The organism is Butyrivibrio fibrisolvens (genome assembly GCF_037113525.1).
In the GTDB taxonomy this organism is placed as follows: domain Bacteria; phylum Bacillota; class Clostridia; order Lachnospirales; family Lachnospiraceae; genus Butyrivibrio; species Butyrivibrio fibrisolvens.
Genome location: NZ_CP146963.1, coordinates 2,076,172 through 2,133,842, shown reverse-complemented (window position 1 = coordinate 2,133,842; position 57,671 = coordinate 2,076,172). Strand labels below are relative to the sequence as shown.

46 protein-coding genes and 2 pseudogenes (1 of these 48 running past the window's edge) are annotated in these 57,671 nt (G+C 40.0%); 3 read left to right on the top strand and 45 right to left on the bottom strand.

Features of this window, described 5'->3' with window-relative positions:
• On the top strand, positions 1–693 hold the 3' end of the coding sequence (locus WAA20_RS08800) for a GGDEF domain-containing protein (protein WP_073386153.1). Its footprint begins 978 nt before the window's first position; 693 of the gene's 1,671 nt are visible here — the last part of the coding sequence; its start codon lies off the left edge, out of view; it ends in the stop codon at positions 691–693.
• A gap of 77 nt (positions 694–770) precedes the next feature.
• On the opposite strand, the gene WAA20_RS08795 is transcribed toward WAA20_RS08800, so the two are convergent.
• Positions 771–1,904: a hypothetical protein gene (locus WAA20_RS08795; protein ID WP_073386152.1), complete on the bottom strand. Its 1,134-nt coding sequence runs from the start codon at positions 1,902–1,904 to the stop codon at positions 771–773.
• A gap of 194 nt (positions 1,905–2,098) precedes the next feature.
• Between WAA20_RS08795 and WAA20_RS08790 the strand changes: the two genes are divergently transcribed.
• Entirely contained in the window at positions 2,099–2,293 is a 195-nt protein-coding gene (locus WAA20_RS08790; RefSeq protein WP_073386150.1) for a bacterioferritin-associated ferredoxin, read from the top strand.
• A gap of 301 nt (positions 2,294–2,594) precedes the next feature.
• On the opposite strand, the gene WAA20_RS08785 is transcribed toward WAA20_RS08790, so the two are convergent.
• The 3 genes from WAA20_RS08785 to WAA20_RS08775 form a co-directional block, all read right to left on the bottom strand.
• Positions 2,595–3,362: a response regulator gene (locus WAA20_RS08785; protein WP_073386149.1), complete on the bottom strand. Its 768-nt coding sequence runs from the start codon at positions 3,360–3,362 to the stop codon at positions 2,595–2,597.
• The gene (locus WAA20_RS08780) at positions 3,359–6,331 is read right to left on the bottom strand and encodes a response regulator (RefSeq protein ID WP_073386147.1); all 2,973 of its coding nucleotides are present in this window, start codon (positions 6,329–6,331) and stop codon (positions 3,359–3,361) included. The genes WAA20_RS08785 and WAA20_RS08780 overlap by 4 nt, the downstream gene beginning before the upstream one ends.
• Before the next feature lie 260 nt (positions 6,332–6,591).
• Positions 6,592–7,947, bottom strand: a complete 1,356-nt coding sequence (locus tag WAA20_RS08775) for a sodium-dependent transporter (protein WP_073386145.1) — start codon at positions 7,945–7,947, stop codon at positions 6,592–6,594.
• 447 nt (positions 7,948–8,394) lie between these two features.
• Between WAA20_RS08775 and WAA20_RS08770 the strand changes: the two genes are divergently transcribed.
• Positions 8,395–9,978, top strand: a complete 1,584-nt coding sequence (locus tag WAA20_RS08770; RefSeq protein ID WP_073386144.1) for a glucose-6-phosphate isomerase — start codon at positions 8,395–8,397, stop codon at positions 9,976–9,978.
• A 108-nt stretch (positions 9,979–10,086) separates the two neighbouring features.
• Here the strand turns inward: WAA20_RS08770 and WAA20_RS08765 are convergent, their stop codons facing one another.
• From WAA20_RS08765 to pepT, 41 genes and pseudogenes are all read right to left on the bottom strand, one after another.
• Positions 10,087–11,769, bottom strand: a complete 1,683-nt coding sequence (locus WAA20_RS08765) for a GGDEF domain-containing phosphodiesterase (protein WP_073386142.1) — start codon at positions 11,767–11,769, stop codon at positions 10,087–10,089.
• 114 nt (positions 11,770–11,883) lie between these two features.
• Entirely contained in the window at positions 11,884–12,519 is a 636-nt protein-coding gene (locus WAA20_RS08760; RefSeq protein ID WP_073386140.1) for an AAA family ATPase, read from the bottom strand.
• Between the two features lie 202 nt (positions 12,520–12,721).
• The gene (locus tag WAA20_RS08755; protein ID WP_027215992.1) at positions 12,722–13,639 is read right to left on the bottom strand and encodes a LysR family transcriptional regulator; all 918 of its coding nucleotides are present in this window, start codon (positions 13,637–13,639) and stop codon (positions 12,722–12,724) included.
• Between the two features lie 428 nt (positions 13,640–14,067).
• On the bottom strand, positions 14,068–14,814 hold the full coding sequence (locus WAA20_RS08750; protein ID WP_073386139.1) for an ABC transporter ATP-binding protein: 747 nt from the start codon (positions 14,812–14,814) through the stop codon (positions 14,068–14,070).
• 70 nt (positions 14,815–14,884) lie between these two features.
• Positions 14,885–16,045 (bottom strand): ABC transporter permease, encoded by a 1,161-nt coding sequence (locus tag WAA20_RS08745; protein ID WP_338802673.1) that lies wholly within the window; start codon positions 16,043–16,045, stop codon positions 14,885–14,887.
• A gap of 10 nt (positions 16,046–16,055) precedes the next feature.
• Entirely contained in the window at positions 16,056–16,499 is a 444-nt protein-coding gene (locus tag WAA20_RS08740; RefSeq protein WP_073386135.1) for a DUF4418 family protein, read from the bottom strand.
• A 38-nt stretch (positions 16,500–16,537) separates the two neighbouring features.
• Entirely contained in the window at positions 16,538–17,317 is a 780-nt protein-coding gene (locus WAA20_RS08735) for an ABC transporter ATP-binding protein (RefSeq protein ID WP_073386134.1), read from the bottom strand.
• Positions 17,318–17,451: 134 nt separating this feature from the next.
• On the bottom strand, positions 17,452–18,534 hold the full coding sequence (locus WAA20_RS08730) for an ABC transporter permease (RefSeq protein ID WP_073386132.1): 1,083 nt from the start codon (positions 18,532–18,534) through the stop codon (positions 17,452–17,454).
• 104 nt (positions 18,535–18,638) lie between these two features.
• On the bottom strand, positions 18,639–19,727 hold the full coding sequence (locus WAA20_RS08725) for an ABC transporter substrate-binding protein (protein WP_139263650.1): 1,089 nt from the start codon (positions 19,725–19,727) through the stop codon (positions 18,639–18,641).
• A gap of 93 nt (positions 19,728–19,820) precedes the next feature.
• Positions 19,821–21,143 (bottom strand): aminotransferase class I/II-fold pyridoxal phosphate-dependent enzyme, encoded by a 1,323-nt coding sequence (locus WAA20_RS08720; protein ID WP_073386235.1) that lies wholly within the window; start codon positions 21,141–21,143, stop codon positions 19,821–19,823.
• 497 nt (positions 21,144–21,640) lie between these two features.
• Complete coding sequence (locus tag WAA20_RS08715; protein ID WP_073386129.1) at positions 21,641–22,747, bottom strand: GGDEF domain-containing protein; 1,107 nt, start codon at positions 22,745–22,747, stop codon at positions 21,641–21,643.
• 176 nt (positions 22,748–22,923) lie between these two features.
• Positions 22,924–23,007: pseudogene (locus WAA20_RS08710) on the bottom strand (tRNA threonylcarbamoyladenosine dehydratase); the annotation flags it as partial.
• A gap of 59 nt (positions 23,008–23,066) precedes the next feature.
• The gene (locus WAA20_RS08705; protein ID WP_073386127.1) at positions 23,067–24,197 is read right to left on the bottom strand and encodes a sugar-binding protein; all 1,131 of its coding nucleotides are present in this window, start codon (positions 24,195–24,197) and stop codon (positions 23,067–23,069) included.
• Positions 24,198–24,271: 74 nt separating this feature from the next.
• Entirely contained in the window at positions 24,272–25,486 is a 1,215-nt protein-coding gene (locus tag WAA20_RS08700; protein ID WP_034454473.1) for a sugar ABC transporter permease, read from the bottom strand.
• Between the two features lie 30 nt (positions 25,487–25,516).
• Positions 25,517–27,052 carry an ATP-binding cassette domain-containing protein gene (locus tag WAA20_RS08695; RefSeq protein WP_073386126.1) on the bottom strand — a complete coding sequence of 512 codons (1,536 nt, stop codon included), beginning with the start codon at positions 27,050–27,052 and terminating at the stop codon, positions 25,517–25,519.
• A 35-nt stretch (positions 27,053–27,087) separates the two neighbouring features.
• Entirely contained in the window at positions 27,088–28,305 is a 1,218-nt protein-coding gene (locus WAA20_RS08690; protein WP_073386124.1) for an ROK family transcriptional regulator, read from the bottom strand.
• A gap of 246 nt (positions 28,306–28,551) precedes the next feature.
• Entirely contained in the window at positions 28,552–29,304 is a 753-nt protein-coding gene (locus WAA20_RS08685; RefSeq protein ID WP_073386122.1) for a class I SAM-dependent methyltransferase, read from the bottom strand.
• Positions 29,305–29,478: 174 nt separating this feature from the next.
• Positions 29,479–30,018, bottom strand: a complete 540-nt coding sequence (locus WAA20_RS08680; protein ID WP_073386121.1) for a hypothetical protein — start codon at positions 30,016–30,018, stop codon at positions 29,479–29,481.
• 215 nt (positions 30,019–30,233) lie between these two features.
• Positions 30,234–30,779, bottom strand: a complete 546-nt coding sequence (locus WAA20_RS08675) for a hypothetical protein (RefSeq protein WP_073386119.1) — start codon at positions 30,777–30,779, stop codon at positions 30,234–30,236.
• Between the two features lie 124 nt (positions 30,780–30,903).
• Positions 30,904–31,452 carry a LemA family protein gene (locus WAA20_RS08670; RefSeq protein ID WP_073386118.1) on the bottom strand — a complete coding sequence of 183 codons (549 nt, stop codon included), beginning with the start codon at positions 31,450–31,452 and terminating at the stop codon, positions 30,904–30,906.
• Positions 31,453–31,468: 16 nt separating this feature from the next.
• Complete coding sequence (locus WAA20_RS08665) at positions 31,469–32,371, bottom strand: DUF3137 domain-containing protein (RefSeq protein ID WP_073386116.1); 903 nt, start codon at positions 32,369–32,371, stop codon at positions 31,469–31,471.
• Between the two features lie 223 nt (positions 32,372–32,594).
• Complete coding sequence (locus WAA20_RS08660; protein ID WP_073386115.1) at positions 32,595–33,533, bottom strand: RluA family pseudouridine synthase; 939 nt, start codon at positions 33,531–33,533, stop codon at positions 32,595–32,597.
• Between the two features lie 3 nt (positions 33,534–33,536).
• Entirely contained in the window at positions 33,537–34,076 is a 540-nt protein-coding gene (gene lspA / locus WAA20_RS08655; protein WP_207649274.1) for a signal peptidase II, read from the bottom strand.
• Positions 34,077–34,092: 16 nt separating this feature from the next.
• Positions 34,093–35,196 (bottom strand): 3-dehydroquinate synthase, encoded by a 1,104-nt coding sequence (gene aroB, locus WAA20_RS08650; RefSeq protein WP_073386113.1) that lies wholly within the window; start codon positions 35,194–35,196, stop codon positions 34,093–34,095.
• Between the two features lie 183 nt (positions 35,197–35,379).
• Complete coding sequence (locus WAA20_RS08645) at positions 35,380–35,910, bottom strand: cell division protein SepF (protein WP_073386112.1); 531 nt, start codon at positions 35,908–35,910, stop codon at positions 35,380–35,382.
• A gap of 299 nt (positions 35,911–36,209) precedes the next feature.
• Positions 36,210–37,610 carry an HlyD family efflux transporter periplasmic adaptor subunit gene (locus WAA20_RS08640; RefSeq protein ID WP_073386110.1) on the bottom strand — a complete coding sequence of 467 codons (1,401 nt, stop codon included), beginning with the start codon at positions 37,608–37,610 and terminating at the stop codon, positions 36,210–36,212.
• A gap of 128 nt (positions 37,611–37,738) precedes the next feature.
• Positions 37,739–38,158: a twitching motility protein PilT gene (locus WAA20_RS08635; RefSeq protein WP_073386109.1), complete on the bottom strand. Its 420-nt coding sequence runs from the start codon at positions 38,156–38,158 to the stop codon at positions 37,739–37,741.
• Positions 38,159–38,327: 169 nt separating this feature from the next.
• Positions 38,328–39,293 (bottom strand): serine hydrolase, encoded by a 966-nt coding sequence (locus WAA20_RS08630; RefSeq protein ID WP_073386108.1) that lies wholly within the window; start codon positions 39,291–39,293, stop codon positions 38,328–38,330.
• The gene (gene mgsA, locus WAA20_RS08625) at positions 39,277–39,672 is read right to left on the bottom strand and encodes a methylglyoxal synthase (RefSeq protein WP_073386106.1); all 396 of its coding nucleotides are present in this window, start codon (positions 39,670–39,672) and stop codon (positions 39,277–39,279) included. Before mgsA ends, WAA20_RS08630 begins: the two co-directional genes overlap by 17 nt.
• A gap of 195 nt (positions 39,673–39,867) precedes the next feature.
• Positions 39,868–40,998 carry an FtsW/RodA/SpoVE family cell cycle protein gene (locus tag WAA20_RS08620; RefSeq protein ID WP_073386105.1) on the bottom strand — a complete coding sequence of 377 codons (1,131 nt, stop codon included), beginning with the start codon at positions 40,996–40,998 and terminating at the stop codon, positions 39,868–39,870.
• A 204-nt stretch (positions 40,999–41,202) separates the two neighbouring features.
• A complete protein-coding gene (locus tag WAA20_RS08615) occupies positions 41,203–44,052 on the bottom strand; it encodes a penicillin-binding transpeptidase domain-containing protein (protein WP_073386103.1) in 2,850 nt (949 codons plus the stop codon).
• On the bottom strand, positions 44,045–44,563 hold the full coding sequence (mreD, locus tag WAA20_RS08610; RefSeq protein ID WP_073386102.1) for a rod shape-determining protein MreD: 519 nt from the start codon (positions 44,561–44,563) through the stop codon (positions 44,045–44,047). The genes WAA20_RS08615 and mreD overlap by 8 nt, the downstream gene beginning before the upstream one ends.
• A gap of 3 nt (positions 44,564–44,566) precedes the next feature.
• Positions 44,567–45,442 carry a rod shape-determining protein MreC gene (gene mreC, locus WAA20_RS08605; protein ID WP_207649273.1) on the bottom strand — a complete coding sequence of 292 codons (876 nt, stop codon included), beginning with the start codon at positions 45,440–45,442 and terminating at the stop codon, positions 44,567–44,569.
• 4 nt (positions 45,443–45,446) lie between these two features.
• A complete protein-coding gene (locus WAA20_RS08600) occupies positions 45,447–46,442 on the bottom strand; it encodes a rod shape-determining protein (protein ID WP_073386101.1) in 996 nt (331 codons plus the stop codon).
• Between the two features lie 17 nt (positions 46,443–46,459).
• A complete protein-coding gene (gene radC, locus WAA20_RS08595) occupies positions 46,460–47,191 on the bottom strand; it encodes a DNA repair protein RadC (RefSeq protein WP_073386230.1) in 732 nt (243 codons plus the stop codon).
• Positions 47,192–47,328: 137 nt separating this feature from the next.
• Positions 47,329–48,633, bottom strand: coding sequence for a methionine gamma-lyase family protein (locus WAA20_RS08590; RefSeq protein ID WP_073386099.1), 1,305 nt, complete (start codon positions 48,631–48,633; stop codon positions 47,329–47,331).
• A 34-nt stretch (positions 48,634–48,667) separates the two neighbouring features.
• Positions 48,668–49,591 (bottom strand): tRNA (adenosine(37)-N6)-dimethylallyltransferase MiaA, encoded by a 924-nt coding sequence (gene miaA / locus WAA20_RS08585; protein ID WP_073386098.1) that lies wholly within the window; start codon positions 49,589–49,591, stop codon positions 48,668–48,670.
• Between the two features lie 68 nt (positions 49,592–49,659).
• Positions 49,660–51,831 (bottom strand): DNA mismatch repair endonuclease MutL, encoded by a 2,172-nt coding sequence (gene mutL, locus WAA20_RS08580; RefSeq protein ID WP_073386096.1) that lies wholly within the window; start codon positions 51,829–51,831, stop codon positions 49,660–49,662.
• Positions 51,832–51,929: 98 nt separating this feature from the next.
• Positions 51,930–54,587: a DNA mismatch repair protein MutS gene (gene mutS / locus WAA20_RS08575; protein WP_081373711.1), complete on the bottom strand. Its 2,658-nt coding sequence runs from the start codon at positions 54,585–54,587 to the stop codon at positions 51,930–51,932.
• Between the two features lie 169 nt (positions 54,588–54,756).
• The gene (gene miaB / locus WAA20_RS08570; RefSeq protein WP_073386093.1) at positions 54,757–56,253 is read right to left on the bottom strand and encodes a tRNA (N6-isopentenyl adenosine(37)-C2)-methylthiotransferase MiaB; all 1,497 of its coding nucleotides are present in this window, start codon (positions 56,251–56,253) and stop codon (positions 54,757–54,759) included.
• Positions 56,254–56,312: 59 nt separating this feature from the next.
• Positions 56,313–57,554: pseudogene (gene pepT, locus WAA20_RS08565) on the bottom strand (peptidase T); the annotation flags it as partial.
• Positions 57,555–57,671 lie beyond the last annotated feature (117 nt).

The following is a 57,671-nucleotide window of genomic DNA, read 5'->3' as shown; positions in this document are numbered from 1 at the left end:
ACCTCACAGCTCATTCAGCTGGCAGGTATGAGTATGATATCTCTGGCTTTTATCTTCAATCTACTGTTTTTGTATCTGGAAGTTGCCGGTATCAGTGAACAGATCATGTTATCAAAAGAAGCTGTTCCTACAGGAACCTTCTGTATGGCATTTACTTCGCTTGTTAACTACTATCTGTATATTTCAGAATCCTATGGTCGTAAAAAGGAATATGAATCACTTGCCCATCTTGCCTATGCCGATGGTCTTACCAATATTCCTAACAGGTCAAAATATGAAAAGTACCTGGCTGACCTTAACAAAACAGATGAAGATTACTGCATCATCAGTATAGATCTTAATAATCTAAAGCAGGTCAATGACAAGATCAGTCACCTTATGGGTGATAAGTACCTGAAGCAGTTCAGCTCTGCTTTAGAAAATTGTTTTAAGGATAAGGGTTTTATAGCCAGAATCGGCGGAGATGAATTCGTTGCCATATTAAAAGGCGATAACATAAACGAAGCTGATAGTCTTATCAGCTCTCTTAATGATGCCCTTAATAATCTAAACAAAAAAGATTCCAGCTTCATACGCAGCGCCGCTACAGGCTATGCCTATAAACACGAAGCTGACGAACAAAGCTGGAATGCTGTATATCTTCTTGCTGATAAAAGAATGTATGCTAATAAAGCTAAAATGAAGAGCAGCTGAAGCTCAAATCATTGTCGTTCAGATATTTATTCAAATGTTAATTCAGATATTTATTGAGGCTTTAATTGACCTATAGATTAGTGATCCTCAAGATAGTCTGACATTAACAGCCAGTCTATATCTACCACCCTTGCTTCCCACTCTTCTGACAGGGTCTCATATTCATCGTCTGAAATCTTATATTCAGACTTCTGTGCGGTATCGTCAGGTTCCTGAGCATCTTCACCTTCTATGTGAACATACTCTTCCCACATTCCAAGGAACTCATCTGCTACAAAGCCTTCACCACCCCAATCAGTACCTTCAGGAGCAACCTGTGACGGATCAAAGTGATATCTCCACATGCCCCAGTATGCTGCTCCGCCGCTTCCTGTTTCATAGATGCTGCCATCATCTCCAAGCCAGAGGTAACACCTGCTACCACCTTCGAAGATATGTACAGGCTTATTATCTATAAGGGTGTATACTCTTTCAAATATAGTTGTAGGAGTCCACTCATCACCATTTACAATACCGAATATCAGTTCAAATATGCCGTCACTGTTAAGATCAACATAAGTATATCCGACATTAGCCAGGTCAAAGTCATAATCCATCTCATAAAATGAACCCATCTTTGATGTGCCGTCATCAAGTGCCTCAGGATCAAGAAGTCCAAATCCGTCAATGCCAAAGTCCTTCTTTTCATCTACCAGAGCATAATCAGACGAACCATCATTATCAAATTCGCCGCGTCCCTCTTCCATCATATCCTTATAATCTTCATATGAGTCATAAGTTTCCTGGAATGCATCCGCATAGAGCTCGTCATATTCTTTGATGATGTCTTCATCTTCAAGTCTGTAGATATAGCCATCACCTTCTTTTACTAAATATGTACGGTCATACAAGCCTTCTTCAGGGCCAAATTCTGAGTCAGTATTATTTTTGGAAGACTGGTCACTGCCATCAGAGTCACCTTCATCCGAAGAATCATCTTCTGAAGCCATGTCTGATGCTTTTGCTGAAGCTTCATCCTCAATCTCCTTATCAGCTTCATCAGATGATACTTCATCTTTTTCTTTTCCCTCAGTATCTGTTTCTTCCTGGTCTTTAGAATCCTCAGATTTTTCTTCCTGATCCTCTTTCGCGCCTTTAGACAAGGATATATCAGCGCATCCTGTCATAAGAACTGTTGATATTAACAAGCATGCAACTATTCTTTTTTTCATAAATTTTTCTCCTCGTATTTTTTGTTCACGTTATTTGGTTGATTTTTCTTCGAATAAAAGCCTATTACATTTTAACATATTATAATATTATTAGCATAAGCCGATACCATTGTTAGTATACACCGATAATGTTAGCATAATGCCCCTACCCTAAAGAGATACGAATTAAACTATTTAATAAGGAGTTTTATCACATGAATCCAAACAAAGAAGCCTGTACTTGCAAGAATATCAAATACAAAGATATCATCGACTTGGTATTATCAGGTGTCACTGAAATAAGCGATGTCCAGGCAAAGCTCCGCTACGGAACCGGCTGCGGCAAGTGCGTGGAATTCATCGAGTTTCTAATAAAAGATGTAGCAGCAAACCCAACTAAATATACCTGATTTATCACGCTTATATTTGTATTTTCACTTTTCTCCCATATAAGCATTTCTAAAGTCTTGAATATTCCTGCGGATGGCAGTTAATAAATGATTTTGGAGTCTTTGAAAATTTTATTGAATTCAAGAGCTTGATAGATGGAATAATATATTCTGTTTGGGATTTATCTGTTTGAGCGAAGCGAGTTTATAAATCCCAGAATATATTATTCCAGATATCATGCCTTGAATTCTATAAAATTTTCACGACTCCAAAATCATTTATTAACTGCCATCCGCAGGAATACTCAGCCCATTAGAAATCCTATATCTTTTTCCCTTTGCTGCGCTCAAAAAAGTCATCCACCTGCTGCATGACTTCTCTTTGGCCGGCGCTTTTTAAGATGTAGCCTTGGGGTTTAAGTCTTAAGACTTTTGCTACACTCTCTTTATCTCCTTTTCCCGTAAGGAATATTACCGGTATATCAGAAGTTCCGGTTTCGCTTCTCATCATTTCAAGAACCTGAGGCCCTGTCGTTACAGGCATCTCATAATCCAAAAGAACAAGATCCGGGATATTTTTGGCAATATAAGTAATAGCCTGCATGCCGGAATTAACGATCGTAACCCTGTATTTTTCAGACAGCCAGCTTTTGACAAGATGAAGGAATGTCGGGTCGTCATCTACCAGAAGAATATTTTTTCTTGCATTAATAGAATCCTGATTCTGAGCAAGTTCTGTAAGCTTTACTACGAGCATCTTGATATCAAGAGGTCTTTCAAAGATATTGTCGATGACAGACTTGCCTATTACCTTGTTTAAAATCTCAACCTCTTCTTCATCTCCTATCACATTCAGACTCTTTTCCTTCTCAATACAGGTGTCCTTCAGGTAAATAAGAGCTTCTGTGACATTAAGGATAAAATCTCCAAGATAGAACAAAATAATATCTGCAGTCTCAATGTGTTCCTTGATATCATTGATGATCGGACCACACCCTGCAACCACAAAACCTGCTTCTCCGAGATTTTTCGATATGGCGTCTACCATAAATGTAGAACCCTGACTTATAAGCAATACGTTCTTATTCATCTGTTTTCCTCTAATATCGAACTAATTTCGTTCCAATCAGCCTTTCGGATAGCTTCTTTGAGATTATTATAACGTTCCTTTTCTTCTTCAGGTATTGCATATGTATTAACTTGATCGATCACCATCATCACAGAATCGTAATCGAACATCTGCGCCGTCTCACGAATTGCATCATAAGCTTCTTTTAACCTATCATGACTAATCAGTTCTTTGGAGCTATCATCATCCTGTTTTCTGGCATTATCCGGATCAGCTCTTTTGATACTGTCTGCAAGTTCTATGTATTCTTTTAGTAACATTGGTGTCTTTTCTTTTATTATATCATCATTTTGGTCATTGCCGGCTTTTTCAAGTTCCTCTGCAAGTGTAGCCAGATGCTCTGCTCCAATAATTCTTGACGAACTCTTTAGTGCGTGAACTTTGATGGTATAGTTTTCAAAATCCGAATTTTCAAAGGAGTTTTCAATAGCTCCTATATTGTCACTTGCACCTTCTTCATAGACTTTCAGTACGCGTTCAAAGCTCGAAGGAGATCCGCAGTTGTTTATTCCTTTTTGAATATCGATTCCATTAATATTTTGTATCCAGAGTGGAATGTCATTTTCAAAATGGTCTTTTTCCTTATCACTTTCGTCTGTCACTTTTGCAAGGCCCTTTGGTAAAAGATATTTAAGAATGACCACTTCCAATAATATAGGATCTATGGGTTTTGATATATAATCATCAAAGCCTTCTGACAGATACAACTCCCTGGAGCCCGAAACAGCATTTGCGGTCAGAGCTATCACGGGCGTTTTCTCTTTGTCTATTAGTTTATTTTTTTGGATAAGTCTGAATGTTTCGATTCCGTCCATTTCCGGCATTCTGTGATCAAGGAAGATCATGTCATAGTGCTTATAATGAAGCATGTCTATACATTCCATTCCACTGGTTGCCGTGTCTATCTGCAGCTGCGTTTTCTTAAGAAGATTCTCGATAACAGTGAGATTCATCTTGGTATCATCTACTACAAGTATCTTTGCATCTGGTGCTATGAAGCTTTCGTGATACTTCTCCCTGCTTGCTATCGAGCGGTTTAGTGCCTGCTCGAAATTTCCTATTGGAGTATCATCAACAATTTTTTGCTGAAGGTCAAAAAAGAATGTTGATCCCTGCCCAAAAATGCTGGTAACTTCAAGTCTTGAGCCCATCATTTCAAGAAGATCCTGGGTTATGCTCATTCCAAGCCCCGTTCCTTCTATTGTTCTGTTATGACGCTCATCGATTCTTTCAAAAGCGCCGTAGAGCTTTGGCATATCCTCTTCTTTGATTCCTATTCCTGTATCCGCCACTGATACTCTAATGATGATATTGTCTTCCTGGCAGCATTTGGTCTGTATATCTAAAGTAATACTTCCTTTTTCTGTGTATTTAACGGCATTGGTAAGAATGTTGGTCATGATCTGTTTGACCCTTATCTCATCACCATAGAGGATGTTAGGAATTTCCGGATCAATCTTTATGATAAGCTCAAGACCTTTATCTTCTGCTCTTTTTTTGATCATATTGATAAGATCGTTGATAAGGGATGAACATGCATACTCTACAGGGACAATCTCCATTTTACCGGCTTCTATCTTGGAGAAGTCCAGAATATCATTGATGATTCCAAGAAGGTTATTGCCGGCACTTCTTATGTCATCTGCATATTTTAATATCTCATCCTGGGTGCTTTCACGCAGGATCATCTCATCCATTCCAAGTATGGCATTTATAGGGGTTCTGATCTCATGAGATACGTTGGACAAAAAGGCTGATTTGGTTTCAGAAGCTTTTTTGGCAACTTCAAGCTCTTTTTCCAATTCGTGCTCTTCGTTGATATGTTTTATGTAATCCTCGATGGCATGAACGGTCTTCTTGATGGAGTCGTTGACTATACTGATCTCATCGTGGGTGTTAACAACTATATTGTCAACCTGACGGCCAACAATAAGCTTATTTTCATCATCAGCAGCTGCGTATTCCTGCATGAAATCTGACATTCTGCCAAGAGGTGCTCCTATCGCAACCTTAGTGTAGAAATTGGCTATTCCTGCAATCGGAATGCCCACGCACAGCATCAGAAGGAGCATCTTAATGTCGTAGCTAATGGTTGTCGTATCAAACGAAAATGTCAGCAGATCGAAATGCTGTTTAAGAGCAGAATCTGTCATCTGAAGATCAACATCTGAAAAGATCTCACCTCTTTGTAAGGAGTTAAATATAATACTCTTTATATCAGGGAAAAGAGCTACCATAAAAAATCCGACAAAGACGCCAAGAACAAGCTCCAAAAGGATTATGATAGCTGTTATCTTGATGCTGACTCTTGTTTTCTTAAAGCGGCGCCTGATTTCTTTATCAGAGCAATAGAATTTGGTATAGGTTACAGATAGAGGGAATGCATATTTAGTTTTTTCAGGAGCTTTTACGAAATAAAAATGCAGAAGGAATGCAGTCAGAAATACTTCTACGATCGCCCGGAAAAAATACTTCATGAAATAAGGAAACGCATCTAATGTATACATCCTTTCGTCTACCACAACGATGCTAAAGAACTGCATGAATGAAACAACCACAAGAGTAACAGCTGCGCAAATGGCTGTTTTTTTCTTGGTTGCAAACCATCTGTACTGGCCAAAAAGAGTAAAGCAGAGAATAGCAGCGAGATTTATGGACATCTTATATACATTATCGCTATCTACGACGAGAACATAGATAAATTCCAGCAAGAAGGCTATCAAAGATACAACATATCCATACAGGCCCCCGAGAACAAGATATGGCATGATAGCAAACGCAGCTATAACTACTCCGTCCACTTCCAGATTAAACAGTTCGCAGTGAAGAGACGCAAATACGCAAAGCCACATAAGAGTCAAAATAACTACTGTGCCTATTATGACGTTGGTCACTACTGTAGATTTTTCATATTTATCAAAACCAGCCATAGATTTGATCTACTCCACATGAATATCAAGCAAACACACTTCATCCTGGTATCAAGGACGTTCTTTTCACATAAATTATGATCACATGTAAAAAGAACATGGTCCAATATTTATATCGGCTTTTATGTCATATGGAATGAGGTTTTCAACTTTACTAATTGTTTATTAATAAGCATATATGAGCAAAAAAAGAATCAGGCACGTTTATAAACGCGTCTGACTCCTTTTAAATGTCTGATCATACAAAGCCTATAATTTTTTTAAGCAAGGCCTGTTAAGAACAATATGAATATAAGTACAGGTAATACAAACATGAAGTAATACTTGAAAAATCCAGGAAGCTTGATTCCTTCTCCTGTATTAACCTCAGCCTGGTACTTGTCAAATCCCCATCCCCACTTTGTAACGCAGAAAAGAAGGAATATGATGGCGCCTATAGGAAGGAAAAGGTTACTTACCATAAAGTCTTCTGAATCAAGGATATCTTTACCTGCAATGATTCTTACGTCTTTTAAGATATTGTAGCCAAGGGCACATGGTGTGCAGGTTACAAGAAGGATTATGTAGTTGATAAGTGATGACTTCTTTCTGGACCAGCCAAAGTTATCAATACCTACAGCAATGATATTTTCAAATACAGCAATTACTGTAGAAAAGCTTGCAAATGTCATGAATACGAAGAACAGTGTGCCCCAGAGTCTTCCGAAATTCATGTGAATGAAGATCTCAGGAAGTGTGATAAATATAAGTGATGGGCCTGCTGTTGTCTCGATTCCATAAGAAAAGCATGCAGGGAATATGATAAGACCTGACAATATAGCTATAAGTGTATCAAGAGCACAGATCCTGAGGGATTCTCCCACAAGTCCTTTGTCCTTGTGCATATAGCTACCAAAGATTTCCATGGAAGCTGCACCAAGTGACAAGGTGAAAAAGCTCTGGTTCATTGCTGCTGTTATTACTTTGCCAAGTCCAACCTGCTTAACTGACTTTACAGATGGAAGCAGATAGAACTTGATACCTTCTGAAGCACCTGAAAGTGTTGCACTGTTTATCGCAAGCACGATGATAAGTACGATAAGAGCTATCATCATGAACTTTGTGATATTCTCAATACCCTTCTGAAGACCCATGGCACATACAACAATGCCAAATGTTACTGTAAGGATCATAAAGAACATTGCCTGCTTTGGAGATGCAAGCATATTGTCAAAAACATTAGCAACCGTATTTTCTGAATTAACTGTCTCAAATCTGCCGGTAGCAAACTTGATCATATAGTTAACCATCCAGCCTGATACTGTTGTGTAGTACATCATGAGCATGAGGTTAGCTATAAAGCAGACCCAGCCATGTATATGCCACTTAGTCCCCTTAGGTTCAAGTACTTTATATGCCTGTACTACACTCTTTCTGCTGGCTCTTCCTACTGCCAGCTCCATTGTAAGAATCGGAGCCCCCAAAATAAGCAGAAACAAAAGGTAGAAAAGAACAAAGAGTCCACCGCCGTTCTGTCCTGTAATATATGGAAATTTCCATACATTACCTATTCCGATTGCGCATCCTGCGCTGACTAAGATAAATCCCAGTCTTGATTTGAAATTTTCTCTTTCCATAACTTGTCCCAATTTTATTATTATTTTGCATCTGATATTTTTTCAAAACACATTTTGTAAAAACACAGTAACTCCACTATTTCATAACGTTTTTCGCAACATTGTTTGACGCTTTGACGCGTTCGTGCTTTTATGTGTTAAATCATGCAGACATAAAATTAATAGTAGCATAATTAATCTCTTTTGGAAAGATATTAATTATGATCAATGTTTTTTGACGAACACTTCCTTTTCAAGTGCAGATTTGCATAGAAAAAGATGTTTTAGATCAATTTTGCAGCACAAAAAACGTTTTCTTTAATTTCTTGTTATTTTTTTGTCATTATATATCAAATATGTATTATAATAGGATGTGTGTTACTGTTCAGCTATATCAGAAATCAGTAACTTTTATGTGCGAACAAATTTACACATCAATCTAGCCAATCAAAGAAAGAGGTATAAGTAATGATCAACTGGAAAAATGCAGATGAACTCAAGTCATTTAACGATCTTTATGCTCTTAAAGACCAGGTAAATCTTGTAGACGTTATGGATGGAGCAAATGGTGCAGAAAGAGTAAAGAAATACTCTGCTGCTATGTCAGGAGGACTTTCTTACAACTATGCAGCTAAGCAGGTAGATGATACTGTGCTTTCTGCTCTTGCAAAATTTGCTGAGGAAGCCCAGCTCGTTGAGAAATTTGAGGCTCTTTACAATGGCGAAGTTATCAATACAGGTGAAAAGAGACTCGTTCTTCACCAGCTTACTCGTGGTCAGCTTGGCGGTGACGTTGTTGCTGACGGCGTTAACAAGAGAGACTTCTATGTTGAGCAGCAGAACAAGATCGCTGATTTTGCCAACAAGGTTCACAACGGCGAGATCACAAACGAAAAGGGTGAGAAGTTCACAACAGCCGTTCAGATCGGTATCGGCGGAAGTGATCTTGGTCCTCGTGCTATGTATCTTGCGCTTGAGAACTGGGCTAAGTCAAACGGCAAGTTCTTCATGGATGCCAAGTTCATAAGTAACGTAGATCCTGATGATGCTACAGCAGTTTTAAAGAGCGTTGATGTATCACGTTCAATCTTTATCCTTGTATCTAAATCAGGTACAACACTTGAGACACTTACAAACGAAGCTTTCGTTAAGGATGCTCTTGCAAAAGCCGGTCTTGATGCTTCCAAGCACATGATCGCAGTTACAAGTGAGACATCTCCTCTTGCTAAGTCCAGTGACTATCTTGCTGCTTTCTTCATGGATGATTATATCGGCGGACGTTATTCTTCTACATCTGCTGTGGGCGGAGCTGTTCTTTCTCTTGCCTTCGGTCCTGATGTTTTCAAGGCTTTCCTTGATGGTGCTGCAGCTGAAGATAAGAATGCTACTAACAAAGACCTTACTAAGAACCCTGCTATGCTTGATGCACTTATCGGTGTATATGAGCGTAACGTTCTTGGATATGAGTCTACAGCAGTTCTTCCTTACTCTCAGGCTCTTTCACGCTTCCCTGCTCACCTTCAGCAGCTTGATATGGAGTCTAACGGTAAGAGCGTTAACCGTTTCGGTGACAAGGTTAATTACGTAACAGGACCTGTTATCTTCGGTGAGCCAGGAACTAACGGTCAGCACTCCTTCTACCAGCTCCTTCACCAGGGAACTAACATCATTCCTCTTCAGTTCATCGGTTTCAAGAACAACCAGACAGGCAATGATGTAGATATCCAGGGCAGCACATCACAGCAGAAGCTCTGTGCTAACGTAGCTGCTCAGATCATGGCTTTTGCTTGTGGTAAAAAAGATGAGAATGCTAATAAGAACTTCGAAGGCGGCCGTCCTTCAAGTATCATCGTTGGTGATAAGCTTACTCCTGAAGTACTCGGCGCCCTCCTTGCTCACTTTGAGAACAAGGTAATGTTCCAGGGATTTGCATGGAATCTCAACAGCTTCGATCAGGAAGGTGTTCAGCTTGGTAAAACTCTTGCCAAGAAGGTTCTTGCAGGCGATACAGATAATGCTCTTAAGGCATACAGCGATCTTCTTGGAATCTGATCTATTTAGAAAACTCTGCAAAATAATAACAGGAGCCGTAGCGATACGGTTCCTGTTTTTATTATTGTTAGCAAAAATTATTTTAAAAAATACGATCAATAATTCTTTCTATTCATCTTCTGCTACAAGTCCTAGTAACAGATATGCATTTCTGCTCCTATAATTGGCTATACTATTGATCTGCAAGGTACATCTGTGACCATTTCTGGAATAATGGCATACTTCGAACTTATCATTTCTTATAACATTTTCCATAAGCTGTTTTACATTTATAGCTGCATCATCATCAGTGTTAAGGAATGACTCGGCTTCATTAACAGATGCAAAACCCAGCATATGTACATAATCAGTAAATGATTCATTAAATGTCAAAAGCGTAATCTTGCCGTTGTACTCTTCAACCAAAGACATTGGGAATTTGATCTTCTTTGTTTCATCCTCCTCATTTCCAAGAGGATCCTGAGAAAGAAGATTAATGGTACCAATCTTCTCATGATATTTACGAAGGCCTGTATTCTCTTTTGGCATATCAATATTAAATATCTCTTCAAACGGTCCTGGTTTTGAATACAAAAAGCCCTGAATCTGATCGCATCCAACCTGTCTTAAATATTCAGCCTCTTCAACACTTTCTACGCCTTCTGCTATAGTTCTGATGCCAAGCTGTTTGGTCATTCCTATAACGCTTTCAATGATGATCTTGGAATTTTTGCTCTCATTAAAACCTGCAAGGAATGACATATCAAGCTTAAGACAGTCAAATGTAAACATCTGCATTGAATTAAGTGATGAATATCCGCTTCCAAAGTCATCCATCCATACTTCATAACCCTGAAGCCTGAAGGCATCGATTATATTCTTTACTCTCTCTGAATCCAATGAGAAAATAGATTCTGTGATCTCGATATTGATATATTCAGAAGGTATACCGCTATCAAGTACGATCTCATCTATCTCCGAAACAATATCTCCACCTACAAAATCCTGCTGAGACAGATTTATTGAAACCGGCATTATCTGGCCGCCGTTTTCCATTATCTTCTTTTGTACATTGCAGACATATTGTGTTACAGCAAGATCAAGTCTTCGAATGATATGATATTTTTCCAGAACAGGAACAAAGTCTGCAGGTGAAATAAATCCAAGATCAGGATCAAGCCATCTGGCAAGAGCCTCATATCCACTAATTTCTCCGGTAAAGGATCTTACAAGCGGCTGAAACCATGCACGTATATATCCCTTTTCAATTGCATCATCAAAATGCTCGATAATGTAACGGGTTCGCTGATATTCATCATCCAGTTTCTCGTCATAATAACCGAACATTGAATCGTACTGGTGTTTTAAGGAATCGCACGCTATCTTGGCTTTATCCATACAAAGTGTGCATTCAAAATCATCGGGGGTTGGGAAATAAATTCCCGCATGTAACTGCATATGTGTTTCCATACGGAAAGGACGTAGTTCCTCACAGATCTGCTTGATCTTCTCTTCAATCTCATTCTTGTCAGCAACTATACAGAAGTGATCTGTGGCCACGTGAGAACAGATCTCCTGCGGAAAGATTGCCTGTATCGTCTGACCTATAAGTCTAAGGCAATCACTTCCTGCAGCAAATCCAAATTTTTCATTATAAGACCTAAAATTTTCGACGTTAAAATAGACAAAGGCTATATCATTTCGAATCGTCGGGTCATCCAGAACATCCTGTGCAAGGATTCTGAAACTATCAAATGTAGATAGGCCTGTGAGCTCGTCAATTTGCTCGACATCTTTTGAATGTTCGCTCATTGATAAATTCTGCCTTTCTTTCCCGATTTCTAGTGTTTACCTTTTTATTTATCGGTATATTAAGTCTTTTCCTTTAATATTTTTGATATAATTTAATTCTTTTAACCTGAGCTGTCAGCCTCTCTTGCTCTCTTCGAATCTTTTTACAAAATCAACGATAAAATCAGCTGAAGTCTCAATTCCAAGCGCAGAAGAATTGATAGTAAGGTCATAACTGCTGCAATGGCCCCATTTCTTGGAGCTGTAGTAGTTATAATAGCTTCTTCTCTGCTTATCCTTCTTGTTCATCATATCACGAGCTTTATCATCTGATGTAATATCTGCAAAACGGGCTCTGATACGGGCGATCTTATCTTCTTCATCACCTGTTATAAATACATTTACTACATTGTGGAAGTCTGAAAGAGCATAATCGGCGCAGCGGCCTACGATTACGCAAGGACCCTCTTTTGCAAGATTTTTGATCGCATCAAACTGGGCAAGAAATACTTTGTGACTGATAGGCATATCAACAAAGCTGGATGAATTGTATCCGAAGGAATATGTGTCCATAACAAGATTGTACATAAAGGAATTAGTAGGTCTCTCATCATGGGTCTCTATCATCTCTTCGCAGAACCCGCTTTCCTTGGCAGCTCTGGCAATAAGTTCCTTGTCATAGCACTTAATACCACACTTCTTGGCAACTAGTTCACCTATCTCTCTTCCACCGGAACCAAACTCACGTCCAATAGTAATAATAGTCTCCATAGTACTGCCTCCTCGGAATTCATGAATAGTAGAGTATCTTTGATATTATTATAATTTAATTTATTCTAAAAAACAATTAAACAAAGGTCAAAACGGCTTATTTTTGCCATTTTGACCCTTATATGAACTACAGGATGTAGACATCTCTTTTTATCAATTAGTTGCATGGATAGTCGCATTTATATTTAAGATCGTTATCGAATTATTCTTCTGATGGAGCAGCTTTATAGAGCTCCTCAACGAATCTTTTGCCTATCTCGCTAAGGCCGTCTTTATGGATATAGCCTATCTCCATGGAGCTGTATGGAAGGTGAGCGCTCTCTCTAAGAGGTATAACCTTGTAATCGCTCCATCCTACAGCTCCTCTGACAGCGCCTGAGCAGAAAGTAAATCCGTTTAGTTTGTTCATTATCTGAAGCATGGATGCCCTGTCAGAAACCTTGATAGTATACGGATAATCCTGCTCACCAAATATCTCTTCAGCCATATATAAAGGACTGTCCTTGCCCTGTTCATAGGTCAGAAGAGGATATTTGGTTATATCTTCATAGTCTATTATGTCCCTGTCTGCAAGTGGATGATTTTTGCCAAGATACACATAGAATCTGCAGCTTACGATCTTCTTATAGGTCAGGGCATTGTCCACAAAAAGCTTCTTTAAAGCTTCTTTGTTAAAATCACTAAGGAACAAAACTCCTATCTCACTTACTGATGAGCTTACATCTTCTATTATCTTGGAAGTTGTAGTTTCAAGAATTGAAAAATGATATGTTGAAGCATCATAGTTCTTGACTGTATCTGAAAATGCTTCGCATACAAATGAATAGTGCTGTGTTGAGACGCTGAATATCTTTCTGGTATTGCCTTTGCCATCATATCGCCATATGAGCTGATCATACTGATCACAGACTTTTTTGGCATAAAAAAGAAAGTCGGAGCCTTCACCTGTAAGGTTAACGCCCTTATTGGTTCTATTAAAGATAGTGATCCCTGACTCTTCTTCAAGTCCTCTTATAGTATTGGTAAGTGTGGGCTGTGATATAAAAAGGCTCTCTGCTGCCTTGTTCATAGAGCCTGTCTGTGCCACAACCATTGCATATCGTAGCTGCTGTAGTGTCATCCAAAATCCCCTTAATAACTCAAGCTATCTACTTGGATAGTGCGGTATCACCAAGGAATTTGCAGGGGCGGACAGAATATAGACCATTGCCATGCTGTTAATCGTTTTATAATTCATGGCATGATATCTGGCGATTTCCATTCTGGGGTCCAAACTCGCTGCGCTCAGACATGTGGACCCCAGGCAGAATAAAAATCTCCATCTATCATGCTCATGAATTTATTAAAACGATTAAAAGCATAGCAATGGTTTATATTCTGTCCGCCCCTGCAAATTCCTTGGTGATACCGCGCTGTCAAAGTGACAAGTTTAAGCTAATATCTATTATTTTGGATTATATGCTAACATCTATACACGTAATTGTCTTAGTCCAAAAAGATATATCTGGTAATAGACTAGAACTATAAGCTATGACCTTAGCCTTACAATCAGGCAGATAGCGCCAGTGCTCCCGCATCCATCCTATATACTATATCTGCGTAATTATATGCCGTTTCTTCATGAGTTACGATCACAACTGCTGCGTCGTCTCTGGCCTTTTGTCTTAGAAGTTCAAAGACGATTTTGGTATTGTGGTCATCAAGATCTCCTGTTGGTTCATCGGCAAATATTATAGGAGGATCATTGATAAGAGCTCTTGCAATTGCACATCTTCTGATCTCTCCGCCTGATAACTGACTAGGAAGATAATCCGCGCGGTCAAGAAGACCTAAAGTACTGATAAGATCGTCTGCTCTTTTGGTACAACTTCCTGCATTATTCTCATTTGATGTAGCATTCGCATTCACCGCTTTAACACCACTGGTATTTGCACTTCGCTTACTCTCTCTTGCAGGAAGAAGTATATTCTCTCTTACTGTAAGGCCGCTTATAAGGCTCTGACCCTGTGGGATGAATCCGATATTTTGATTTCTAAATTCTGAAAAAATATCATCCTTTTGCTTATAAATATCAATATCATCGTACAAAACAGTTCCCTCTGACGGCTTCAACAGTCCTGCAAGCACGCTTAAAAGTGTAGTCTTCCCGCTTCCGGATCTACCAAAGATAACTGTTACCTTGCCTGGAACTATAGTTATATCTACTGGATCTATGATGTTTATAACATTATCTTTTCTGCCTTTTTTGGCATTCCGGGTATATGATACCGATATATCTTGTGCTTTTATTATCATAATAAAGATCATCCCCTTTGGTCATGAATGATATATAATACTTTCTATTTCTATATCTCAAACTTCCCACTTATTCTCTAAGTATCTTTGCAGTATCTACAGATACAGCCTTGTATGCTGATATAAGCCCTGATACTGCTCCTATAAAGACAACGCCGGCAAAGGTTACTAAGATATAGTATGCTGCGGTGAAAGCGCCGGGCAACAGATACGGAAGGTCAAGTTTTGTACCTATAAGTACACTAAATGAATACATGACAGCTCCTGTCATTATAATGCCTATAAGACTTCCAACAACTCCAAGTATAAGAGCTTCTGACATAACAAGGATTCCCAGCCTTTTTCTAGATACTCCTATAACTCTAAGAGCTGCAAATTCTCTCTTCCTCTCTCCTGTTATGATATAGAAAGCTGCTATAAGTATTACTGCCGCAAATACCCATATTGTTTTGATCAAAAATGAGATCGCGGCAGATATTATTCCCAGCCTGTCCGAGGTAGAAGTCATCATGGTCTTGGATCTGACCGCTTTGACTTCGTTATGGCCAAGATTAATATCAGATACTATAGAATCAATGTCATATCCGTCTTTGATATCAATATATACAGAAGATATAACATCATCCGGGCTTTGCTTTGATAATATGCTTATCCCCTTATCCTGTGCTGCACCTATCAAAGTCTTAACTGTATCACCTGTTGTATATACTGCCGTATCAAGTCCTGTTCCGGTCTTTTCAAGCTTGCCAACTACAAGAAACTCCTTGCCATATAGTTTTAGCGTATGCCCTACTCTTGTAGAGAGCATGGACCCGACTATTATCTCATTGTCTTTAAGTACTCCCTTGTAACTTTCATGAAGCCATGGCTTGATAGTAAAATCCGTCTTTTCATCAAATCCTATTATCTGAACCTTGACACTGCAACAGTCTGCATTGGCAGAAACAAGAAAGTACTGCGCTGATATCTTGTCTACTCCTTCTATATTTTCAAGTTCACTTAGTATACTCTTGTCCATATAGAAGTATCCGGGTGTCCCCTGAAGAAGGAGGTTTTTAAGGTCAACTTCAGATTCTGCATCCTTGGGAAGTACGATAATATCTGATCCCAGTCTTTCGTTAAGGCTATCAAGTCCGTTATTAAGACTCTTTATAAAAAGACTCCCTCCAAACAATGCTATTGTCAAAACCACGAGTATTATAAGAAGTCCCGCAGTTCTTTTTTTATGCATTATTATGTTTTTAAGCGGCAGTTTCCTTATGTTCACTTTGAAGCTCCCCGTTTTCTTTCTTGATAATACTAATGACAACATCTGCCACTGATACGATAAATGCAAGTCCGCTAAAAACTCTTACTACAGGCTTAAAGATACTGATACATCTCATACTGCTCATCATGCAAAGAGAAAAAACTGTTCCGGGTACGAAGAATAGAGCTATTACGAGCGGTATCTGTGAGATGGTTATACCGAGTCTTACTTTATCATTCCTTATGATAAGAGACGCAAGTGCCTGTATACTAAGAACTGTTCCAAAAAGTGTTACGGCAAGCTGGGCATAATGGCAGGCCATCACATGCTCTTCTGACACGGGGCATGCTGCAAATGCAGTAAATGACCCGATTGCAATTACAAGAGCAAGAACAAGTTCAATTAGCTTTATATAATTCTTTTTAATATAATCCATGTTTATAATCTTCCTTTTCCATCATTTTATTTTATTCTTTAAATATTGTATTCTGGCTGGGGACTTGCCTGAGCCAGTTCGAAGAATTCGAGGATCTGTCGTCTCATCTCAAGGAATGATGCGCTTCCTCTCTGCCTTGGCCTTGGCAGATCAACATCTATTATCTTACTGATCTTACCGGGTCTTGGAGTCATGATAACTATCCTGTCGCTTAGATATATAGCCTCATCAATATCATGAGTTACCAGTATCATGGTAGTCCCATCCCTCTTCCACAGCTCCAGTAGTTTGTCCTGAAGATCAGCTCTGGTAAAAGAGTCAAGAGCTCCCATAGGCTCATCCAGAAGAAGCGCCTTAGGTTCATTGATAAGCGCTCTTGCTATAGCCACTCTTTGAGCCATACCACCTGATATCTGGTGAGGATAGGACTTTTCGAAGCCCTTAAGGCCTACAAGATCTATATAGTTTGCGATAGTATCCTTTTTCTTCCTATAGACCTTTCTAGCCCTTAATCCGTAGGCTATATTGTTCCTGACACTAAGCCATGGAAAAAGGCTCCCTTGCTGGAACACATATCCTCTTGACGGATCTGCGCCTGTGATCGGTACGCCGTCTATAAACAGCTGCCCGTTTTGAGGCTTATCAAGTCCTGCTATAAGGCGAAGAAGTGTCGTCTTGCCGCATCCGGAAGGACCTATTATAGAAATAAACTCACCTGGCTTTATCTCCAGATTTACATCCTTTAGAGCTTCAACCTTGTTTCCATCAGAATCTTTGTATATACGATTAACATTCTTTATATTTATAGAACTTTTCATAATTCAACCTAATGTCGCGAGTGGAACTAGTGACTAATGGTTGGAAGTGGCAGAGCTCGCGATGCCACTTCTTAGAGTTTGAATTTATTCAAACTCATAACCTCATGGTTTGAAAGTGGGACACTTTCAAACTTTTACACCTTAACAACTCCCTGCTGCCATCTAAGAACTCTTTTTCTTATAAGACCTATTAAGAAATTGATAAAAGAAAAAAGAACAGCCATGATAACAATCGCAGCAAGAACCTTATAATATGCACTCCATACCTTGGACTGGTTAATATAATAGCCAAGACCGCCTGGCTGACCCAGCATCTCGCTCATTACAAGAGTTGTAAACGCCATAGCATTGGCAGAACCTATGCCGGTGAAGATATCAGGCATTGCATGAGGTATAGCAACATGAATTATCTGATTGATCTGACCTCCGCCGAGAACTCTTGCAGCTTCATAGCTTTGCTTTGGAGTACTTTGTATACCCTGAGCTGTAAGGAATGCAATCTGAAACCATGCGCATATTACGATCAGAAATACAGCTGCGCTAAAAGAAGTAGGTAGAAGTGTAAGAGCAAAAGGCATCCAGGCAACCGCAGGTACTACTCCTGTTATCTTAAGAACAGGGAATACCCAGTAATATACCTTCGGAAACCATCCGATCAGTATACCTGTTCCGACTCCCAGAAGTACGCCGCAGCTAAAACCTGCAGCATAAAGTCTTATCGAATACAGCGTATTCTGGACTATGTAGCTTCCATCAGCGATATAGGCTTCTATGATCTGGGCCGGTCCAGGGAAAAAAGGCTGTGCAAAGATCTGTAGCTTAGTCCCTCCTATATCCCATATAGCAAGAGCTATTCCCAGGAAGAACCTGAATGCGGCATTCTTGGCATATAACTTCCTTCTATCTTTTTGAAAAAGTGATATGAATCCAGATGTTCCATATATAAGGATAAGTGCTATAAGTACTACTATATAAGCACTGTTCATATTGAAACCAATCTTCAGGTTCAAAAGATTTAGCGTATATGTCTTAAACTCTACATCAGCCTTTTGAGGGAATAGGATATTGACCAGGATAGCTGCTACAAATCCTGATATTGTAAATAAAATCTTTAGAAGCATATATTTCGTATTCTTATAATTATAAATACTGTTATCAATGTTTTTTATATCACTACGCTTTTGCCTGGCTGTTTTGATCGCAACTTCTACGTCCATATCAATCCTCTGATAAAGATTTGTTCTCACAGACAATCTTTATAATGATAGTCCGTGAGAACACAACAACTACTTCATTTGCATATTAGTATTTTTTATTTCAATCAGTTACCCACATCAACTTTCTGATATACGGTATCAGTAAACTCTTCGGGATCCGTTTTTAGATAGCCGATGTCATACAGACCACCTGCAAAATATCTCACATTATCTTCTACAGTCTCATCCCAGTTATCTGCATGCTGCGTTGCTGACGGATAGCCGTAGCTCTTTATAAGCTCTACTGCAAGGTCCTTATCTTCAATAGCAGCATAGTTCTTCTCTACGATGATATTGACTGCTTCTTCGGGATTCTCATATATCCATTCCTGAGCTTTCCTATAAGCTCGAAGGAGTGCCGCAACTTCTTCGGGATTTTCTTCAAGCACCTTGGTAGAGGCATATAGGAAGCAGCAGAATCTGTCCTTAAAATATTCATCCGTTCCAAGGTCGAAGATGATCTTCACATCTCCTGCCTTCTCATGGATTGATCCAAGTGGATCCCAAAGAGCTGCAACGTCTATCTCTCCGCTTGAAAGTGCCTCAAACTCAAGGTTGCCGTCAGAATACGGAAGGAATGTCACCTCACCATTAGCAGGATCTGCAGATATACCTGCATTTTCAAGCCATAAGCTTGCAACCTGGTGAGGTGTTCCGCCTATCTCATCCACACCAATCTTCTTGCCTTTCAAATCCTCCACGGTCTCTATATCAGAATCAGGCCTTACTGCGAACTTGATGCATCCCTCATGAAGTCCGTCTACGACCTTAACATCTATCCCATTCTCGATAGATGGGAAGAACTGGAAATCCCCGTTTACAATCGGTATAGTACCGTTGTTAAGTCCGATCTTCCTGGTCTCAAAGTCTGCTGATATCAGTGTTACGTCAAAACCTTCTTCGGCAAAATATCCATTTTCATAGGCAATATAAATAGGCGCTCCGCAAAGGGCTCCGTCCTTGCCCGGGATATCTATCTTGCCGTATTTATAATCTCCGGATGCAGCATCCGATGATCCTGCAGTATTAGAATCAGCTGTAGCTACCTTTTCATCTTCTACAACGCTTTCATTAGAAGTCACTGAGCAGGCTGTCAGAAGTGAAAGTGATAGTCCGACACAGACTACCTTTTTAAACAAATTTATACTTTTCATATTCATCCTCTTTTGAAATAAGCTTGTCAGAGCACTTCTATGCATATGTATATAAGCGCCTGACAATCCCCTTAATATAGCTCCTTTAACCCCTTATGCTGCAGAGCTGTCTGCATCCAGAAGTCCTGCTGCCTTGAAGGCCTGATCCAGATCTTTAATAAGATCGTTAACATCCTCAAGACCTACTGAGATCCTGATAAGATTTGCAGGGATATCTGCAAGCTCTTTTTCCTCATCTGTAAGTTCACTGTGAGTAGTATCCGGTGAGTTTACTATAAGTGAACGCACGTCTCCAAGATTTACAAGATAATGGAAGAGCTTAAGATTATTAAGGAAAAGAGCTTCCTGTTCCTTACTTCCCTTTATTCCGAAAGAAAGAAGTCCTCCGCCGCCTCTTGTAAGATGCTTGTCCGCAACTTCTTTGTACTTATAAGAGCTAAGCTTTGGATAGCGAACCCACTCAACTGCAGGTGAACTTTCAAGATACTCAGCGATCTTAAGAGCGTTTGAACTCTGCTTAGCTACTCTTTCTGAAAGGGTCTCAAGACCAAGGATTCCAAGATATGCATCATTGGGTGAAAGCGCTGCTCCAAGAAGGTTAAGGTATACAAGTATTGCACGGAATATGAAGAAGTTATCCGGGAACACATCCTTAGGACTCTTACCCTTAAGCATTACGATAGGCTCGTAGAACTGAGGATATTTATCTTCTGTATAATAGTCGAGCTTACCATTATCAAGAATGAGGCCTGCAATGATATTGCCATGTCCTGTAAGACCCTTGGTTGCAGAATATACTACGATGTCAGCTCCGTGTTCAAGTGGTCTGTATATGTAAGGAGTTGCTACTGTATTATCAACAACAACAGGTACGCCGTACTTATGAGCTACCTTGGATATAGCATCTATATCAGGAAGATATGCATTGGGATTGGATATTGACTCAAGGTATATTCCCTTTACGTCATCACTTTCTGCAAGCTCCTTATCAAGCTCGGCAGGATCAAGTACGCTTCTTGTAAGCTTTATCTTCACTCCAACTTCAGGGAACAGTCTGTCGAAACTGTCTATTGTTCCTCCATACAGATAAGGTGAAGCAAGGATTGTTCCGCCCTTAGCTGCAAGATTTAGAAGTGTGAATGTGATAGCAGCCATTCCTGATCCAACAGCTACAGCGTTCTTAGCTCCTTCAAGTGCCTTAACTCTTTCAGAAAAATAAGTTACAGTAGGATTTCCAACTCTTGTATAAAGATATCCTGCTTCTTTATAAGTAAAAAGATTCTCAGCATGCTCTGTGTCTCTAAAGTCAAATGCTGCTGTGTGATAGATTGGAGGTGAAACTGAATACTTGTTATCTGCTGAATCATAACCTGCCAAAATCTTCAAAGTATCAAAACCGTATTCTCTGTCTGCCATAATCATTACTTCCTTTCTAATTCTTGTGTGCTCGTTACTACTAATACATCTGCAAGCTAACCTTTAATGTCTTGCCGCATTTGTATGTACTTAGTTGCCTGGGTGGTTCGTTAGTTGTTTGAGTGATTTGTTAATTGTTAGAACTTATATTGCCATCGTAATGAATATGCGTCCATAACCGATTGCTGATAGTTGCTATAAATATATTTAAGTGGTATAGGCGTAATTTTGAGCGGTTATAAACTCAAACCTACTACTTAGACGGCTCAGTATCATCAAGGAATTTGCAAAGACATATAGTCCAAATGAGAGGTTTGAGTTTATAAATACGCAAAAAAATCCCCCGGCTTTGTTTTAAGTCGAGGGATTTTGTATTAACATTTTAGAGATATTAACTTATATTATGTCTTCCATAGGGAGCTTGTCTACATGTGTGGTTCTGTAACCCAGCATCTCGCCGTACATCTACAGCTATACAAATAGTAAATTAAGGATATCTATACGATTATCCGGTTCTTGCCTGTTTCCTTGGCTTTGTATAAAAGCTTATCAACTTCTTTGAGTGCATCATTGAAGTTCTCATAATCTGCGCAGCATACAACTCCGCCGCTTATAGTGACTTTAAGCCCCGGATAGCCATCCCATTCAAGACTTTCTATTTTCTTTCTTATAGAATCTACTCTTTGATATGCTTCATCTCTTTGATTCAGGTTCATGATACATATAAACTCTTCACCGCCGTATCTAAAAGCCATCTCGGCATGAGATATATTCATATCACTTTGGATGACCTTTGCAGTCTTTCTAAGGACTTCATCTCCAAAAAGGTGTCCATAGGTATCATTTAAGGACTTAAAATTATCAATATCTATCATGGCAAGGATGCCGTTTTCAAGATGCACATATTTGGTCTGACCCTCGTCTTCGTTGTACAAGTGTTCCAGCACTATAAAAAGTTCTCTTCTATTGTAAAGACCTGAGAGTTCATCTTTTTCCGAGAGATTCCTGAGCCTTTCTATGAGCTTCCTATTCTTATTACGCTCATCTCCGTATGCCTTGTATACCATAGAAGTAATCCCAAGAAGGGCAAGAGATGTAAAAAGCAGCGCAATATTAAAATCCACGATATAAGCAGTCTCTGTTGACAAAGGCTTAATTATGACAATATCAGGATAAAAATATGAAAGCCATATAGCTACAGACTGAACAGCAAAGCATATCCCATAAACTATATACATGGTCCATCCGTTAAGAAGTACCCCAACAGTAAAAAGGCATGCTAAAAAAAACAGGATGGTCCCTGTATGAAGCCCGCCGCAGGCCCAGAATGACGCCGGCATGATAAAACAGTTAAGTACTATAGGCAGAGCTATATGCCCTATCTGCTTACGATTCGTCTTAATGGTCCATATTCCTATGATCAGAATAGCTATACTGCCGATATAATCAATGATATATGACCAGGCGCCTATATCTTCGAACACAGTCACGGTTGCTGTCAGTAATCCAACAGCAAAACCAATGATGACTATCAAAAAATATGTACGGTCATATATATCTTCAAGTGAATCCCAATAAGCTTTAATACGCTTACATATATTCATAAATGCCCCCGATAAAAGGTGATAGAACGCAATATATTTACACTACCTGCTTATAATATTATCGGGATTTTAATTAATATTATTAACTATTTACTATCTTTTTACCCAAAAGCACTTATAGTATTTTCAAACATCCAGCTTACAGAACATGCGGGATATTCACTAATCAGATACAATCAGCAAGCTGTAAGATCATTAATGATCTCGCCTGCTATGATAAGCCCTACAACTGATGGCACAAAAGCTGTTGATCCTTGGATATAAAAAACAGAGCGGTGAATTATCTCACCGCCCTATCTGATCCAAATTCATTGATATGTTATTTTAACAGTTCAAGTCTTGAAGGATCGTTTGCAAATACTTCTTTTGCATTGTCCTTAGTAACTACTACAGGAGGAAGCTCATAGATCGGAACTTCGATGACACCATTATCTACCTTAACATCTGTAGATGGCATTCCCTTACCTGCCTGAAGTGAATCGATGATCTCGATTGTCTTGGCAACAAGATCTTCAGTTGGCTTAGCTACTGTTGAGTACTGACGTCCCTGCCATACCCATTCAACTGACTCGTTCTCTGCATCAAGACCTGATACAACAGGAATGTCCTGACCAGCGTTCTCACAAGCTGTGATACATGCTCTTGCTATACCATCGTTAGGGCACAGAACACCGTCTATGTTCTTGTCAGAATAGAAGCCTGAAAGAAGTGAATCCATTCTTGACTGAGCCTTTGCATTATCCCAGTCAACTGTTGCACACTGTGTGAAGTCTGTTTGGCCGGATACAACTACGAGTGTTCCGTCATCGATCTTGGGCTGAAGAACTGACATTGCACCTGTGAAGAAGTTAGGAGCATTAGGGTCAGCAGGTCCGCCGCCGAAGAGCTCGATGTTATAAGGTCCCTCACCTTTTTCTTTTGCAAGGCCATCAAGAAGTGCCTGTGCCTGAAGTTCACCTGTCTTGACAGAACCGAACTGAACTACTCCGTCAACGCCTGATGTGTTCTCAAGAAGTCTGTCATAACCTATTACATATACTCCTGCTTCCTTGGCCTGTTCCAGAACTGATCCAAGCTGTGATCCGTCTACAGGTCCTACTACTATGACCTTAGCGCCGTTCTCTATCATAGACTCGATCTGCTGTTGCTGCTGTGTTACTTTCTGATCCGCTGCCTGTACGATTGGATTATATCCTGCATCTGTAAGCTGCTGTGTGAACATTTCCTCAGCTTCTTTCCAGTTCTGAGTTCCAAGCCATGGAAGAGATACACCGATTGTTGCGCCCTCTTCAAATCCTGGCATTTCACCTGACGTAACTGCGCTATTATCTGAAGCTCCGCCAGACGCCGGCGTTTCAACGTCTCCCCCTCTGCTTCCGCCACATCCGGTTAATGATGCTATCATCAGACTGGCAACCATAACCATTGACATTAATGCTCTTTTTCTCATTTTTCACCCTCCTAAATTGTTTTTCGCTATTTATTTAAGGCCCGGCATAATATAGCAGGCTTGCCTTCCAGACATCACTTTGACTCTTTACTTGGGAACAATCTTCCGATTATAGAAGCCTTGCCGCTCTTTTTGTTGTATACATCAAAAGCAACTGCTGCAAGAAGTACAAATCCCTTGATAACCTGTGTCTTGTCTGCGCCAACTCCCATAAGCATCAGTCCGTTGTTAAGAACAGCCATTACAAGACCACCGACGATTGTTGCAAGGATAGTACCAACACCACCTGATACAGCTGCGCCGCCGATGAATACTGATGCAATCGCATCCATCTCCCAGGATGTACCATCTGCCGGTCCTGCTGCTGTAGAACGTCCTACGAACAGGATACCTGCAACTGCTGCAAGAAATGACATATTGACCATTGTAAGGAAATAGGTCTTCTTTACATTAACACCGGAAAGAGCTGCTGCAGACTTATTACCACCTACCGCATATACATGACGACCATACTCAGTACGCTGAGTGATAATATGATAGATAATTGTAAGAAGCAGAAGGATAAGTCCCGGTACCGGGAAAGATGTTCCCACACGACCTGATCCAAACAACCAGGTAAAATAACCTATGAGAACTGACATAAGGATTATTCTTACAACTACTGCCCATAACGCATCCTTCTCACCTGTTCCGTCACCTGAATGTTTGTACTTTCTTATCTGAGCGATCATGTAGCATACTATTCCGATGATTCCAAGAAGAAGTGTAGAATTGTTCATTCCTGTGAATGCCGGTCCCCATTCGGGAAGATAACCTGCTCCAAACCACTTAAGTTCCTCGGGTGCAGGTACTGAGATAGAATGTGAGATCCAGATAACCCCTCCTCTGAAGATCATCATTCCGCCTAGTGTTGTGATAAATCCCGGAATACCCAGCTGTGATAAAAAGAATCCATGCCATGCACCTGCAAGTATACCAATCGCAATAGCAACAAGAACTGCACACCACCATGGAATATTGTAGTCTCGTGCAACAAGCGCCATGACCATTCCGGCAAAACCTGCAACAGAGCCAACCGACAGGTCGATCTGACCTATAACGATAACCATCAGCATACCCAGAGCCAGTACAAGAACGTAAGCATTACCTGATATAAGATTCTGAACGTTGGAAGAAGTCAGCATCCTTCCTCCTGAGATGATATCGAATATGATAACAAGAAGTCCCAAAGCAAGAACCATTGTATATTGGCGAAGTTCCCCACCCAATATCTGTTTGATATATTTCATTATTGTATCCACCCTTTCCTATCCCATATATTAGTTTGATGTAATCGTCATCTTCTTCATCAATACTTCCTGATCAGCTTCACTACTTAGAAGTTCACCTGTAATGGTTCCTTCGAAGATAGTGTAGATCCTGTCTGCCATACCCAGAAGTTCAGGTAGTTCAGATGATACCAGGATGACAGCTTTCCCCTCATCAGCCAGTTGATGTATCAGCTTGTAGATCTCATATTTAGCACCTACATCGATACCTCGTGTCGGCTCATCAAGAATTAATATATCCGGCTCAGTGAACATCCACTTAGACAGAACCACTTTCTGCTGATTGCCACCTGAAAGAGTAGTTACACCTGCTTCAACATTAGATGTTTTGATCTTTAATGACTTGCGGTATTCTTCTGCTGCCTTTTTCTCTAAATTTAGGTCAAGAAGCCCATTCTTTTTGATCTTATCAAGATTCGCAGCTACAACTGTTTTTCTTATGGAATCCAGAAGATTAAGTCCCAGAACCTTACGGTCTTCCGGCACGTATGCAAGACCATGCTTTATAGCTGACTCAACCGAATTGATCTTGACTTCATGTCCTTTGATCTTGATCTTACCGCCTCTGTAGATTCCATAATTCTTGCCAAAAATAGAACGCATAAGCTCTGTACGACCAGCTCCCATGAGACCTGCAAATCCCACGATCTCACCTGCTCTTACATTAAAACTTGCATTCTTACATACCATCCTTCCTTCCACATCAGGATCTTCTACGCACCAGTCAGATACTTCGAATATGACCTTCCCCATCTTGGGTTTATGTTCCGGATATCTGTTCTCTATAGCACGTCCTACCATAGCTTTGATGATCTTATCTTCATCAACTTTGCCGGCTTCAACGTCGTAGCTTTCAACAGTGTGTCCGTCTCTTATAACGGTAACCGCATCAGATACAGCAGCAATTTCGTTGAGCTTATGAGAGATCATGATACATGTAATCCCTTTATTCTTAAGCTCTGTCATAAGATTGAGAAGATTTTCAGAATCCGCTTCATTAAGTGCTGACGTCGGCTCGTCCAGGATCAGAAGCTTGACGTTTTTAGAAAGCGCCTTTGCAATTTCTACAAGTTGCTGTTGACCTACCCCCAAATGCTTTATAAGAATGTCGGGATTTATTGAAAGTCCAACCTTCTTTAGAATCTCATAGGTCCTTTTCTTCTCCTCAGTCCAATCTATCAGGCCTCTTCTGACGATCTCATTGCCCATAAAGATATTCTCTGTTATGGACAACTCAGGTATCATCGTAAGTTCCTGATGAATGATCGCTATTCCGGCTGCTTCAGATTCTTTGATATTCCTGAATTTCATCTCCTGTCCCATATAGATGATCTTGCCATCATATGTGCCATAAGGATAAACACCTGACAATACCTTCATCAGCGTAGATTTGCCGGCACCATTCTCCCCGCATATAGCATGGATCGTGCCTTTTCTCACCGAGAGGTTTACATCATCAAGAGCTTTAACACCCGGAAATTCTTTTGTTATCCCCTGCATTTGAAGGATAAAAGAATTATTCTCCATTTTATATTGCCCCTCCCTTATATATAACCAGAGTTCTAATTAGTAAAAAGATACTCGCTTGGCTTCCTTAAAACTCTGTCTGTAGCAATTGCTGCTGCCCCATACAGTGTGGGATCTATACTGAGTTTAGATATTTTGATCCTCACCCTGCTGCTTACTTCCGGAATAGTTCTTTCTTCTACTATTCTTTTGATAGTCGGAAGGATAAGTTCATCTGCTTTTGATATACTGTCACCTATCACGATTATCTCCGGATCATATGCATTGATCAGTGTCACGCACCCATATCCGATATATTCTGCTATCTTTTCCACAAGAGCTTTGGCTTTAGTATTGCCGCTTCGAGCTGCATCAAATACTCTCTCACAAGCCATTGTTCTATTCTCATATTTATCTCTAAAAAGCTCCGGAAGCTTTAACTTGGCTTCTTTCAAAAAAGCTGTTGTTGAACTGTAAAGTTCCAGACATCCTCTGTTTCCGCATTCACAGACAGGTCCGTTATAATCAATGCTTATATGACCGACTTCACTTGCTATCCCCTGATAACCAAGAAGCAACCTGTCATTGTCAACCACTCCTGATCCAACACCTTCTCCTACCAGAAAATATGTCAGTGAGCTAAGAGGCCTTCCATGGTCTCCAAACCACCACTCTGCCAGGGCTCCTGCATTAGCATCCTGTTCTATGAACACAGGCTTATCAAATTCATTTTCAAATTCTTCAATGAAATTGATATTGTGCCAGCTTGGCATTCTCGTCACCATAGCTATCCGGCCTTCTTTTCTAAGATATGGGCCGGGTAGTGCAAGGCCTATAGCAACTATATTCTTGTACTCATCAAGAAGGTCTCTTATCTGCTTCTTCATCTGTGCAAGTACTATACCGGTATTCTCATCAAGACCAAACTCTGTCTCTTTCTGTGTATAAAGCTTACCTGATATATCAAATACCCCAATTGCAAATACATGACGTGAAAACTTGACTCCGATCACAAGATTCTTCTCAGCGTTTAATCTAATACCGATAGATCTCCTGTTTCCATTGCCCTTAACTATTCCAACTTCGGATACGACCCCCATTTCTATCAAGTATCCGACAAGCTTGGTGATAGATGCCTGTGTAAGTCCCATGAGCTTGGCAATCTCGGCTCTTGTACATACTTCCTTTTGCTGTAAGATTCGAACTATAGCAGATCTGTTCATTTCTGTAAGATCGCTTGTATTGTTACCGGCAACTTCTTCAATCCTTCTCATAATCAAATTTACCCTCACAATTGCTTTCAAGTGTTAATCACTTAACACTGTTAACACATTAAACCTTTTCATCATATCGGTCAATATATTTTGATTTGATTAATATATTTTTGTTAGTTATGTCCAAGCGACGCTTATTATTTTCATTAAAAATTTTAATCAGTTTCGGCACATTGTCCAAAAGCAACAAAAAAGAACTATGCATTTTAGCGCGCATAGTTCTTTTTATAATCGATAATTAAATATTCAAATAGTATTTTTCCTACACCTGAAAAATATAAACTCAGGGCGATGAATCGTTCCCCCAAACAAATCCGGATACTGTGTCCTCATATCATCGGATATATGAGCTTCCTGGCATTCTTCAATAACAAATCCAACCTTTATCAAGGCATTGATTATGCTTGACACAGTCCTATGGTAACATTCATATCCCTTTACACCCCAATCAACTTTCCTAAGCCCTTCTTTGCAATAATTTCTAAGATTTGCATACAGGCGTTCTCCTGTTTCTGTACGGGTATATCTGTCATATACACCATCCCATGCAGTAACGATTGGATGAGACATACTGAAAACAAATTCAGCATTATCTTTCAGTAACTTATATATTTTCTGCATCAGCCCATCGAAATCTTCTACATAATCAAACACCAGAGAACTTGTAATCAAATCAAACTTCCTATCTATCGTCTCGATATCCTCCATGGCCATTCGCTGATAAATTATGTTTTCCGCATTGTTATGTTCTTTAGCATATTCCAACATTTTTTCGGAGATATCAATTCCGAGCACAGATTCTGCCCCCCTTTCAGCATATTCTTTTGTATGCTGACCCATGCCGCAGCCTATATCCAGAATTACCTTTCCATAAAGATCAGGCAGCATAGCAAAAATAATCGGGGTTTCAATGCAGTCATTAAAATTAACTTCACTGCTCCTGCTACTTAGAAAAGTATCAAAGAAAGTATCATTGTCATAAATATTTTGCTTTGACATTATATGTTCCCCCATAATCTATAAAACTGAAATAGAAACTGGACGTTACCCCAAGTTGCTTCCAGGGATGATATCGAAAAGCTGATTGATACTTCCACAAATATCAGAAACAAAGCAATCATAGCACTTACCTATTTCTCAGGACTAAGAGTCGGTGAGGTTTGCACGACAAAATCAATCATCTTTATCATCAGATATTTTTCTCCGCCCCAGAATGCCAAATGGCCAGATTTCATTGGTATCTTCTTCAAATACTATAGGCGCATGTCCCAGTGCAGAGAGAAACGCAACCCATTCATCGAACCCTTTCCATCTCTCATTTGGCTGCATAGGTAGTACAAGCCTCTTTCCATCTACATATATTCCAAAATTATTGGCGGTTATACCGGATCTACCAGTTATGGAATTGACGAACACTTCCGTAATACTGTCTATAGAAATTGTCTTTTTATAGAAGAAAAGATATCTGATGATTACATGACGTTCTTTAACCGTAATAGTTTCAGTAGCTATTGCAAATAACCATAAAGAAAACAGTGTTGTAAAAACAAACATAAATATCGCTATTTTCAAATCTACGGGATCAACTGCTGACCGATCTTGTATATATGCACACATTATAGCTCCAAATACGCCTTCATAAAAGATTACACATGCCACTAAAACAAATCGCATTTTATTATACATTTTTAAATAAAAATCATTTCTAATCATTTATTTGTTGCCTTTTTCCTTTATCAAGAATTAGTAAAAACAAAGTGCATAATAGCTTTTCTGTGCATAAATAACCCTTAAGAACATATGCACTTACATCCTATTATCAGAATAAACTTACTATGACCAAGGCTAGTGTACTGGCTCATTCATTCAGGCACCTGGTTCTATTGATTCGGGCTTACACCGTTTGCTTACGAAAGAATATAACTTCTTTATTCGACAGGACTAATGTCCATTCTAATCGCATCATCAAATCCGCCATCATCAAGCAAGTCAGATATGCTGTATGCATCTTCAGCCGATTTTCCTTCAGCATCAAACTTAATCATATGATATAATTCCACAATAATATAAAAACTATTATCAACCTTATATAAAAGTGTAACTTTATCATCTTCTCTGATAACTTTATAAATCTTCGAGTCAATTTCTACCTCTTCTAAGCTATCATATTTCGAATAATCATCCTCTATTCTATTATCTGTCATCACATAATAAGCAATACTACAATCTCCATGTAATTGTTCACTTTTCCAATCAACATATGTTGAAAAATCACTATTTCCATCTGGATGTCCTGTTGATGGACTCATAAAAGTCACTTTATATTTCCCTGGGTACGTAGTAGTCATGCTTTTAAAGCTACCAGTTTCAGCTTCATCCAGACTTGTTGTGTTATTTTTCGAACAACCAACACACCCCAATAGCATGCAAACAACGCTCAAAAACGTAATAAACCTTTTAATTATATTTCTCATATACACGCCTCCTCGTATTTACTCTATAATTCAAGAACCAGTATTCTGGCAGACTTTCCGATTAATGTTTTAAACCTCTATATCATTTTGATATAGAGGTTATTCATGTAATCTTGTGAATCTTTTAAAAGTGTATATCTGCATTCCTCTTTGCAGATGCGTCTTCATCTCTAAAAAATTCAAGTGGTCTTGCGTTCTTTATTGAAGCAACAATAGAATTAGGGAATACAATAATCTCCTGGTTGTACTGTGTTACGTTAGCATTGTACATTCTCTTAGCTGCTGCAAAATGCTCGTTCTCATCAGCAATCTGTTTCTGTAGCGTAACCATAACATCAGAAGACTTAAGTTCCGGGAACTGCTCAGCAAGTGCGACAAGCCCCTTCTGAGCTGCATCCTGAAACTTGCTCTGCTCAGAAAGCTCTGAAATAGACATATTCTGATGGATCTGATGGATTTTTGAAAAGATCTCATCCTCATGACTCATGTACTTCTTGGCCACTTCAAGTGAGTTCATGATAACGTCATACCTTTTTACCATGTACACCTCGATATCAGCCTTGGCCTGACTTATAGCAACAGATATCCTGTCTATTCTGTTGCTTACCGAGATAAAGCCTACTACTGCAACAATAACAACAATAAACAATAATGAAGAAATCATTCCAGCCATACTTTTGGAATCCCCTTTAAATAATTTTTTCTCTTTGTGTACTCTTAGATATAGCAAAAGAAATATCGTTAAGGCTTTCAATCAGCTCGTTTAGATCTCTCTTTGCATCTTCGAAAGGATTTTCGCCAATACTTGAAATTGTTTCCGGAACACTGATGAACTTATCAATATGATTAAATGAGACATACAAATAATCAGAAGTTATGGTAAGTGCAAAAGTACCGTATTTTGCTCTAAATGCCTGGAGCTTTTCTATAACATAGGCATTAAGAACGTAATATCCTAAATGCTGATCGCTGGCATATACTTCGAAATTATCATCAAAGGCGACAGACCCGGTCTCGATCTTCCAAGGAGCAATTGGCGATTTACCTCTTACAAAGGTTGTTTCTTTTTTGATAAAAAGAAGTTTAAACTGCCCGGAAGCTATAACTCTTACAACACCCTGTATTCCAGTAGGAGTTTTATAGATCACAACCGTACCGCTGTAGGTTGTAACCGTTCTGGAATCTCCGTCCGAATCAGATTCAGTATGCTCGCACAAAAGAGAAAAGTTCTCAAGTTCATGCTCATCATTCGAAACAAGGTGATTAGTCACTTTTTCATATTTATCTCTGGTAATAAGTCCTAAATTATGGAATCTATCGAGATCCAGATGCTTCTCTATGTAAGTAAACTCAGCACCCGGAAACATTTGCCTTGCCATCGGCAAGACATACGCTTTGCCGTACTGGTTCATTGCGCTATTTCTAATATGCAGCCCCCATAAAAGAAGGAAAATAGAAACCGCAATACCAAGAATTATCAAGAAAAATTCATGAGATATTAATGCATAGACACCTACTGCAAAAGGCTCAATCACGCCTATTATTCTAATAAATTTAGCAAAAGCCAGTTTCCCCTTTATTGCCCCGAGCATCCTCTTACCCCCAAAACTTCATATTACTTTTTAGATTGCGCCTTCGAAAGCTGTTCCTTCGATGCTACGCTGATATTTAAATGCATGGATGCATTTCTATGTCGGGAACTACAGGACGTAGTTACGACATGTTTAGAAGTTCATGGATGAACTTCTATGTCGGGAACTACAGGATGTAGTTAGTACCTGTTTTGAAGTACATGGATGTACTTCAAGGTACGGATCACTTTAATGTTTCGAGTAAGTGCTCAAAGTATTCCGGAAGGGGAGCCGTTGTCTCTACATACTCTCCTGTTGTTGGATGTATAAATCCAAGGATCCTGGCATGAAGACACTGACCATTTAACTTCATATTTGTCTTTCTGCCATCCTTATAGACTTCGTCTCCCAAAAGGGGATGACCTATAGATGACATATGTACTCTTATCTGGTGCGTACGGCCCGTTTCAAGTCTGCAGGCTACATAAGTCATCTTAGACTCATAAAAGCGTTTTAAGACCTTAAAATGGGTCACTGCATGCTTTCCGTTTGGAACATTCATGGCCATCTTCTTACGATCCGTAGGATGTCTTCCAATGCTTCCTTCAATTGTTCCTTCATCCTCATCTATAATGCCGTATACGATAGCAACGTATTCTCTTTTTATAGAGTGCTCTTTGAGCTGCGCTGCGATCTTTTGATGAGCATTATCATTCTTACAGATGATAACGGACCCTGTGGTGTCTTTATCGATCCTGTGAACGATTCCGGGGCGCATAACGCCATTGATACCAGACAGCTTATCGCCGCAGTGATGCATAACAGCATTGACCAAAGTTCCTTCATAATGGCCGGCGGCAGGATGAACCACCATATCCTTGGGTTTATTGATAACCAGGACGTCATCGTCTTCATAGAGGATGTCCAGAGGGATATCTTCAGGTGTAATATCCAGAAGTTTTGGAGGTGGAACCACAAGTTCTATCGCATCCCCAAGATTCACAGTCACGGAAGCCTTGAATACAGGCTTATCATTGACTTTGACTTTGCCTTCAACGATAAGTCCCTTAAGATACGATCTTGAATGCTCAGGAAAAAGCAGAGAAAGCACCTTATCAAGCCTCTTTCCAGCCAGTTTATCATCAATAAATTCAGTTTGCTTTACTAATTCTTCACTATTCATAAATTATTTAAACTCGCGGAATTTCTTCTGCTGTTTAAAGCTAAGGAATGCAAAATCGTTCTCTTTGTAGTAGAACAAAAAGAGGATAAGCAGAAGGAAAGTCGATACTGTAACATATATATCGGCTACATTAAAGATTGGGAAGTTAATGAGCTTAAAATATATGAAATCCACAACATAATTGGTTCTGAATCTGTCGATCATATTGCCACAGGCTCCGCTTCCAACCATAACAAGAAGAACATGAAGCGCATTATACTTCTTATCTTCAGGAACAAGCGCAAGCACATATACGATTATTACCATGATCAGAATAGCTATAAGTATGAAGAATGCTTTCTGGTTCTGTAACATTCCAAAAGCCGCACCCTTATTTTCAAGATACTGAAGTTCAAGCACGTTCCTGATCAAAGGGAAAGAAGCCTTGTCTTTGAGCTTTTCAACTGCAAGAACTTTAGTGAACTGATCAAGTGCAACAAGGACAATAAAAGCTACTATATCAGCAATAAGAAATGCGATCTTTTTTCTGGTGATGTGTTTCATTCTAGGAAAATCCCCCTTAATCTCCATTTTCAAAATAGAGAATTTCTTTAACAGCTTCCTTTATCTCATCATCTGTAACTGTTGTATCGATAAATGCGTCTCCGATATCGTGAAGCAGTATGAATTTGACCTGATTATTATCCATCTTCTTATCACTTTTTACAAGTTTTACGATTTCGTCAGGGTCAACGTTCTCTACAGAGATCGGCAGGTTAAATGGAACGAACATATCTCTTATCTCATAGCAGGTTCCTGTCTCGATCAGGCCTTTTTTCATAGAGATATATGCAGCAGCAATGCTGCCAAGAGCTACACATTCACCGTGGAAAAGCTCAAAGTTTCTGGCCTTCTCAATTGCATGACCGATAGTATGACCGAAGTTAAGGAGAGCTCTTTCACCCTTCTCTGTAGGATCGCGCTGTACTACATCACGCTTGATCTCGCAGGATTTCTTTACCATCTGGGAAAGAACCTTGTGATCACGCTCGCCTATCTCGTACATATTCTCAATGAGCCAGAAATAGAACTCTTGATCCTTGATAAGGCCGTGTTTCATGACTTCAGCAAAGCCTGAAGCAAACTGACGCTCTGAAAGTGTATCAAGAACAGCTATGTTCATATAAACAAGTCTTGGCATGTAGAATGCGCCAACCATGTTCTTATATCCTTCATAATCAACACCTGTCTTGCCGCCAACGCTTGAATCTGTCTGAGCAAGAAGTGTTGTAGGAATCTGAATAAAAGCAATTCCTCTAAGATAGCTTGATGCTGCAAATCCTGTGATATCACCAACCACACCGCCGCCCAGCGCTATAAGAAGGTCATGTCTGTCAAAATGCTTTGAAATAAGAAATCCGTAGATTCCGCCTACAGTATCAAGATTCTTGTGCTCTTCACCTGCTTCTATCTCATAAGAAAAGACCTGGCTTCCAACCTTTTTGAGTTCCTTCTCTACAGCTTTGGAATAAAGTGGTCCAACATTTGAATCTGTAATGATCGCTATACGTCTGCCTTTAAAGCCAAGCTCTTCTACAGCTTTAGACAGTTTTGAAAAATTTTCTTCGAACATGATATCATAACAAGGTTTACCATCACGCTCAACATTTATAACTTCTCCCATAAATCCTCCATAAAATATCTATGATACATATAATAGATTTCTCCGTCTCGAAAAACGTTCGTAATTCCGAAACAAAGATAAAAATATCAGCAGGAGCAAAAATGCGCCTGCTGATAAAGATTTTACATTATTTAACTTATAATCTCAATACTATGGTTTTAGCTAATTATTAGCCCGGAAACCTTAACTGAACATTGAAGGTCCTGTATGGAGATTATCACCAAGTGATCCACTGATCATCTCCTGGAAATCTCCGGAAATGTCAACACTTGAAGGTGTGATGATGAAAATGTACTTGGAAATCTTCTGAAGATTGCCATTGATAGCAAAACAAGAACCTGATGTAAAATCAATGATTCTCTGTGCAACATCAACGTCAAGTCCTTCAAGGTTAAGGACTACTGTTCTGTTAGAGAGAAGTGTCTCAGTGATCTCCCTTGCATCTTCAAATGAAGTTGGCTTTACTACACATACTTCCATTCCTGATGATGACATAGATTTCTTTCTCGCAGAAATTGATGTGATCGGCTTTGCTGGATTGCTTCTCTTAAGCTTTTCTTCCGGTACTTCGATAGAAGGATCATCTTTGCCAATAGGTGCTGTTTTTAAAGCGGCTGTGCCTTTATCATAGTAATCATCTTCGTTGTCATAATAATCTTCATCTTCACCGTCATTAAGCTTGATGGCCTTTAAAAATTTATCCATTGCGCTCATATTACTCTCCTCACTCTGCTGTGTGATAGAACCAGCAGCCACAAATAAAACTCTTATAATATTTCCCTAAGCTATACCTATTATCTAATTTTTACAGCAATGTGTCAACCCTTATAACATTTTCATTGTAAAAACGCCTGAAAGCCTTGATATATCAATAGTTACAACATTATACTTTTTCTTAACATTTATACACAATTACTAAACATTATCATTTGAATACACTTTTATCTATTCGGCAGCCTATGGCTAATACTTAGAATAAGCCCCATAATCCGTCACCTGAAGATCACCCGTCCTCAATCATAAATGAGTTCATCGTCTGAAACGGTTGTTGCATCAAGTGCAATAAAGTCATAAACATTAAGACCATATTCTGTATTTGATTTTACGATCGAGTATTCATCATTACTGTACAAAACTTCAATCTGTTTAAAATCCGCATAGCCTTTATTAATATTATAAACGCCTGTAAGGGATGCCACTTCACTTACAGTGAACTCAGCATTGGTAGAAGGGAAGATCAAAACATCTCCACTTGCTATTGCATCCTGGTCTATATAATACTTGTCATCAACAAGGCTGTGAACACTAACAATTACTTCTTCACTTGATTGTGAACCGTCTTCAAGGAAGGTCTTTCTATGTACAACAGTATTTCCTTCTGCTGTCTCCATTACAAGTTCTGAAGGGATAACGTAAAAGTTCTTTTCTATAATAGAAGTATTAGGAATCTTAAGTCCTGTCTCATTCTCTGTGATAAGCTCTATAGAAAGGAACCTGTCTGTTGCGAAAGTTATCATAGAATTGGTAAATGAGAACTGAACAAATATCTCTCCTGCACTATTAGTATATGTGCTTACCTGGCCCCATGCTGTAACCTGATTCTTAAGGAACTTGATCTTGATGTACTCTTTGTCCATAAGATAATCAGCTGTTTCCTTATCAGGAACCTGTATAACTACTGACCAGTCTTCGCTTCTGGCAAGCTTATAAACCGGAGCTCCAGCAGTTACGACTTCAGAAGAGCTGAAAGTTGTCTTTTCATACTTGGTCTGATCAAAAAGATCTGATTTCATGTCATGAAGACTTAAATCTTCATAACCGTCCTGAGAATAAAGAACTATTCCACTTGAAGGAGCATTTCTATATATAAAGTTACGTGTTGATGAACTGAGTTCTCCAATGTTATTGAGATAAGAAGTGTTGACAAGCTTGGATAATGTACCGTTGATACTGCTCTTAAAATCATATACGCTGCTGAAATTCGTCTTGTCAAAAGTACTTGTAAAATCTTCTATATCTTCTTTGATCTCTGCGTAATCACTTTCTGAAAGTGCTACTGCTGTAGCATCTCCGGAAAGAGATGACATATCAGAAAGTGAATCTGCTTCGTCTACGATATACACAAGATCGCCTTTAGCAACTCTTCTGTCTTCTGTAGCAAAGTAATATACACTTCCTGCGGTATCATTTTCTACAATGTCTTCATCTCTCAGAGCAATAGCTGTATAAGTATTGTTCTGGGAAAGGGATCCTTCCATAACTTCATAGCCTACTACATGTTTAGCTTTTACATACTGCACAATGCTTATGATCATGTAAACCAGAAGTACGGCAAAAATCAAAATACCGATCCTGTCAGGCGTAAAGCCCGAATTTATATTTGTTATTTTGCTGTTTTTCTTCTTTGCGGCCATTGTATTCCAATCTGCTGATAAAAAGCCGCGGCATAATTAAGCCGCGGCTTATAATCTGCTTTTTAATGAGTTTAAGTGTAAACACTCAAGTAAAATCTTCAAACTATACTATTTGTATTATATTTTTATTAAAGAGAAATCACTATTTTTGATCGAACAGACTCGGGAAGTTCGTCTTCATCTTTAGAAACGCTTAATATAAAATCGATTCCAAATTTCTCGCTTAACTTGTCCAGTTTATTAACAGTTTCAGTTATATCACCTTCACCTATTCCAGAGATGGAAAGGAAACTATCAAGATAAACCTGCTGCAAATCTCTGTCCTGTGAAATAATTCCACTTGTAAATCCGATAAACTCCTCAGGAGTTTCAACCATGAACTCAGGAACTACGATCATGCGGACCTTATTATTCAATTCATACATGTGCTTGGTGTTTTTGTCGAGAAATACGACGTTGCCTAGAATGTTCTTAACCTCAGAATTGACCTTGTCTAAAAGACATTTAGTCTTCCCCTTCCCTTTTCTACCTACGATAAGCTGAACCATAAGCGTAACCTCCCTTGTATGTAGTTTGTAGAACTTTCATATAAATATTATAGCTTTATGAATCTCAAATGACAACCTTAAAAACCACCTAAATTAAGAGTCTTAAATTAATACATCTTTGCCCTTAAAAAATAGAAACACGCATCATCTGCGTGTTTCTTAATACAATCTAAGATTGTGTGATTTTATAAAGAAGAGCTGTCATTTCGCTATACAGAGTATCTCCGTCTTCTGCTCTCATAATGACGGCAATATATGGATTACCTGAAGAGTCCTTGGCAAGAAGGATAAGGCAGTGTCCTGCCGCATTGGTAGTTCCTGTCTTACCACCTATTACAGTAATGCTTGATGGAGCCTGTCTGTCTCCTCTAAGGTATCCGTTTGTTGACTTGACATCAACTTCTACACTGCTTCCATCCTTGCGGGTGTACACAGTAGTATAACCGGACATATTGATGATCTCCTGAAATACATCATACTGCATTGCAGCATTGAAGATCAGGTACATGTCATAAGCAGTGACATAGTGGTCTTCCTGTGTAAGTCCATGAGGATTGGCAAAATGGCACTTTGTAGCGCCTATCTCTTTAGCTTCCTCATTCATAAGATTGACAAATTCATCAACGCTTCCGCCAACATTGTCAGCTATAAGCATACCTGCATCATTAGCAGAGTATATCAATAGTATATGAAGAGCCTGGTCAAGAGTCATGGTATCGCCCTCTTTAAGACCGATGAGCTGCGCGCCAGATTCATTAATATTAACTGCTTTAGTTGCAGTTAATATCTGATCAAGGCTTCCATATTTGAGAGCTACTAAAGCTGTCATGATTTTGGTAAGGGACGCAGGATCAACCTGCTCATTGACATTAAGAGCGTACAAAGTCTCTCTGTTGTTCAGGTCAAAAAGGCCTGCACAGGAATTCTTAGACATACTAATGTTACTGTCTGTAATGTCAGAACCGACCACACACAGATCAGAAGCAAAAGTATCTAACATATCTGATGAAATAGATGTATAAACGCTTTCCGTAGAGTACGGAATAGCGTATGACGATGATCCACACGCTGTTAAAGAAGCGATGGACAAAAGAGCTGTTACCAGGGTAATAAGTCTTTTATTTATACATTTCACGCCACTCTAAATCTCCTCTGTCAAGTGATTTGATCAATAACTCAGCGGATGCGAGGTTAGTGGCTACAGGGATATTATGAACGTCGCAAAGGCGCATTACATTGCTGACGTCAGGCTCGTGAGATTTCTGTGTAAGCGGATCACGCAGGAAAATAACAAGGTCGATCTCGTTATGTTCGATCGCTGCTCCTATCTGCTGCTCTCCCCCGAGATGTCCTGCAAGAAATTTATGCACGCTGAGGTTGGTTACTTCTTCAATAAGACGACCGGTTGTTCCTGTTGCATAAAGATCATTGCGGCTCAAAATCCCCCTATATGCTATGCAAAAGTTCTGCATAAGCTTCTTCTTCGCATCATGAGCGATCAGTGCTATATTCATTAGTTAATTCCTCCATTGCCATACATAAATTTATTATAACACAAAAAATGTATAGTATTATTTTTTTTCAATACATTCAGGATTTTAATTACCATTCTATGGAAAACTTAAAATCAAAGACCTAAGAATAACTTCTATAAAGTCATATGTCAATAGGCTCATTTTATCTTACTAGTATGGTACAGTGTCATCACGCTAATAAGATCTGCGGATCTGCTGAAGTCCTACATTCAAAACAAAGCCGACACCTATATACACCGACACAATAGATGTAAGACCGGAACTTACCAGTGGCAGCGGAATACCTGTATTAGGAAGTGCTCCAGTTGCAACTCCGATATTAAGAAGTCCCTGGAATCCGATCCATACTGCCATTCCGGTTGCGATGATAGAACCGGCTATGTCCTTTGCTCTTGCTGCTGTTATAAGGCACTTTATAGTGATAGCCACAAGCAAAAATACCACGAGGCAGGATCCTATAAAGCCAAACTCTTCTCCTATTACTGTAAAGATAAAGTCAGTACTGGATTCGGAAATGTATCCACTGTTAAGGACTGAGCTGATCTCGTTTGTATCATATCCTTTGCCCTGAAGCTGGCCGGAACCAATAGCCATGATAGAGTTCATAGTCTGATAAGCAGTTGAATCTGCATAATCCTCAGGATGAAGCCATGCAAGAATACGTTCCTGCTGATAAGACTTAAGAATAGGGCTATCCTCAAGAAGAGCCAGATAAAAAGCCAGCGCTGCCGATGGAATACCAGCAAGAAGCACTCCCGCAACCAGTTTCCAGCTTATACCTCCGACAAAAAGGATCATTACAAAGATCATAGTGAGCATGATCGTTGTTGAAAGGTCAGGCTCCTTCAGAATAAGGACAAGGGGAGGTGCAAGAAGTCCAAGTGCAGAAAGCAAAAAGCCTGCTGTCTTGACCTTCTTTTGATTGACCATAATAAACTTGGCGTAGAACAGGATAATAAGTATCTTGGAAATCTCAGATGGCTGGAAGGTTATACCTGCGATCATAAGCCATCTCTGAGCACCATGTGAACCACTACCAAACAGCAATACTCCCAAAAGGAGCACTACTGCCAGAATATAGTATGCCCAGTAAAAATTAAGAAGCTTAGTGTAATCAAGCAGTGATATTACCAGCATTACGATACATCCAAGTACAACACCTGTTATCTGCTTGTTCTGAAGAGATACATCCGAAGAACTAACAGCCACAACACCCACTATAGACAGTGATATTACCAGGAATATCAGGATGAAATCGTAATTTCTAAGTTTATATCGTTTTAAAAATTCAAGAATTTTTTTCATAAAAAAGTATTCTCTCTAAAACTTCTACGTTTTGCAAAAATGGTGAGTTGTTCGTAAGAACATCTAGAGTTGTTCGTCAGAACAACTAGAGTTGTTCGATAGAACAACTCCTTAGTCGCCTCTGACCCGTGCACAAACGTCCAAAGAAGCGGAGCGGATGTTCTTTGAAAAAGAACATCTAGAGTTGTTCGTCAGAACAACTCATTAATCTCCTCCGCCACCGCCTTCTAGTGACTGGGCAGATCCATCGAGGAGTTCTTCTCTGGCGTCTACATTGTAGTAATAATCATATACATCACGAGTGATCTGAGCCGCGTAACTTGATGTATAACCAAAAGCAACTCTGGTCGTGATAGAAATCTCAGGATTGTTATAAGGAGCATAGCTTACAAACAGCGCGTGGTTTGCTCTGTCAGTTCTCTCCTGCGCTGTACCTGTCTTACCGGCTACCTGAACGTTAAGGTCAGCATAGTCACTTCTTTTCTCAACCACACCTCTCATACCGGAATGGATAGCATCCCAGTAGCTGGAAGGAAGATCGACAGTATTTCTGACTGTTGCAGAATAATCCTGAAGAAGGTTACCGTTAGAATCTGTTGTCTTATCTATAAGAGTCAGATTATAACATGTTCCTGAATTAGCAACAGTAGTAATGTATCTTGCAAGCTGAACTGTTGTAAATGAGTTAGTACCCTGTCCGATAGCAGATCTTACTGCGTCCTGAGTAGATACGATAGGAGAACTTTCTTCTATCTCGATTCCGCTCTTTTCTGTAAGGCCATACATATCGCAATACTTTTTGAGAACTTCAAGACCCTTATCAGAGTTATAGGTTCCATTCTCATTTCCAAGTCTGTATCCAACTTCATAGAAGAAACAGTTACAGGAATTGGTAATACCACCGGCTACAGTAAGCTCGCCATGTGAACCCGGATATATCCAGCAATGAGGACCATTAGTGAACTTATCAAAAGTACCTGTACATCTGATAGATGATGTAGTTGTTATAACGCCTTCCATAAGTCCTGCTGTTGCAGACAGAGGCTTAAATGTTGAACCAGGAGCTGTTCTCTGCTGCGTAGCATAGTTATACAAAGGTGTAGAAAGATCTGCTCTTAGCTTTGCATAATACTCTGCATCAACGCCATTGGCCATCTTGTTATTGTCATAGCCAGGATATGATACAAGTGCAAGAACATCACCTGTATTAACATCAGTAATAACGATAGAACCTGTACATGGATCAAGGTTAAGCTGAGCAGGAGTAAGCTCAAGATTATTGATCCTGTTTATTATAAAAGTATATGCTGATTCATTTCCAGCTTTCCAGGAATTAAGTTCAGTATCTTCAAGCTCTACTACGCCCTGCTCAAGAAGCACGTTACAGCAGTCGCGGCCTGTGATAAGATCTGCCTGAATGATATAACGATAGAGCATCTTGCTGAAAGTAATATCATTTTTAAGTTTATCAGTTATATAAGAAATTATGTGTTCGTATATTTCTTCAGAATCTGTATACTGGCTGTCAAGGCTGAGTTTTGTAATGTCGATCCAGTTCTGGGCTATTGCATAATGAAGATACTCATACAAGGAGATACTTTCATCCTTGGTATAAGTTATATATGTATCATCTTCTGTATCTTCGTTTACAAGGACCTTGTTATCACGAAGTATTGTTGTAATATAGGTCTCGTAATTCATATACTCTAGAGAAAGCTTGTTATATGGAGTCTTCTTCTCCATAAGCTCATCTTTGAGACCTTCCAGCACAGCTTCCTGCTTTGTATTAAATACTCCAAGAACTTTGAGCTCTGTCTCCTTGGCATCATCCTTGGTGAAATGAGTTGTATCAATAACAGTGTTTTCAAAAAGCTTGAAATAAACATCATAGATAGCAATCTTAAGATCTGATGTCTTTACTGTTGTGCTTACTGTCTTGGCATTGACTATCTTATTAACAAGAATACCTGCAAGTCTTGATTCAAGAATGTCATAAGCAGCTTCCTGAAGGTTCTTGTCTATTGTAAGATATACATCATTACCGGATCTTGGTTCAACATAATTAGTTGTCTCAAGTACCTGTCCCACAGTATCTACATATACAGTCTCAGAACCTTTTGTTCCCTGAAGTGTAGACTCCATGGCCTGTTCGATGCCTGACTTACCAACAGTATCACTTGAACTGTAACCCATGTCAGGATAATCTGCCTGAAGCTGGGCAAGTTCAGTTGATGATACCTTTCCTGTATATCCAAGTATCAGAGCAAAATACTCTGCATCAACATATTTTCTTGCAGTGTTCTCTTCTATACTTACGCCAAGAAGAATATCACTATTTTCCATAATGTCAGAAACAGTCTGATCTGAAACTGCCTCTGCAATAGTCGTATCAATATACTTCTGGTATGAGTTAAGACTCATGTAGTATCTCAAAGTAACAACTTTTAAAAATCTGTCATTGGTATATCCATATCCTGCCACAAAGCTCTTCTTGTCTTCAGGATCTGTACGATCACCAACTTCAAACTTCTTACCAAGATACTCCATAACTTCATCTGGAGTTGCTGTTCTTTCTTTATAAGCAAGCTCATCTATAGTCGAATGTCCATAGATATCAGCAAGAAATCTCAAAAGTGTTGTACCCTCAACTGTAAATTCAAACTCACCGTTCTCATCAAGCTGAATGCTAAGATCATTAACTACAGTATCGCCATTGCTTTCAACAATATCGATAACCTTGTTAATGGTCTCATTGATATTCTCATCTCTGAGGGAATCTGATTCGTAGACATCTTCTATTACTACATTATTGGCAAGTTCATTATATGCAAGAAGGTTACCATTACGATCATAGATATTACCACGGGTTGCCTGAATATCCTTGGTCTTCTCTATTCGAAGCTGGAATGATTCAAGATAAGACTCACCATTGATTATCTGCAACTCAAAAAGGCGGTACATAATACCGCTGGCTGCAAGAATCATGACCAGTGCGATAACTGTAAATCTTGACGTTATAAACTTTAGAACTGCCTCTTTTACATCATCAAACAAACTTAGTTGCGCTCCTTTGAATAATATCATCTAGTTTAGTATTGATCTTTAATATTACCGGATACAGAAAAAGAGCTATGATCGCAGTATATACAACCTCCGGAAGTATCTGATGGGTCATATAGTAACTGATGTCGAACTTCGCACGAAGAAGGAACATGAGAACATAGCACAAAAACTGGTATAAGAAGTCCCCACCTATTATAAGAGAAAGGGGCAATATAATATTTTCCGGGAAAAAGATTTTATGAAACATACCGGCAAAGAATCCGGCATACATGTATAAAAGTGCATATATACCAATAAAATCGCCAAAGAATATGTCAACTAAAAGACCGGCTATAAAACCGGCCAGAAGGCCATGCTTCTCCCCTCTCATGATACCGCTTGAACAGGTAATGATCATGAGACAGTTCGGGACTGTTCCGCCAAATGCAAAATATCTGAAAAATGCAGTCTGCAAAACAAAGCATGCAATTATCATAATTAGAGTTACAAGAAATTTACGCATATATTATTTATCATCTTCGACTGTCTGTTTAAGAGTTGTTATTACAAGCACTTCATCAAGATGTTCAAAATCAACAGCAGGTGTAAGAGTACCGGACTTTGTAAGATTATTGGAATCAGATTCTATAGTTGTGATATATCCAATAAGTATTTCAGGAAGATACTTATCAGAAATATTGGATGTAACAACTTTATCTCCGATCACAACAACATCTGCGCTATCCTGAAGTTTTGAAAAAGTAATAACACCTTTTTCATAAGCTTCAAGATTACCGGTTACGATCAGATTATCTGAAGTAGAAAGAACCATTCCACTTACAGAGAAATTATCTGCAATTATTGTAGTAACCTTAGCCCAGTCAGGTCCTATAGATGTTATTCTTCCTACAAGACCGCCTCCTGCTATGATATTCATATCAACTGCAAGGCCGTCATCAGTTCCTTTGTCTATAACGAAACTGTAGAACCAGTTACCGGAATCCTTGGCTATTACATGAGCACCAACCTTTTCATATGACTCATACTGTGCGTCAAGTTCATAAAGCTCTCTCAAGGTATTAAGTTCATACCTGTCCTGAGTAAGCTGCATATTTTCCTCTGTAAGCTGATCTACTCGCGCCTGTAATTCTTTATTTTCTTCCTGAAGCTGCTCTATAGTAGTAAGTCTGTCTGCTTCACCTATGAGCCAGGTACCAGCTGTTGTTATTCCCCTTTGAAATGGCACCACAACAAATCCGGCAATCGTATTGGCAATTCCGGAGAAAAGACTTGTTGTAAGTGTTATGACCATCAGCGCGACAGCCACTATTGTTAAAATAAAGAGGAGATACTTACCGGGGATGGTAAACTTATCTCCTCCTCTTTTTATCACAGGACTCATTTACTCATTCCTTCAGCGTAGCAAGTGATTTGTACTGATCATCCTTGATTATTTTTGAAAGTCCAAGAGTTACGGATTCAACCGGCTCTTCGGAAATATTAACATTAAGACCACAGCCATTACTGATTCTCTGTGCGAGGTGGCAAACCTGTGAAGCTCCGCCTGTAAGATAAAGACCATGCTTATAAATGTCAGCTGCAAGTTCCGGAGGAGTTCTCTCAAGAGTTGCTCTTACGTTGTCGAGGATAGTATCAAAGTTCTCAACAAGTGCATTATTAACAATATCAGTAGGAATCTCACGCTCGATAGGAAGACCTGTTACGATATCTCTTCCATATACGATTGCCGGCTTTCCTTCTTTTTCAAGATCACGAAGATCGATCTTAACGTTCTCAGCTGTCTTGGAACCAATGATAAGGCTGTATTCCTTACGAATAGCGCTTCTGATCGATTCATCAAACTTACGTCCGCCCACCTTGATAAGCTTACTAAGTACGATACCACCAAGTGAAAGAACTGAGATCTCTGTTGTATCGTAACCTACGTTAACTACAAGAACACCGTTGGAGTTCTTAACATCAACATCCATTCCGAGTCCGTCTGCGATAGCTTTATAAACTACGTTAACCTTTTTGGACTTAACGTTACTGTCTCTGATAAGATCGATGAAAGCTCTCTTCTCTACTTCTGTAATATCATAAGGAATAGCAATATAGTAATCTGCAGGCTTTGAACCGCCCTTCATATCATCTGTAACGAAGAGCTTTACAAGCATTTCCATATTCTTGATATCAGCTATAACGCCGTTATTAAGAGGATATGTTACCTTAATATTGCTAGGAGCCTTCTCATACATATCATAGGCTTCATCACCGTAAGCAAGAACTGTTGTCTTGTTCTGAATAGCGATCATGTTCTTCTGAACAAGAGTAGAATCTGTTGATTTGTTATAGATCTTGATAGTGCTTGTACCAAGATCGATACCGAAAGCGTTATTCAATGTGGACCTCCTGAAAGTCAATTGTACTGATCGTTTTCTAAAAACTCATTTAAACTGGAATACTGCCTGTCGCCGATTATGATGTGATCATAAACAGGTATTTCCATGATGCGTCCAAGCTTCCAAATCCTTTTGGTCATATCAATGTCAGCTTCTGAAGGAAGTGCATTTCCGCTTGGATGATTGTGAAGGAGCGCTATCTGCGCTGCCCCTGTCATAAGTGCCTGTCTGAATATATCTCTGGCGCTTATATTACAGGACGATACTGTTCCTATGTACAGCGTCTTATCACATATAAGGCGCATTCTTGCATCAAGTGCAATAAGTATCACATGTTCCTGATCTTTATGTCGTAGCTGTTCCATATAGTACCTGGCGATCTCTTCAGAACTGTGAAAAGTTACTTCATCGCTCTTTGCGCTACGACTTAACCTAAGTGACAGTTCCGCGATGCATTTGATCTGCACTGCTTTGACCTGTCCAAGACCATCTATCTGCATAAGCTCATCTACTGATAACTGATAGAGCCCGCCAATTCCTGCCTCATAGTTTCTGCATCTTTTAAGGATCTCCTGACCAATCTCGATGGGATCATGGTCTTTGGTACCGCATCTTATGATGATTGCAAGGAGTTCCGAATCAGACAGACTATGTGGACCATATTTAAGGAATTTCTCAAATGGAAGGTCGTCTTTGATGGTAATACCATCACGAAGTTTCAGGCTTAGGGACCTGCTCGTTTTATTCATGCTTTCTCCTGCAAGCAAATAAGCCTCTCCGGGCAGATGAAAGCATAATAATTTTACTACAAAATATTTTTGATGTATACCCTTATCAAAAGATTAAATTCCTTGTGCTGTTCAACCCAAGGCTATTACAGTGCTTTTTAGATCTTAAGCTGATCTTTGGTTATAAGGCCCTTATCCAGCATGTACTGTACAGTCTTAAGGATTCCGAATCTTGCATGAGGATATGTAAGTCCTCCCTGGAAGTATACTGCATATGGAGGTGCGATAGGTCCGTCTGCAGAAAGCTCTATGGAAGAACCTGATACAAAAGCTCCTGCTGCCATAATTACCTGGCTGTCATATCCGGGCATATCCCAAGGCTCAGGTGTTACAAAGCTGTCAACAGGTGCTGCGCTCTGTACGCCTTCACAGAAAGCGATAACGCCCTCTGGCTTACCGAATGTAATAGACTGTATGATATCGAAACGGTCTTCTGATCCGTTAGGAAGAACGCCAAATCCAAATCTCTCATAAAGGTTAGCTGCAAATATAGCTCCCTTTAAAGCACTTGCAGTTACTGTAGGGGACATGAAAAGACCCTGATAGAACTGAGTAAGTATGCCAAGAGAAGCTCCAACTTCCTTACCAAGTCCGGGGCTTGTAAGTCTGTATGCAGCATTTTCAACGCATTCTTTTTTGCCGGCAATATATCCGCCGATAGGTGCAAGGCCGCCGCCGGGATTTTTGATAAGTGATCCGACTACCATGTCAGCTCCTACGTCTGAAGGCTCGATGGTTTCTACGAATTCGCCGTAGCAGTTATCTACCATGCAGATAATATCTGGCTTTATCCCTTTGATAAAAGAGATAAGTTCTCCTATTCTCTCAACAGAAAGAGTAGGTCTTGTCTGATATCCTTTAGATCTCTGGATCGTAACAAGCTTAGTCTTTTCTGAGATAGCTGCCTTTATTCCATCAAAATCAAAGCCGCCGTCAGCTTTAAGATCTACCTGCTTGTATGTTACTCCGTATTCTGCAAGTGACCCCTTGGAAGGTCTTATTCCAATGACTTCTTCAAGTGTGTCATAAGGCTTACCAACAGGGGACATAAGCTCATCACCAGGGCGAAGGTTACTCATAAGAGCAAGGGCCAGTGCATGAGTTCCGCAAGTTATCTGAGGACGAACAAGCGCATCCTCTGTGTGGAAAATATGAGCATAAACGTCTTCAAGTGTATCTCTTCCCAGATCGTTGTAGCCATAACCAGTAGTTCCAAGAAGGCATGCTTCCTGAACCTTGGCATCCTGCATTGCTTTAACTACTTTGAGCTGGTTGTATTCAGCAACTTCATCTATTTTTGCAAAGCGTTCCTTGAGACCATTCTCAATAGCTTCGCCATATTCATATACTTCTTTGGAAATGCCAAGCTGAGCGTACATTTCCTCTCTGCAAAAATCTACCATATAAATCTCCGTTTCTTAACTTTTCAAAAAGAACTCAGATCTTATCAAGGATTGCTTCAAGAACCTGAGCATCGTCTCTATTATACTCTGACTTGTCAACCCAGATGACGTCCTTCTCTCTTCTAAACCAGGTAAGCTGCCTCTTGGCAAAATGCCTTGTGTTTCTCTTTATAAGATATATAGCGCGTTCAAGGTCGTATTCTCCGCTTAAATATCCTATCATCTCGCGGTAGCCAAGTCCCTGCATTGATGTCATTTGCGGCTCGATTCCCATAGTCATGAGCTTCTTGCATTCGTTTTCAAGGCCCTCTTCTATCATCTTATCAACGCGCTTTTCGATTCTTTCGTAAAGGATCTCTCTGTGGTCTGTAAGGACAAAATACCTGAAGTCATAGGGAGAAGTCTTTTCGTGCTGCTCCTTATTATGATCAGAAATCTTGTGACCTGTCTTTTCATAGTATTCAAGGGCTCTTATGACTCTTTTTACATTGCCGGCAGGGATAGCTGCAGCAGACTCAGGATCTACAAGTTCAAGGCGCTGATGAAGTACTTCAGGCCCCTTAACCTGGGCTATCTGCTCAAGGCCGTGTCTGTAGGTCATGTCAGCATCTGTCTGCGTAAAGTCGATGTCATACAGAATCGCCTGAATATAAAAGCCTGTGCCGCCCACTAGTATCGGAATATGGCCCCTATGGTAGATTCCCTCCATAGCTTCTTTTACATACTTTTGGAAAAGAACTACGTTGAAATCCTCAGTCGGCTCTAAAAAGTCAATCAGGTGATGCGGTACACCGCCCATTTCCTCAGGCTTTATTTTGTCTGTGCCTATGTCCATGTATTTATATACCTGCATGGAATCAGCGGAGATTATCTCTCCGCCGATGGATTTTGCAAGTTCTATTGATAATTTGGATTTGCCTACCGCTGTAGGGCCGGTAAGAACAATTAGTTTATTCATATATTTTCTCTAACCTTACAACCATATAATGATGCGGAAAAAACTGACCACACTGTATTATTGTTTTTTTACTCTATTACTCTCTTAAATCTCTTCTCGATCTCGTATTTACTCATAGAGATGATTGTCGGTCTTCCGTGCGGGCAGTTGTATGGATTGTCCAACGTCAGGAGTTCATCTATAAGCTCCTCCATTTCTTCCATTGTCATCCTTGTATTACCTTTAACAGAAGCCTTGCAGGCCATGCTTGCTATCTTATAATAGATAACCTGCGGCTCTCTGTGGCCTGATTCATGAGTGAGTTCATCAAGGATCTCCATGAACATCTCTCTTGCGTTAGTACAGCCAAACAGGTCCTGAGGAACCGCACGCATTGCATATTCCTTGCCGCCAAACTCATCAATCTGGAATCCGAGGTTTTCAAAGTACTCTCTGAAAGAAAGGAACATCTCTTCTTCCTGTGAGCTGAAAGTCATGATCACAGGCGGATTCACCATCTGCGAGGTCATAGTCTTATTCTTAAAACGTGCCATCATACGCTCGAAGTTGACCTTCTCATGAGCTGCATGCTGGTCTACAAGATAGATCTTATCCTTAAACTCAAGGATCCAGTAGGTATCGAAGATCTGTCCTACGATATGATACTGGCGTCTGTTTTCCTTTGTCAGCATCTTACTGTCAAAGAGCTCCATCTGAACAGGCTTTTCAACTATGGTTGTCTCTGTTTTCTTTATGATCGGAGATTCATAGTCTTCAGGCTTTTTAACAGGATCACCAAGAATCTTATGAACAAGCTTCTCATTGGCCTTGGCCTGTACAGGATCCTGCTCTTTGTGCGTAGACCATATAGGACTTGCATCATTGTCAGCTACTCTGACAGGAGCCTTGGCCACATCATTTATGAAAACAGGCTTTACATCTTCCTTGTGAAGCTTCTCAAATCTGGACATCTCGAAAGGCTCAACATGGCTCTGGCGAGTGTCTTCGGTTTTTTCAGAATCTGAAGAAGAGTTTTCTTCTTCAGTATCATCTATGAAAGTAACGAGGTTCTTACTCTTGGATGAAAGTGTAGCACTATCAGTAGTGCTTTCATTCATGAAAATATTAGCACCAAGCTGCTTGCCGCTTTCTGTGTATTCACCATGAAAGCTGCCAATCATTGGCTTATTTGGTTCCTCTGCCTCTTTCTTAGCTGCAAGTGCTGCTGCCCTGAGGTCTTCCTGCTCATCCCTTAGTGCTTCAGGGATCATCTCGTGAGACTTAAGAACCTGCTCAACATTGATCCTGATAAACTCGAACAGGGTGCGCTGATTCTGGAACTTAACCTCCATCTTGGAAGGATGAACATTAACATCAATAAGATCAGGATCCATCACGATATGAAGCACGCAGAAGGGAAATTTATGCTGCATAAGATACTGCTTGTATCCCTCTTCTATTGCAAGTGATATCATGCGGTCCTTAATATATCTTCCGTTGACAAAAAAGTTCTCAAATCCTCTGTTAGATCTGTTTAAAGAAGGCTCTCCAAGATAGCCCTCAAGCTGTATTCCGTCTGCTTCGCACTTTATCGGCACAAGTGCCATTGACACGTCGCGTCCGTAGATTCTGTAAATAAGCTCTTTTAGGTCGCCGTTACCTGATGTATGGAAGCGGTCATCTTTATTATTTATAAAGTGAAAAGACACATCAGGATTGTCCATTGCGAGATGCTCAATAAGGTCAGCCACATAGCTTCCTTCTGTTCTTGCTGACTTTAAAAACTTCTTTCTGGCAGGAGTGTTATAAAAAAGGTTACGAACTATGATCGTAGTACCATTTGGTGCTCCGACTTCTTCAAGCTCTCCTTCGTCTCCGCCGTTAACTGTATAGCGGGTACCAGTTAAGCTGTCACTTGTCTTAGTAACGATCTCAACCTGAGCAATGGCAGAAATACTGGACAGAGCTTCACCTCTAAATCCCAGAGTTCTAAGAGTAAAGAGGTCTCCGATATTGGTAAGCTTAGATGTAGCATGTCTTAAAAAAGCTTTTTTGACTTCACTTCTTTCTATGCCGCATCCGTTATCGGTAATCCTAATAAGATCAATGCCGCCGCCCTGTATTTCTACTGTAATGGCCTTGGCACCAGCATCCATGGCATTTTCAACGAGCTCTTTAACTACACTGGAAGGTCTTTCTACGACTTCTCCAGCAGCTATCTGATCTATTGTATTTTTATCAAGTACATGAATCTGCGCCATATAGCCCTCCTTTAAATACTACACTCCCCGAAAGCTTCTCTTTCAAACCCCTCTAAAGATCAGTTCTCATCTATCATCTCTAAAAAACAGACAGTAGCTTAGCTTACATTCCCTTTCCAACGATTTTTAAGGTCGCTTTGAAGCTTATAAAGTGTATTAAGTGCATCCATCGGTGTCATGTTGGTTATGTCGATTTCCTCAAGCTCCCTGAGTACATCTTCATCACTTACACTTTCGAACAGGGTCATCTGGTTAAGATCAACCTGATCGTAGTGCCTTGGTGAAGACTTCTTAGATGACTTATCATCAGTAAGTGCTGCGATCTCCTGAACTTTCTCAGTTATATCGCTGTCAACGAGCTGGGCACATATCTGCTTGGCTCTGTCAGTTACCATTGCAGGGATTCCTGCAAGTCTTGCAACTTCAATACCGTAGCTCTTATCTGCGCCGCCCTTTATGATCTTTCTAAGGAATACGATGTCATCGCCTTTTTCCTTAACAGCGATGCAGTAGTTCCTTACTGAATCTATTTTGCCCTCAAGCTCTGTAAGCTCGTGGTAGTGAGTTGCAAAAAGTGTCTTAGCACCAAGATATTTCCTGTTTGCGATATGCTCTATAACTGCCCATGCGATAGAAAGGCCGTCATAAGTGGATGTTCCTCGTCCTATCTCATCAAGGATAAGGAGACTCTTACTTGTCGCATTTCGAAGGATGTTGGCAACTTCGTTCATCTCAACCATGAAAGTAGACTGGCCGCTTCCAAGGTCATCACTTGCTCCAACTCTTGTAAATATCCTGTCTACAACGCCGATCTCAGCGCTTGTAGCAGGTACAAAGCTTCCTATCTGAGCCATAAGAACGATAAGAGCAGTCTGTCTCATATAAGTTGACTTACCGGCCATGTTAGGACCTGTAATAATTGATATCAGGTGCTTTTTGTTATCAAGGAAGGTGTCATTTGATATGAAAAGATCTGTACGATCCATCATAGCTTCTACAACAGGGTGTCTTCCTTCTTTGATCCTGATAGCTCCGTTTTCTGAAAGAACAGGCTTAACGAAGTGGTTTCTCTCTGCAACAAAGGCAAGAGATGCATATACGTCAAGACAAGCTATAGCCTTGGCTGTACGCTGAATCCTCTGAATCTGTCCGCAGACCTTATCTCTTACATCGCAGAAAGCCTCGTATTCAAGGCCGTTAAGCTTATCTTCTGCATTAAGGATAGTATCCTCAAGTTCTTTAAGTTCAGGTGTTGTATATCTCTCGCAGTTAGTAAGAGTCTGTTTTCTTGTAAAAGTATCAGGCACAAGGTCTTTGAATGAATTAGTAACTTCGAATGCGTATCCAAATACGTTGCTGTACTTGATACGAAGATTCTTGATACCGGTCTCTTCCTTAACCTTTGCTTCAAGTTCTGCAAGCCACTGCTTGCCGTTAGAACGTGCCTGTCTGAAATGATCTATATCTTCACTATAGCCTTCTTTGATCATTCCGCCTTCTCTTATAGTAATAGGAGGCTCTTCAACGATAGCGCTGTCGATAAGATCATATATATCTCTAAGTTCGTCGATCTCAGAATAGATCCTGTCAAGCTCTTTATTTCCTTTCATGTCCTCAAGTGCTATACGGATTGCAGGAAGCATCTTGATGGAATTCCTGAATGAAAGAAGGTCACGAGGATTAGCTGTCTTATAGCTGATGCGGCTCATGATCCTTTCAAGATCGTAAACAGGTGAAAGGTACTCTCTTATCTCATCACGGGATACTGAGCTGCATAAAAGAGCGTCAACAGCATCTTGTCTTGCTTTCATCTCTTCAAGATCTATAAGAGGCTGCTCAATAAAGCTTCTGAGCATTCTTGCTCCCATTGCGGTCTTTGTTTTATCAAGGACCCAGAGAAGCGTACCTCTTTTCTGCTTATCACGAAGTGTCTCTGTAAGCTCAAGATTACGTCTTGTGGACGTATCAAGGAGCATGTACTTACTTGTAAGATATGGTGTTATATGAGTGATGTTGGAAAGGTCTGACTTAGCCATCTCCAAAAGGTACTGGATCATAGCTCCGGCTGCAATAGTTCCAACTTTAAAGTCGTCTATTCCAAGGCCTATAAGAGAGCTTACATGGAACTGGTTCATGATAGCTTTTTTGCCAGTGTCCTCATCAAAATATCTGCCATCAAGAGGATAGATTGAGATACCCATCCTGCTCTTTAGATCTTCAAGGTCTACTCCGCTCATAACAAAGGCTTCGTTACAGATGATCTCTGACGGGCGGTACTTGGCGATTTCATCAAGTACGTTTCGAAGCTTACTTGCTTCTGTCAGATAAAAGTCACCTGTTGATACGTCGCTTATTGCTATACCTGTTATGTCGCTTCCGTAAAAGAGGCACATTATGTAATTATTCTGTGTCTCTTCAAGAGACTGGGCATCAATATTGGTTCCGGGAGTAACAACTCTTATTACGTCTCTTTTGACAATGCCCTTAGCCTGTTTGGGATCTTCAACCTGCTCGCAGATAGCTACCTTGTAACCACTCTTTACAAGTCTTGTAAGGTAGGTATCAACTGCGTGATATGGAATACCGCACATTGGAGCTCTCTCAGGAAGGCCGCAGGCTTTACCTGTAAGTGTGAGCTCAAGTTCTCTGCTGACAATCTCAGCATCTTCAAAGAACATCTCATAGAAGTCTCCGAGTCTGTAAAAAAGAAGGCAGCCCGGATTCTCTTCTTTAGTCTTAAGATAGTGCTGCATCATAGGCGAAACTTTGGTTATGTCAGGCTTTGATGCATAGTTTTCACTTGTCCCCGTTGTACTTACTTTTGTATCCAAAAGTACTCCTCCGCTATTTCTAATTCATTTTAGTATATGACCAGGATCTCTTAATCCTTCTTGGGTCATATATTTTTAATATACTTTACTCTTATCAGATCCTGTGTCCGAGATAATAAAATCCTTTGCATTCATCAAGATGAACGTCAACGAACTGGCCGATCAGGTCTTCACCACCTTCAAAATGTACAAGTGTATTGTTGGACATACGGCCTGTAACAAGTGATGCATCCTGCTCGTTAAGTGACTCTACAAGAACTCTCTGGTCTGTATCATTGAAACGCGCTGACTGTGCATGCGCAGTTTCCTGAACGACTTTAAGGAGTCTGTCAAAATTACTCTTTATCTCTTCTTCAGATAAAACCTGCTCAAATCCTGCAGCCGGTGTTCCTGTACGCTTAGAGTAGATGAAGGTAAAAGCATTGTCATACTTAACCTGCTTAACTATATCAATTGTATCATCTACGTCAGCGTTTGTTTCTCCAGGGAAACCTACGATGATATCTGTAGTGATGGCTGCATCAGGGAGTTCACGCCTTATCTTAAGCGCAAGATCAAGATACTGCTCTCTTGTATACTTTCTGTTCATGCGTCTAAGGATCTCTGTGCTTCCTGACTGAAGAGGAAGGTGTATATGTCTTGCAACCTTAGGATTAGCCTTGATAACGTCGATAAGTTCCTGAGACAGATCCTTAGGGTGAGGAGTCATGAATCTGACTCTTTCAAGTCCTTCAACCTTGCACACTTCATTCAGAAGCTGAGCAAAAGATATCTTCTTGTCATCAGGAAGACCTGTACCATAAGAGTTAACGTTCTGACCAAGGAGCATAACTTCCTTAACGCCGTCAGCTACAAGCTTTTCAACTTCTCTTACGATGTCTTTAGGATCTCTACTTCTCTCTCTTCCTCTTACGTATGGAACTATACAATAAGTACAGAAATTGTCGCATCCAAATGTAATGTTAACGCCTGACTTGAATGGATATTTTCTTGCAACAGGAAGGTCTTCAACGATTTCGTTAGTGCCCTTCCAGATATCGATTACCATTCTGTCTGACTCGAACATGGTACACAAAAGCTCTGCAAACTTAAAGAGATTGTGTGTACCAAATATAAGGTCTACCTGACGGTAGCTCTTTTTGATCTTCTCAACAGCAACCTGCTCCTGCATCATGCAGCCGCAGACACCTATCTTCATATGAGGATTCTTTTTCTTAAGGCTTCCTGCATATCCAAGGCGGCCGTAAACACGCTGATCTGCGTTATCGCGGACTGTGCAGGTGTTGTAGATAACAAATTCAGCCTTTTCTGAATCTGTCTCTTCATAGCCTACTGCTTTTAAGACTCCAAGGATCTTCTCGGAATCACGCGCGTTCATCTGGCATCCAAAAGCTACGCTACAGGCAAGAGGTCTTCTGCCAAGTTCTTTTGCGAGCTCATCAACGTAGCGTCTTGCCTTTTTGATAAAGTAGTACTGTCTCTGGGGCTCTGCCTCAGGTACCTTTCCATCAAGGTCGGCAGCCTCTATAAGAGCTTCCATCTCTTCGTCTACTTCATATATATCATTGCCATTAATTGAAACTTTATCCATAATTAAACCTTTATACTAAAACAATTATTTAAACTACAAAAAATATATCACGATGTAGTTTAAGCCTTTTCGCCGTAAATCTCTGCGAGATTCTTAAGGATCTCAACAGTTTTGTACATCTCCTGCACTGATGCGTACTCATACTTGCCATGATAGTTGTATCCGCCTGTGCAAAGGTTCGGACAAGGAAGACCCTTGAATGAAAGCATTGCACCGTCTGTGCCGCCTCTTATAGGATTCTCGATGCTTGTAACGCCTGCCATCTCCATAGCTTTTCTAGCATTCTCGATAAGATGCATGTGAGGCTTTAACTTCTCTATCATGTTGTAGTAGCTGTCTTCCATAGTAAGCTCTACAGTGCCTGCGCCGTACTTGTCGTTAAGGAATTTAACGATCTTTTCAACAAGCTTTTTGCGATCGAGGAACTTCTTCTTGTCGTGATCACGGATGATGTAGTATACAACAGCCTTTTCGCAGGTTCCCTTCATGAGTGTAAGATGGAAGAAACCTTCTTTTTTCTCAGTGTACATAGGATTGTCAAATGCAGGGAGCATTGACTGGAACTCGTATGCAATAAGAGTTGCGTTGAGCATCTTGCCCTTGGCATCGCCCGGGTGAACGCTTCTTCCGTGGATTATGAGCTCAACCTCAGCTGCGTTGAAGCACTCGTATTCAAGCTCTCCAAGCTTGCCGCCGTCTACTGTATATGCGAAGTCTGCACCGAATTTCTTTATGTCAAAAAACTTAGTGCCTTCTCCGATCTCTTCGTCAGGAGTAAATGCGATCCTGATCTTGCCATGCTTAACTTCAGGGTGCTTAAGAAGATATGAAGCCATTGTCATGATCTCAGCAACGCCTGCTTTGTCATCTGCACCAAGAAGTGTTGTACCGTCTGTTACGATTAGGTCTTCACCCTTATGATTCAAAAGTTCAGGGAATGTCTTAGGTGAAAGAACAACCTTGGCACCTGTCTCAGGGTCCTTCTCGTTAAGGATCACATCCTTGCCGTCGTACTTCTCAACGATCCTTGGCTTAACATCCTTGCCGCTTGTAGCATCAGATGTATCCATGTGGCTTATGAATCCAAGAACAGGAGCTTTCTTTCTTCCAAGTGTTGAAGGAATTGTCGCATATACGTAGCAGTGCTCCTTGTCATAGTAAACATCGCTTGCACCGATCTCTTCAAGTTCCTTGGCAAGAGCCTTGGCAAGCTCATGCTGGCCAGGGGTTGAAGGGGATGTGCCGGTCTGTTCGTTGGACTGTGTGTCATATTTTACGTAGCGAAGGAATCTGTCGATTACGGATTCTTCTTTATTAGCTACTTTAGTAGCTACTTTAGTAGCTGTTTTAGTTGTCTTAGTTGTCTTAGCTGCTGATTTTGTAGCGGCCACCTTTGTTGTCTTTTTAGGAGCTGCTTT

Coding starts and splice junctions, on each gene's coding strand:
- WAA20_RS08635 (WP_073386109.1), bottom strand. CDS start 38,158: ATGGTTCAGCTTATCGTAGGTAGAAAAGGGAAGGGGAAGACTAAATGT.
- WAA20_RS08780 (WP_073386147.1), bottom strand. CDS start 6,331: ATGGCTGGTTTTGATAAATATGAAAAATCTACAGTAGTGACCAACGTC.
- mreC (WP_207649273.1), bottom strand. CDS start 45,442: ATGAGTCCTGTGATAAAAAGAGGAGGAGATAAGTTTACCATCCCCGGT.
- WAA20_RS08755 (WP_027215992.1), bottom strand. CDS start 13,639: ATGACACTACAGCAGCTACGATATGCAATGGTTGTGGCACAGACAGGC.
- WAA20_RS08725 (WP_139263650.1), bottom strand. CDS start 19,727: ATGAAAAGTATAAATTTGTTTAAAAAGGTAGTCTGTGTCGGACTATCA.
- WAA20_RS08680 (WP_073386121.1), bottom strand. CDS start 30,018: ATGATTAGAAATGATTTTTATTTAAAAATGTATAATAAAATGCGATTT.
- miaA (WP_073386098.1), bottom strand. CDS start 49,591: ATGAATAAACTAATTGTTCTTACCGGCCCTACAGCGGTAGGCAAATCC.
- mreD (WP_073386102.1), bottom strand. CDS start 44,563: ATGCGTAAATTTCTTGTAACTCTAATTATGATAATTGCATGCTTTGTT.
- lspA (WP_207649274.1), bottom strand. CDS start 34,076: ATGAAACACATCACCAGAAAAAAGATCGCATTTCTTATTGCTGATATA.
- WAA20_RS08645 (WP_073386112.1), bottom strand. CDS start 35,910: ATGAGCGCAATGGATAAATTTTTAAAGGCCATCAAGCTTAATGACGGT.
- WAA20_RS08795 (WP_073386152.1), bottom strand. CDS start 1,904: ATGAAAAAAAGAATAGTTGCATGCTTGTTAATATCAACAGTTCTTATG.
- WAA20_RS08720 (WP_073386235.1), bottom strand. CDS start 21,143: ATGGCAGACAGAGAATACGGTTTTGATACTTTGAAGATTTTGGCAGGT.
- WAA20_RS08670 (WP_073386118.1), bottom strand. CDS start 31,452: ATGGCTGGAATGATTTCTTCATTATTGTTTATTGTTGTTATTGTTGCA.
- mutS (WP_081373711.1), bottom strand. CDS start 54,587: ATGATGCAGCACTATCTTAAGACTAAAGAAGAGAATCCGGGCTGCCTT.
- WAA20_RS08785 (WP_073386149.1), bottom strand. CDS start 3,362: ATGAATAAGAACGTATTGCTTATAAGTCAGGGTTCTACATTTATGGTA.
- WAA20_RS08745 (WP_338802673.1), bottom strand. CDS start 16,045: ATGCATAAAAAAAGAACTGCGGGACTTCTTATAATACTCGTGGTTTTG.
- WAA20_RS08715 (WP_073386129.1), bottom strand. CDS start 22,747: ATGAATATATGTAAGCGTATTAAAGCTTATTGGGATTCACTTGAAGAT.
- WAA20_RS08660 (WP_073386115.1), bottom strand. CDS start 33,533: ATGAATAGTGAAGAATTAGTAAAGCAAACTGAATTTATTGATGATAAA.
- WAA20_RS08790 (WP_073386150.1), top strand. CDS start 2,099: ATGAATCCAAACAAAGAAGCCTGTACTTGCAAGAATATCAAATACAAA.
- WAA20_RS08685 (WP_073386122.1), bottom strand. CDS start 29,304: ATGTCAAAGCAAAATATTTATGACAATGATACTTTCTTTGATACTTTT.
- mgsA (WP_073386106.1), bottom strand. CDS start 39,672: ATGAATATAGCACTGATCGCTCATGATGCGAAGAAGAAGCTTATGCAG.
- WAA20_RS08765 (WP_073386142.1), bottom strand. CDS start 11,769: ATGAGCGAACATTCAAAAGATGTCGAGCAAATTGACGAGCTCACAGGC.
- WAA20_RS08640 (WP_073386110.1), bottom strand. CDS start 37,610: ATGGCCGCAAAGAAGAAAAACAGCAAAATAACAAATATAAATTCGGGC.
- WAA20_RS08705 (WP_073386127.1), bottom strand. CDS start 24,197: ATGAGAAAAAGAGCATTAATGTCAATGGTTATGGTTGCCAGTCTGATG.
- WAA20_RS08740 (WP_073386135.1), bottom strand. CDS start 16,499: ATGGATTATATTAAAAAGAATTATATAAAGCTAATTGAACTTGTTCTT.
- WAA20_RS08760 (WP_073386140.1), bottom strand. CDS start 12,519: ATGGAGACTATTATTACTATTGGACGTGAGTTTGGTTCCGGTGGAAGA.
- aroB (WP_073386113.1), bottom strand. CDS start 35,196: ATGGGAGAAGTTATAAATGTTGAGCGTGATGGTAAACCTTGTTATGAT.
- WAA20_RS08770 (WP_073386144.1), top strand. CDS start 8,395: ATGATCAACTGGAAAAATGCAGATGAACTCAAGTCATTTAACGATCTT.
- radC (WP_073386230.1), bottom strand. CDS start 47,191: ATGAATAAAACGAGCAGGTCCCTAAGCCTGAAACTTCGTGATGGTATT.
- mutL (WP_073386096.1), bottom strand. CDS start 51,831: ATGGCGCAGATTCATGTACTTGATAAAAATACAATAGATCAGATAGCT.
- WAA20_RS08775 (WP_073386145.1), bottom strand. CDS start 7,947: ATGGAAAGAGAAAATTTCAAATCAAGACTGGGATTTATCTTAGTCAGC.
- WAA20_RS08735 (WP_073386134.1), bottom strand. CDS start 17,317: ATGAAAAGTTCTATAAATATAAAGAATGTTAATCGTATATACAAAGAT.
- miaB (WP_073386093.1), bottom strand. CDS start 56,253: ATGGATAAAGTTTCAATTAATGGCAATGATATATATGAAGTAGACGAA.
- WAA20_RS08690 (WP_073386124.1), bottom strand. CDS start 28,305: ATGAGAAGGATTGAAGAAGTTGCCGGTAACAATACAAGCGATCTTACA.
- WAA20_RS08750 (WP_073386139.1), bottom strand. CDS start 14,814: ATGATAATAAAAGCACAAGATATATCGGTATCATATACCCGGAATGCC.
- WAA20_RS08590 (WP_073386099.1), bottom strand. CDS start 48,633: ATGGTAGATTTTTGCAGAGAGGAAATGTACGCTCAGCTTGGCATTTCC.
- WAA20_RS08620 (WP_073386105.1), bottom strand. CDS start 40,998: ATGAAAAAAATTCTTGAATTTTTAAAACGATATAAACTTAGAAATTAC.
- WAA20_RS08730 (WP_073386132.1), bottom strand. CDS start 18,534: ATGGACGTAGAAGTTGCGATCAAAACAGCCAGGCAAAAGCGTAGTGAT.
- WAA20_RS08700 (WP_034454473.1), bottom strand. CDS start 25,486: ATGAAATATATCAAACAGATATTGGGTGGGGAACTTCGCCAATATACA.
- WAA20_RS08665 (WP_073386116.1), bottom strand. CDS start 32,371: ATGCTCGGGGCAATAAAGGGGAAACTGGCTTTTGCTAAATTTATTAGA.
- WAA20_RS08675 (WP_073386119.1), bottom strand. CDS start 30,779: ATGAGAAATATAATTAAAAGGTTTATTACGTTTTTGAGCGTTGTTTGC.
- WAA20_RS08695 (WP_073386126.1), bottom strand. CDS start 27,052: ATGGAGAATAATTCTTTTATCCTTCAAATGCAGGGGATAACAAAAGAA.